At 65.8% G+C, this 55,545-nt stretch carries 60 protein-coding genes and 4 tRNA genes (2 of these 64 running past the window's edge); 41 read left to right on the top strand and 23 right to left on the bottom strand.

Annotation, left to right across the window (positions count from 1 at the left end):
• Window positions 1-1,427, top strand: the 3' portion of a protein-coding gene (locus NS1_RS28945) for a hypothetical protein (protein WP_157125438.1). Its footprint begins 325 nt before the window's first position; the window shows 1,427 of its 1,752 coding nt (coding positions 326-1,752); its start codon lies off the left edge, out of view; the stop codon is at window positions 1,425-1,427.
• A gap of 363 nt (window positions 1,428-1,790) precedes the next feature.
• Entirely contained in the window at window positions 1,791-2,093 is a 303-nt protein-coding gene (locus tag NS1_RS41215; protein ID WP_063816299.1) for a tyrosine-type recombinase/integrase, read from the top strand.
• Between the two features lie 15 nt (window positions 2,094-2,108).
• Here NS1_RS41215 and NS1_RS28935 read toward each other — a convergent pair.
• The 3 genes from NS1_RS28935 to NS1_RS28925 all read right to left on the bottom strand — a co-directional run bounded on the left by NS1_RS28935 (window position 2,109) and on the right by NS1_RS28925 (window position 3,231).
• Window positions 2,109-2,199, bottom strand: a tRNA-Ser gene (locus NS1_RS28935).
• 46 nt (window positions 2,200-2,245) lie between these two features.
• On the bottom strand, window positions 2,246-2,680 hold the full coding sequence (locus tag NS1_RS28930; protein WP_157125443.1) for a nucleoside deaminase: 435 nt from the start codon (window positions 2,678-2,680) through the stop codon (window positions 2,246-2,248).
• A gap of 11 nt (window positions 2,681-2,691) precedes the next feature.
• Window positions 2,692-3,231, bottom strand: a complete 540-nt coding sequence (locus tag NS1_RS28925; protein ID WP_062989500.1) for a tRNA adenosine deaminase-associated protein — start codon at window positions 3,229-3,231, stop codon at window positions 2,692-2,694.
• Window positions 3,232-3,289: 58 nt separating this feature from the next.
• Between NS1_RS28925 and NS1_RS28920 the strand changes: the two genes are divergently transcribed.
• Window positions 3,290-4,237, top strand: a complete 948-nt coding sequence (locus tag NS1_RS28920; protein ID WP_157125437.1) for a prephenate dehydrogenase — start codon at window positions 3,290-3,292, stop codon at window positions 4,235-4,237.
• An 18-nt stretch (window positions 4,238-4,255) separates the two neighbouring features.
• Here the strand turns inward: NS1_RS28920 and NS1_RS28915 are convergent, their stop codons facing one another.
• From NS1_RS28915 to NS1_RS28905, 3 genes are read right to left on the bottom strand one after another with little or no spacing between them, the layout of a single operon-like run.
• The gene (locus NS1_RS28915) at window positions 4,256-4,873 is read right to left on the bottom strand and encodes a putative glycolipid-binding domain-containing protein (protein ID WP_131816641.1); all 618 of its coding nucleotides are present in this window, start codon (window positions 4,871-4,873) and stop codon (window positions 4,256-4,258) included.
• Window positions 4,874-4,922: 49 nt separating this feature from the next.
• Window positions 4,923-6,782, bottom strand: coding sequence for an ABC transporter ATP-binding protein (locus tag NS1_RS28910; RefSeq protein WP_084504590.1), 1,860 nt, complete (start codon window positions 6,780-6,782; stop codon window positions 4,923-4,925).
• Window positions 6,779-8,527, bottom strand: a complete 1,749-nt coding sequence (locus NS1_RS28905) for an ABC transporter ATP-binding protein (RefSeq protein WP_169812853.1) — start codon at window positions 8,525-8,527, stop codon at window positions 6,779-6,781. Before NS1_RS28905 ends, NS1_RS28910 begins: the two co-directional genes overlap by 4 nt.
• Before the next feature lie 435 nt (window positions 8,528-8,962).
• On the opposite strand from NS1_RS28905, the gene NS1_RS28900 reads away from it, so the two are divergent.
• Complete coding sequence (locus NS1_RS28900) at window positions 8,963-10,096, top strand: DNA cytosine methyltransferase (protein WP_062989530.1); 1,134 nt, start codon at window positions 8,963-8,965, stop codon at window positions 10,094-10,096.
• Window positions 10,093-10,527, top strand: a complete 435-nt coding sequence (locus NS1_RS28895; protein ID WP_062989498.1) for a very short patch repair endonuclease — start codon at window positions 10,093-10,095, stop codon at window positions 10,525-10,527. Before NS1_RS28900 ends, NS1_RS28895 begins: the two co-directional genes overlap by 4 nt.
• Window positions 10,528-10,542: 15 nt before the next feature.
• Here NS1_RS28895 and NS1_RS41910 read toward each other — a convergent pair whose 3' ends face one another.
• Window positions 10,543-10,671 carry a hypothetical protein gene (locus NS1_RS41910; RefSeq protein WP_255284736.1) on the bottom strand — a complete coding sequence of 43 codons (129 nt, stop codon included), beginning with the start codon at window positions 10,669-10,671 and terminating at the stop codon, window positions 10,543-10,545.
• Window positions 10,672-10,819: 148 nt separating this feature from the next.
• On the opposite strand from NS1_RS41910, the gene NS1_RS28890 reads away from it, so the two are divergent.
• Window positions 10,820-11,500, top strand: coding sequence for a DUF998 domain-containing protein (locus tag NS1_RS28890; RefSeq protein WP_255284735.1), 681 nt, complete (start codon window positions 10,820-10,822; stop codon window positions 11,498-11,500).
• Here NS1_RS28890 and NS1_RS28885 read toward each other — a convergent pair.
• A complete protein-coding gene (locus NS1_RS28885; protein WP_084504588.1) occupies window positions 11,493-13,073 on the bottom strand; it encodes an esterase-like activity of phytase family protein in 1,581 nt (526 codons plus the stop codon). The two genes, NS1_RS28890 and NS1_RS28885, sit on opposite strands and share 8 nt — an antisense overlap.
• An 85-nt stretch (window positions 13,074-13,158) precedes the next feature.
• On the opposite strand from NS1_RS28885, the gene NS1_RS28880 reads away from it, so the two are divergent.
• The 4 genes from NS1_RS28880 (at window position 13,159) to NS1_RS28865 (ending at window position 15,624) form a co-directional block, all read left to right on the top strand.
• Window positions 13,159-13,554 carry a Rid family hydrolase gene (locus tag NS1_RS28880; RefSeq protein WP_062989496.1) on the top strand — a complete coding sequence of 132 codons (396 nt, stop codon included), beginning with the start codon at window positions 13,159-13,161 and terminating at the stop codon, window positions 13,552-13,554.
• 144 nt (window positions 13,555-13,698) lie between these two features.
• A complete protein-coding gene (locus NS1_RS28875; protein ID WP_056822111.1) occupies window positions 13,699-14,424 on the top strand; it encodes a maleylpyruvate isomerase family mycothiol-dependent enzyme in 726 nt (241 codons plus the stop codon).
• 407 nt (window positions 14,425-14,831) lie between these two features.
• A complete protein-coding gene (locus NS1_RS28870; RefSeq protein ID WP_062989495.1) occupies window positions 14,832-15,212 on the top strand; it encodes a hypothetical protein in 381 nt (126 codons plus the stop codon).
• 4 nt (window positions 15,213-15,216) lie between these two features.
• A complete protein-coding gene (locus tag NS1_RS28865) occupies window positions 15,217-15,624 on the top strand; it encodes a hypothetical protein (RefSeq protein WP_062989494.1) in 408 nt (135 codons plus the stop codon).
• Window positions 15,625-15,787: 163 nt separating this feature from the next.
• On the opposite strand, the gene NS1_RS28860 is transcribed toward NS1_RS28865, so the two are convergent.
• Window positions 15,788-16,285: a hypothetical protein gene (locus tag NS1_RS28860; RefSeq protein WP_062989493.1), complete on the bottom strand. Its 498-nt coding sequence runs from the start codon at window positions 16,283-16,285 to the stop codon at window positions 15,788-15,790.
• Window positions 16,286-18,274: 1,989 nt separating this feature from the next.
• Here NS1_RS28860 and NS1_RS28840 point away from each other — a divergent pair.
• Window positions 18,275-19,102: a hypothetical protein gene (locus tag NS1_RS28840; protein ID WP_062989489.1), complete on the top strand. Its 828-nt coding sequence runs from the start codon at window positions 18,275-18,277 to the stop codon at window positions 19,100-19,102.
• Window positions 19,103-19,163: 61 nt separating this feature from the next.
• On the opposite strand, the gene NS1_RS28835 is transcribed toward NS1_RS28840, so the two are convergent.
• Complete coding sequence (locus NS1_RS28835) at window positions 19,164-19,850, bottom strand: GntR family transcriptional regulator (protein ID WP_062989488.1); 687 nt, start codon at window positions 19,848-19,850, stop codon at window positions 19,164-19,166.
• Window positions 19,851-20,075: 225 nt separating this feature from the next.
• Between NS1_RS28835 and NS1_RS28830 the strand changes: the two genes are divergently transcribed.
• The 13 genes from NS1_RS28830 to NS1_RS28770 all read left to right on the top strand — a co-directional run bounded on the left by NS1_RS28830 (window position 20,076) and on the right by NS1_RS28770 (window position 27,869).
• Complete coding sequence (locus NS1_RS28830) at window positions 20,076-20,522, top strand: hypothetical protein (RefSeq protein ID WP_062989487.1); 447 nt, start codon at window positions 20,076-20,078, stop codon at window positions 20,520-20,522.
• Window positions 20,519-20,791, top strand: coding sequence for a hypothetical protein (locus tag NS1_RS28825; RefSeq protein WP_062989486.1), 273 nt, complete (start codon window positions 20,519-20,521; stop codon window positions 20,789-20,791). The genes NS1_RS28830 and NS1_RS28825 overlap by 4 nt, the downstream gene beginning before the upstream one ends.
• A 1-nt stretch (window position 20,792) precedes the next feature.
• Window positions 20,793-21,398 carry a DUF2637 domain-containing protein gene (locus NS1_RS28820; RefSeq protein ID WP_062989485.1) on the top strand — a complete coding sequence of 202 codons (606 nt, stop codon included), beginning with the start codon at window positions 20,793-20,795 and terminating at the stop codon, window positions 21,396-21,398.
• Window position 21,399: 1 nt separating this feature from the next.
• Complete coding sequence (locus NS1_RS28815; RefSeq protein WP_062989484.1) at window positions 21,400-21,633, top strand: hypothetical protein; 234 nt, start codon at window positions 21,400-21,402, stop codon at window positions 21,631-21,633.
• A complete protein-coding gene (locus NS1_RS28810; RefSeq protein ID WP_062989483.1) occupies window positions 21,633-21,827 on the top strand; it encodes a hypothetical protein in 195 nt (64 codons plus the stop codon). Before NS1_RS28815 ends, NS1_RS28810 begins: the two co-directional genes overlap by 1 nt.
• Window positions 21,827-22,102 (top strand): hypothetical protein, encoded by a 276-nt coding sequence (locus tag NS1_RS28805; RefSeq protein ID WP_062989482.1) that lies wholly within the window; start codon window positions 21,827-21,829, stop codon window positions 22,100-22,102. Before NS1_RS28810 ends, NS1_RS28805 begins: the two co-directional genes overlap by 1 nt.
• Window positions 22,102-23,412: an FtsK/SpoIIIE domain-containing protein gene (locus NS1_RS28800; protein ID WP_062989481.1), complete on the top strand. Its 1,311-nt coding sequence runs from the start codon at window positions 22,102-22,104 to the stop codon at window positions 23,410-23,412. Before NS1_RS28805 ends, NS1_RS28800 begins: the two co-directional genes overlap by 1 nt.
• Window positions 23,409-23,720 (top strand): hypothetical protein, encoded by a 312-nt coding sequence (locus tag NS1_RS28795; protein WP_157125435.1) that lies wholly within the window; start codon window positions 23,409-23,411, stop codon window positions 23,718-23,720. The genes NS1_RS28800 and NS1_RS28795 overlap by 4 nt, the downstream gene beginning before the upstream one ends.
• A 2-nt stretch (window positions 23,721-23,722) precedes the next feature.
• Window positions 23,723-23,908, top strand: a complete 186-nt coding sequence (locus tag NS1_RS28790; protein ID WP_062989479.1) for a hypothetical protein — start codon at window positions 23,723-23,725, stop codon at window positions 23,906-23,908.
• Window positions 23,909-24,056: 148 nt separating this feature from the next.
• Window positions 24,057-24,707, top strand: coding sequence for a hypothetical protein (locus NS1_RS28785; RefSeq protein ID WP_062989478.1), 651 nt, complete (start codon window positions 24,057-24,059; stop codon window positions 24,705-24,707).
• A 36-nt stretch (window positions 24,708-24,743) separates the two neighbouring features.
• Window positions 24,744-26,501 carry a replication initiator gene (locus NS1_RS28780; RefSeq protein WP_174562692.1) on the top strand — a complete coding sequence of 586 codons (1,758 nt, stop codon included), beginning with the start codon at window positions 24,744-24,746 and terminating at the stop codon, window positions 26,499-26,501.
• Between the two features lie 13 nt (window positions 26,502-26,514).
• A complete protein-coding gene (locus tag NS1_RS28775; protein ID WP_062989476.1) occupies window positions 26,515-26,706 on the top strand; it encodes a helix-turn-helix domain-containing protein in 192 nt (63 codons plus the stop codon).
• On the top strand, window positions 26,706-27,869 hold the full coding sequence (locus tag NS1_RS28770; RefSeq protein WP_062989475.1) for a tyrosine-type recombinase/integrase: 1,164 nt from the start codon (window positions 26,706-26,708) through the stop codon (window positions 27,867-27,869). The genes NS1_RS28775 and NS1_RS28770 overlap by 1 nt, the downstream gene beginning before the upstream one ends.
• A 99-nt stretch (window positions 27,870-27,968) precedes the next feature.
• Here NS1_RS28770 and NS1_RS28765 read toward each other — a convergent pair.
• From NS1_RS28765 to NS1_RS28755, 3 genes are all read right to left on the bottom strand, one after another.
• A tRNA-Arg gene (locus NS1_RS28765) sits at window positions 27,969-28,041 on the bottom strand.
• Window positions 28,042-28,081: 40 nt separating this feature from the next.
• Window positions 28,082-28,171, bottom strand: a tRNA-Ser gene (locus tag NS1_RS28760).
• A gap of 93 nt (window positions 28,172-28,264) precedes the next feature.
• A complete protein-coding gene (locus tag NS1_RS28755; protein ID WP_062989474.1) occupies window positions 28,265-28,981 on the bottom strand; it encodes a dienelactone hydrolase family protein in 717 nt (238 codons plus the stop codon).
• 89 nt (window positions 28,982-29,070) lie between these two features.
• On the opposite strand from NS1_RS28755, the gene hisC reads away from it, so the two are divergent.
• The 4 genes from hisC to NS1_RS28735 all read left to right on the top strand — a co-directional run bounded on the left by hisC (window position 29,071) and on the right by NS1_RS28735 (window position 33,052).
• Window positions 29,071-30,147, top strand: a complete 1,077-nt coding sequence (gene hisC, locus NS1_RS28750; protein WP_062989473.1) for a histidinol-phosphate transaminase — start codon at window positions 29,071-29,073, stop codon at window positions 30,145-30,147.
• A 319-nt stretch (window positions 30,148-30,466) separates the two neighbouring features.
• Complete coding sequence (locus NS1_RS28745; protein ID WP_255284734.1) at window positions 30,467-31,573, top strand: nitric oxide synthase oxygenase; 1,107 nt, start codon at window positions 30,467-30,469, stop codon at window positions 31,571-31,573.
• Between the two features lie 170 nt (window positions 31,574-31,743).
• Window positions 31,744-32,523 carry a DUF2382 domain-containing protein gene (locus NS1_RS28740; RefSeq protein ID WP_062989472.1) on the top strand — a complete coding sequence of 260 codons (780 nt, stop codon included), beginning with the start codon at window positions 31,744-31,746 and terminating at the stop codon, window positions 32,521-32,523.
• A gap of 160 nt (window positions 32,524-32,683) precedes the next feature.
• Complete coding sequence (locus tag NS1_RS28735) at window positions 32,684-33,052, top strand: nuclear transport factor 2 family protein (RefSeq protein WP_062989471.1); 369 nt, start codon at window positions 32,684-32,686, stop codon at window positions 33,050-33,052.
• On the opposite strand, the gene NS1_RS28730 is transcribed toward NS1_RS28735, so the two are convergent.
• A complete protein-coding gene (locus NS1_RS28730) occupies window positions 33,053-33,394 on the bottom strand; it encodes a Rossmann-fold NAD(P)-binding domain-containing protein (RefSeq protein ID WP_062989470.1) in 342 nt (113 codons plus the stop codon).
• A gap of 106 nt (window positions 33,395-33,500) precedes the next feature.
• Between NS1_RS28730 and NS1_RS39450 the strand changes: the two genes are divergently transcribed.
• Window positions 33,501-33,623, top strand: coding sequence for a winged helix-turn-helix transcriptional regulator (locus tag NS1_RS39450; protein WP_084504586.1), 123 nt, complete (start codon window positions 33,501-33,503; stop codon window positions 33,621-33,623).
• A gap of 560 nt (window positions 33,624-34,183) precedes the next feature.
• On the opposite strand, the gene NS1_RS28720 is transcribed toward NS1_RS39450, so the two are convergent.
• Both NS1_RS28720 and NS1_RS28715 read right to left on the bottom strand, forming a co-directional pair.
• Window positions 34,184-34,882 (bottom strand): YdcF family protein, encoded by a 699-nt coding sequence (locus NS1_RS28720; protein WP_255284733.1) that lies wholly within the window; start codon window positions 34,880-34,882, stop codon window positions 34,184-34,186.
• Between the two features lie 41 nt (window positions 34,883-34,923).
• Window positions 34,924-35,011, bottom strand: a tRNA-Ser gene (locus tag NS1_RS28715).
• A gap of 84 nt (window positions 35,012-35,095) precedes the next feature.
• On the opposite strand from NS1_RS28715, the gene NS1_RS28710 reads away from it, so the two are divergent.
• Complete coding sequence (locus tag NS1_RS28710; protein ID WP_062989467.1) at window positions 35,096-36,079, top strand: NAD(P)H-quinone oxidoreductase; 984 nt, start codon at window positions 35,096-35,098, stop codon at window positions 36,077-36,079.
• Between the two features lie 29 nt (window positions 36,080-36,108).
• Here NS1_RS28710 and NS1_RS28705 read toward each other — a convergent pair whose 3' ends face one another.
• A complete protein-coding gene (locus NS1_RS28705; protein ID WP_056822759.1) occupies window positions 36,109-37,311 on the bottom strand; it encodes a cysteine desulfurase-like protein in 1,203 nt (400 codons plus the stop codon).
• An 86-nt stretch (window positions 37,312-37,397) separates the two neighbouring features.
• On the opposite strand from NS1_RS28705, the gene NS1_RS28700 reads away from it, so the two are divergent.
• The 6 genes from NS1_RS28700 to rsgA all read left to right on the top strand — a co-directional run bounded on the left by NS1_RS28700 (window position 37,398) and on the right by rsgA (window position 42,932).
• Window positions 37,398-37,976, top strand: a complete 579-nt coding sequence (locus NS1_RS28700) for a bacterial proteasome activator family protein (protein ID WP_062989466.1) — start codon at window positions 37,398-37,400, stop codon at window positions 37,974-37,976.
• Window positions 37,977-38,228: 252 nt separating this feature from the next.
• Window positions 38,229-39,116: a galactan export ABC transporter permease subunit Wzm/RfbD gene (gene wzm / locus NS1_RS28695; protein ID WP_444980741.1), complete on the top strand. Its 888-nt coding sequence runs from the start codon at window positions 38,229-38,231 to the stop codon at window positions 39,114-39,116.
• Between the two features lie 12 nt (window positions 39,117-39,128).
• Complete coding sequence (gene wzt, locus NS1_RS28690; protein WP_056822194.1) at window positions 39,129-39,971, top strand: galactan export ABC transporter ATP-binding subunit Wzt/RfbE; 843 nt, start codon at window positions 39,129-39,131, stop codon at window positions 39,969-39,971.
• Entirely contained in the window at window positions 39,968-41,062 is a 1,095-nt protein-coding gene (gene glfT1 / locus NS1_RS28685; protein ID WP_235569866.1) for a galactofuranosyltransferase GlfT1, read from the top strand. The genes wzt and glfT1 overlap by 4 nt, the downstream gene beginning before the upstream one ends.
• 64 nt (window positions 41,063-41,126) lie before the next feature.
• Window positions 41,127-41,663, top strand: coding sequence for a hypothetical protein (locus tag NS1_RS28680; protein ID WP_245661570.1), 537 nt, complete (start codon window positions 41,127-41,129; stop codon window positions 41,661-41,663).
• A 237-nt stretch (window positions 41,664-41,900) separates the two neighbouring features.
• Window positions 41,901-42,932 (top strand): ribosome small subunit-dependent GTPase A, encoded by a 1,032-nt coding sequence (gene rsgA / locus NS1_RS28675; protein ID WP_062989465.1) that lies wholly within the window; start codon window positions 41,901-41,903, stop codon window positions 42,930-42,932.
• Between the two features lie 46 nt (window positions 42,933-42,978).
• On the opposite strand, the gene NS1_RS28670 is transcribed toward rsgA, so the two are convergent.
• The 3 genes from NS1_RS28670 to NS1_RS28660 all read right to left on the bottom strand — a co-directional run bounded on the left by NS1_RS28670 (window position 42,979) and on the right by NS1_RS28660 (window position 46,396).
• Window positions 42,979-43,896 (bottom strand): GNAT family N-acetyltransferase, encoded by a 918-nt coding sequence (locus NS1_RS28670; RefSeq protein WP_062989464.1) that lies wholly within the window; start codon window positions 43,894-43,896, stop codon window positions 42,979-42,981.
• A gap of 3 nt (window positions 43,897-43,899) precedes the next feature.
• Window positions 43,900-45,798 carry a glycosyltransferase gene (locus tag NS1_RS28665; protein WP_062989463.1) on the bottom strand — a complete coding sequence of 633 codons (1,899 nt, stop codon included), beginning with the start codon at window positions 45,796-45,798 and terminating at the stop codon, window positions 43,900-43,902.
• A gap of 109 nt (window positions 45,799-45,907) precedes the next feature.
• On the bottom strand, window positions 45,908-46,396 hold the full coding sequence (locus NS1_RS28660; RefSeq protein ID WP_062989462.1) for a GtrA family protein: 489 nt from the start codon (window positions 46,394-46,396) through the stop codon (window positions 45,908-45,910).
• Window positions 46,397-46,660: 264 nt separating this feature from the next.
• On the opposite strand from NS1_RS28660, the gene NS1_RS28655 reads away from it, so the two are divergent.
• Window positions 46,661-47,629 (top strand): glycosyltransferase family 2 protein, encoded by a 969-nt coding sequence (locus NS1_RS28655; RefSeq protein WP_062989461.1) that lies wholly within the window; start codon window positions 46,661-46,663, stop codon window positions 47,627-47,629.
• Entirely contained in the window at window positions 47,626-49,152 is a 1,527-nt protein-coding gene (locus NS1_RS28650) for a DUF2142 domain-containing protein (RefSeq protein WP_062989460.1), read from the top strand. Before NS1_RS28655 ends, NS1_RS28650 begins: the two co-directional genes overlap by 4 nt.
• Before the next feature lie 22 nt (window positions 49,153-49,174).
• On the opposite strand, the gene rfbB is transcribed toward NS1_RS28650, so the two are convergent.
• Window positions 49,175-50,176 (bottom strand): dTDP-glucose 4,6-dehydratase, encoded by a 1,002-nt coding sequence (rfbB, locus tag NS1_RS28645; protein WP_056822210.1) that lies wholly within the window; start codon window positions 50,174-50,176, stop codon window positions 49,175-49,177.
• A gap of 325 nt (window positions 50,177-50,501) precedes the next feature.
• Here rfbB and NS1_RS28640 point away from each other — a divergent pair, with 325 nt between their 5' ends.
• Window positions 50,502-51,200 (top strand): DUF8020 domain-containing protein, encoded by a 699-nt coding sequence (locus NS1_RS28640; RefSeq protein ID WP_062989459.1) that lies wholly within the window; start codon window positions 50,502-50,504, stop codon window positions 51,198-51,200.
• 115 nt (window positions 51,201-51,315) lie between these two features.
• Here the strand turns inward: NS1_RS28640 and NS1_RS28635 are convergent, their stop codons facing one another.
• On the bottom strand, window positions 51,316-52,359 hold the full coding sequence (locus NS1_RS28635) for an alpha/beta hydrolase (protein WP_084504584.1): 1,044 nt from the start codon (window positions 52,357-52,359) through the stop codon (window positions 51,316-51,318).
• Window positions 52,360-52,603: 244 nt separating this feature from the next.
• Here NS1_RS28635 and rfbA point away from each other — a divergent pair, with 244 nt between their 5' ends.
• Window positions 52,604-53,476, top strand: coding sequence for a glucose-1-phosphate thymidylyltransferase RfbA (gene rfbA, locus NS1_RS28630; protein WP_056822215.1), 873 nt, complete (start codon window positions 52,604-52,606; stop codon window positions 53,474-53,476).
• 3 nt (window positions 53,477-53,479) lie between these two features.
• Complete coding sequence (locus NS1_RS28625; RefSeq protein ID WP_056822216.1) at window positions 53,480-54,031, top strand: dTDP-4-dehydrorhamnose 3,5-epimerase family protein; 552 nt, start codon at window positions 53,480-53,482, stop codon at window positions 54,029-54,031.
• Between the two features lie 60 nt (window positions 54,032-54,091).
• On the opposite strand, the gene NS1_RS28620 is transcribed toward NS1_RS28625, so the two are convergent.
• Window positions 54,092-55,545 carry the 3' portion of an MFS transporter gene (locus NS1_RS28620; protein ID WP_218019985.1) on the bottom strand. The gene runs 25 nt beyond the window's last position, so 1,454 of the gene's 1,479 nt are visible here — the last part of the coding sequence; the start codon falls outside the window, past its right edge; the stop codon is at window positions 54,092-54,094.

Below are 55,545 nucleotides of genomic sequence, written 5' to 3'. Positions count from 1 at the left end.
TGGCGTCCGGGCGGACGAAGGAACGCAGCGAGTACATCATCCGGGCGGAACGACCGCCGCACCCCGCGGTGATGCGCGAAGCCCAACAGCTCGCGAAGGACTACCCCGGCAAGTTCGTGGTTGTCGAGCTGTCAGAGTCGCAGTTCGAGCGCGCGGTGGAGGCCGGCCGCCCGATTGTGCGGGCGAAGACGGTCGAGAAGCTCGGGCACCTGATCGAAAAGGTGCGTGACTCTCCTGAGTTGCGGACCGTGCCGCACGCGCTGGAGCAGTTCACCCGCGAGATCGAGAAGGCGAAAGAGAGAAGCAACCCGATCGGGTTGGAGGCGTTGGTTCAGGCCCGCGATGATCTGGCATACCTGGTAGAGGCCGACAAGTTGTTCACCCAGCGTGTCGACAAAGCCGCACGCGAAGCGTCACTGTTGCGGTTGAAGGAATCGCAGATCGTCGAGCAGGTACAAGCCCAGCAACGCGACCAACGCGCGCAGGCGCTGTGGCAGCAGGTGGCGCGGGTGGACCGCGAAATCGTGCTGTCCGCGGTGACCGCTGTACGTGCGAAGGTGCCCGCCAAAACCCCAGTGCAGCAGTTGGAGCTGCCGGGGGTCGATCCTGTGATGGCTCGCGCCATGGGCGGGATGATGCACCTGGTGCAGCAGCGCGAGATCAAGGATCGTTTGGTGTTGGAGCGGGAAGTGTTGCAGGGGTTGACTTTACCGACACCAATGCATCGTGAGGTCGCCGAACTCGTGCTGTCGCAGCAGCGCGACACCCCCAATCAGGCGGTCACGATCGAACATGTGGTGGCGGGTGAGCAGGCCGTTCGCGAGCGGGAGGCGCGCGAGCTGGAGAAGGTCCGTGCGGTGCAAGCGCGGGAGGTTCGGGAGCGGGAAAACCGGGAGCTGATGGCCCGCGTTGTCGCCGCCCACAACAAGCATTTGGAGAAGGCCGCCCGCGAGCAAGCTCAGCCACGTGGTGTGGACCGGCTCGATGACCAGCGCCGGAAGGAACGGTCGCTGGAGTTGGCGCAAGGGTTGCGGTTGGACGCGCAACGTCTTGTTGAGAAGGGTGTCGACGCACGGGTGGTCGACGCGATCGCACGGGGTCAGGCACGGGCGGACGACAAAGCCCATGCCTTGGTCGTCGAGGTCGGGGACGGCGTCCGATGGGTGGACAAGGACAGTCAGGAAGTGGCGCTCGCCAAACAGATCCAGCTGATCGAGCGCGGTACGGACCTGAGTCTGGTGCAGACACGGCAGATGGTGGACCGGGGCAAAGCGTCAGCCGGGGTGGCGTTGTCGCGCGAGGATTTGGAGCGGCAGCGCGAAGAGTTGGAGCGCGAGCGTCAGCGTGAGCGGCATCCCGAGGGGAAGTCACGGGTCCGCCGGGGCCCCGAACGAGGACGTGAACGCGGGATCGAACGCGGGAGGTAGTTACGGTTCGGCGAGATCGGCCAACGTATCACCTACCGCGACGCCCAGCCCGTAACGCGTGCCGATCCTGCCTGCTATGTACGCAAGCGCGGTCGGCGGCTGCATTGCTTCGATACATGGCGAAACCACATCGAATCACGTTGGGGCGCAACACCTGTCACCGACATCGAACTCGACGCCGCCGAGACCTGGATAGCGGACATGGGCCGCACGGTGGGCACACCAAGAGTCGTAAGGTGCGGCCGGTGCCGGTCCCCAATTCGTCCTGGACGAACTCTCGGTGCAGTGCCGTGGCCGTGCCCGTACCTCGCTGGTGTTCGCCGACGGCACGGACTATCTACCCCGGCCGGAGTCGTCCGGCGGATGGTTCGCTGGCGCGGTGAATCGGCGAAGGTTCAGGCGATCACCCCGCATGAACTCCGGCACTCCTGCGCATCGCTGGCGGTATCGGCGAACGTGAACGTGCTGGCGCTGGCACGGATGCTCGGCCACGCGGACGCGAGTGTGACTCTGCGTGTGTACGCAGATCTGTTCGACAGCGATCTCGACCGCGCAGCCGAGTCGATCCACGCGGCCCTATGCCCGGCCGGCGTGCGGGCACAATGTGCCCACGGCACCCGAACAGCACTGCGGTACGGCATGAAAAAGCCTCTGACCTGGGCTTAGCAGGTCAGAGGCTGTTGGCGGTGGCGGAGGGATTTGAACCCTCGGAGGGGGGTTACCCCTCACACGCTTTCGAGGCGTGCTCCTTAGGCCGCTCGGACACGCCACCGCCGACTACGGTACCGGAGTGGGTGGGCGATTGTTAAATCGGCTGGTCAGCGTTGGTTTTTGAAGAAGGTGTCGAGGAGGGCGACGCAGTCCGATTCGAGGATGCCGCCGCGGACTTCGGGGCGGTGGTTGAGGCGGCGGTCGCGGACCACGTCCCAGAGCGAGCCGACGGCACCGGTTTTGGGTTCCCACGCACCGAAGACGACCTTGCCGACCCGGGCCAGCACCAGCGCGCCCGCGCACATGGTGCACGGTTCGAGGGTGACGGCCAGGGTCGCGCCCTCGAGACGCCATCCGTCACCGTGGACGGCGGCGGCCGCACGCAGGGCGAGCACTTCGGCGTGGGCGGTGGGGTCGCCGAGGGCTTCCCTGGCGTTGGTGGCGCGCGCGAGTTCGCGGCCCTGTGAGTCGAAGACGACGGCGCCGACCGGCACATCGCGCGGGTCGGCGTCGGCTGCGGCCGCCAGGGCGGCGCGCATCATCTCTTCGTCGGTCACCTCGGCATTTTGTCCAGGACCGCGGCGAACTCGTCGGCGAAACCGAGGCGCTGGGCGATCATGCCGAGCTGCTCGTCGGGATAGAGGTCGGTTTCGGCGATGATCACGCTGAGGACCGGTTCGGGGAGGCCGAGGTCGGCCAGGACGCCGAGATCACCCTCTTCCCACGGTTCGACGTCGTCGAGGTCGTCGGGGTCGATATCGGGGATCTCGACATTGAGCGCGTCGAGGACGTCGGCGGCGATGTCGTAGTCGATCGCCGCGGTCGCGTCGGAGACGAGCAGGAGGGTGCCGCTCGGCGCGGGACGCAACACGATGAAGAATTCGTCGTCGACGTCGATCAGGCCGAACACCGCACCTGAGCTGCGCAAAGCCTTCAGTTCGGTCTCCGCGGCCGACAGATCGTGCAGGGCATCGGAGCTGAGCGGGCTGACCCGCCACGTGCCTTCTTCGCGGACCACGGCCACTGCGAACCCTTCGACGTCGAAGTCGTCATCCGACGTCGCCCTGTTCGTGCCCGAGCGCTGTGCTGCCATGGACCAAACGGTAGTCTGTCCCACCCCTAATGATGAACTCGTGTGCCAATCTGTTCCGATGAGCATCGACGAGCGTGGGGCTGTTTGCGTCCTCGGGACCGGCCTGATCGGCGGTTCACTGCTGCGCGCCGCCGCCGCATCGGGCTACCGGACGTTCGGCTACAACCGCTCCGAATCCGGGGTTTCCGCGGCGTGTCAGGACGGCTTCGACGTCTCCGGCGACCTGTCCGCGGTGCTGATTCGGGCCGCCGAAGCGAGCGCGCTGCTGGTAATCGCGGTACCGATGCCCGCCGTCGCATCTCTGCTGGCCGACATCGCCGCGCTCGCGCCCGGTTGCCCGCTGACCGATGTGGTGAGTGTGAAGGGGCCGGTGCTGGACGCGGTGCGGAAGCATGGGCTCGAGGCCCTGTATGTGGGTGGGCATCCGATGACCGGCACCGCCCAATCCGGTTGGGCTGCAACAGATTCAGATCTCTTCCAGGGTGCCGTATGGGCCGTCGGGGTGGACGAGGGCACGCGAGCAGAACCGTGGTCGCGAGTGGTACGGCTCGCCTTGGATTGCGGGTCGGTGGTGGTTCCGGTGCTCGCCGAGGAACACGATCAGGCCGTCGCGCGGATCTCGCATCTGCCGCACGTACTGGCCGAAGCGCTGGCCGCTGCGGGCGCCGAGGGTGGGAAGCTGGCGCTCGGTCTGGCGGCGGGTTCGTTCCGCGACGGTACCCGCGTCGCGGGTACCGCCCCCGACCTCGTGCGCGCCATCTGCGAACCGAACGCGGCCGCGCTGGGACGGGTCCTCGACGAAACCATCGAGACACTCGTCACCGCACGCGATTCCCTGCGTGCGGACGGCGACCTCGGCGAACTTGTCGAGACGGGTTTCCGCGGTCGCACCGCCTACGACGACCGCACGACCTGGGACATCACCGGCATCACTCCCGGCACCGGCGACTGGCTCGGCGAACTGCATCGTGCGGGTCGCGACGGTGGCGTGCTGCGCGCACTTTGAGTCCCTGCCTTCGCCGGATCAGGCGCGCTCGGCCAGTCCCGGATAGTCCAGGACGAAACCTTCCGGGTCGACCGTCAGGGTGGCGCTCGATACCGGGGACAGGACGTTGATGCCGTCGGCCGCGCTCGAGTAGGTGAGCTCGGCCTCCTGCACCAGCAGGTCGGGTAGTCGCACGTAGACGACCGGGACCTGGACGTCGCCGACGGCGTGTTGCAGGCTGAACCGCCGGATCGGCAGGGTGTTGAAGAACGGACTCAGCACCACGTCGACGTCGAGTGCGCCGCCGAAGGTGGAGCGCACGTGGGTCCCGCCCGCGTCGACGAGCCAGTAGTTCTCCTCGTCACGCGAGATCGAGGCGTGGCGTTCACCGGCCGCGGTGGTGGTGCGCAGCGACAACCGCCGCGTGGCGCCCGCCTCATCGGTGACAAGGTCGTAAGACGCGCTGAACGCCGGGTGCTCGTCGCCGGCACTACCTATCAGTCGGCCCGCCGCCCTGATCCGATTGCCGTTCACCGTCACGCGCACCGATTCCATGCGGGAGTTGTCGTGGGCACGCCAGGTGAGCACCGTAGGCCACCGGGAGGCCGGTTTGATCTCGGTGGGGCCGTCGGCCGGGCCCGGGGCTGGGGTCGTCACCTCTCTACGGTAAGCGACACCAGCCCCGCCGCCACACAACACGGGCGCATCACACCAGCGAATCCCGCCAGGCGGCGTGCAATCCGGCGAAGCGTCCCTGGCCCGCGATCAGCTCGGTCGGTGCGCCGTCCTCCACGATCCGGCCGCCGTCGAGCACCAGCACCCGGTCGGCAATGGCCACGGTGGACAGTCGGTGCGCGATGATCACGGCCGTGCGGTCGCGAAGCAGCGTCTCCAGCGCGTGCTGAACCAGTCGCTCACCGGGGATGTCCAGGCTGGACGTGGCCTCGTCGAGCACGATCACCGCCGGATCGGCCAGGAACACCCGTGCGAACGCCACCAGCTGACGCTGCCCCGCCGACAGCCTGCCGCCGCGCGTGCGCACGTCGGTGGCATACCCGTCGGGCAGTCCCGCGACGAACGCGTCCAGCCCCACCGCACGCGCGGCCGCGGCGACCTCGGCGTCGGTCGCGTCGGGCCTGCCGAGCCGGATGTTGTCGGCGATGGTGCCGGAGAACAGGTAGGCCTCCTGCGTGATCATCACGACGTGCCTGCGCAGCTCGGCATCGGCCAGGTGGCGCAGATCCACCTCGTCGAGGGTGATGACGCCACCGGTCGGGTCGTAGAACCGGGTGAGCAGTTTCGCCAGCGTCGACTTGCCCGCGCCCGTGGCGCCGACCAGCGCCACCACCTGTCCGGCCGGGATCTCCAGGTCGAACTCCGGCAGCACCGAAGTGGCGTTGTAGCCGAAGCTGACCTTGTCCATCCGCACCGCGCCGGTCGAGCGGTCGAGGGTGGCCGGGCGTTCCGGTTCGGCGACGGCCGGTTCCTCCTCGAGCACGCCGGAGATCTTCTCCAGCGCCGCGGCGGCGGACTGGTAGGAGTTGAACACCTGCGCGAGCTCGTCGAGCGGGCCGTAGAACTGGTCGAGGTAGAGCAGGTACGCGGCGAGCACACCGATCGCGAGGTTGCCCTCCATCACCTGCCACGCGCCGACCAGCAGCACGATCACCGTGGTGAGCTTGCCGATGAAATTCGACAGCCCGACGTAGTCGCCCATTCCGCGAACCGCGCCGGTGGTCGCCTTCTGGTACACCGAGTCCTCCGCGCCGAGGACCTCCTCGTTGCGGTGTTCGCGACGGAATGCCTGCACCGCGCGCATGCCGCTCATCGATTCGACGAACTGCACGACAACGCGCGAGATCGCACCGCGCGTGCGCCGGTAGCCCGCCCGTTGACGCCGCTGCGCCCACCGGGTGACCAGCACCAGCGGCACGAACCCGATCAACACGATCGAGGCGAGCATCGGATCGAGCCAGATCAGCAGCGCCGCGATGGTCACCACCGAGATCACCGCGCTCAGCGCCTGATTCAGCGCGCCTTCGAGCAGCTCCTGCAGGGCCTCGATATCGCTGGTGAGCCGGGTGACGACCTTGCCCGAGGTGTACTTCTCGTGGAAGGACACGCTCAACCGCTGTGTGTGCTGGAACGCGCGCACCCGCAGATCGAACAGCACCCGCTGACTCAGCCACCCGGAGGCCCGCAGGAAGGCGAACGTGGTGAGCCCCGACAGCACCGTCACCCCGACGAAGCCGGCGACGGTCGCGAGCATCGGCGTCCAATTGCCCTGGCGGCCTTGGCTGATGCCGTGGTCGAGGCCGTAGGCGATGAACAGCGGCAGCGACACCTTGGCCACGTTGTCGAGCAGGATCAGGACGAAGGTTCCGATCGCCTGCTTGCGGTAGGGGCGCACCAGATCGAGGAGCAGTCGCCGGGATCGACCGGCCAGCACCAGGTTTCCGGTTCCGGTGACGGTGTCGTCCTCCTTGGCGATACCCCGCCAGTCGGCGGCCAGATCGGATTCCTTCTCCGGCGCTGCCTCTTCCGGTGTCACGGTCTCGGTGCTCATGCCTCACCTCCCATCAGTTCGCGGTAGTGGCTGCTCGTGCGCAGCAGTTTTTCGTGTCTGCCCTCGGCGACGATGCGACCGTCGGCGAGTAGGGCGACGCGGTCGGCCAGTGCGGCGGTGGACGGCCGGTGCGCGACGAGCAGCGTGGTCGCTCCGGAGAGCACCGAGCGCAGCCGATCCTGCACGCGCTCTTCGGTTTCCACGTCCAAGGCCGAGAGCGGATCGTCGAGGACCATGATCCGGCCGGTCGCCGCGGTGTCACCGGTGAGCACGGCCCTGGCCAGGGCCAGACGCTGACGCTGTCCGCCGGACAGACTCATGCCTTGCTCGCCGATGCGGGTGTCGAGCCCCCACGGCAACGCGTCGACGAACTCGCCCGCCTGGGCGATATCGAGCGCCTGACGCACATCGGCGTCGGTGGCGCGCGGGTCGCCCAGTGCGACGTTCTCGCGCACGCTGGCCGAGAACAGCACCGGTTCCTCGAAGGCCACCGTCACCACCCGGCGCAGTTCGGCCAGCCGCAGGGTGGCGATATCGACGCCGTCGATGGTGATGCTGCCGCCGCTCACGTCGTAGAGCCGGGGAATCAGCTCGAGCAGCGCGGTTTTACCGCTGCCCGTCGCACCGACGAGCGCGACCGTCTCCCCCGGCCTGATCCGCAGCGAAATCTCTTCCAGCACGGTGTGCTCCGGCCCGTCTCCGGATCGCGGGTAAGCGAAGCGGACACGGTCGATCACCAGTTCCCCGCGCAGCGCGGTGGGAAGTTCCGCGGGGTTCGGCGGGTCGGCGATGTCGAGCGGGGTATCGATGATCTCCCAGAAGCGATCGGCCGCGGTGCGCGCCTCGAACAGCTCCGACAACAGGAACCCGAGCCAGATGATCGGCCACTGCAGGAACGTGGCAAGGGTGATGCTCGCGACGAGCGTGCCCATCGTCATCGACCCGTGCACCACCGAGTAGCCGCCCACCCCGAGCGACACCGCGATAGACGCGGTCGGCAGGGTCACCAACGCCGCCCACAGTGTCGCGTCGAGGCGCACCTTCTCCATCTCGGTGCGCCGCAGTTCCCTGGACAGGGCGGTGAAGCGGGTACCGAAGAACTGGCCACGACCCAGCGCCTTGAGCACCCGCACGCCCTGCGCGGATTCCTGGGCGATGGTGGCCAGGTCGCCGGACTGGTCCTGCGAACGGCGCGAGGCCACCTCGAACCGTCGGACGAATCGCGCGCAGAACAGCGTCAACGGCAGGGACGTGACCGTGAAGATCAGTCCCACTTGCCAATTCATCGCGAACAGCACGATCAGCCCGGTGGGCATGATCACCCCGTTGACGATGAGGAACGGGCCCGCGAACGCGACGAACCGCCGCAGCACCGACAGATCGTCGATGGCGCGCGAGAGCAGCTGGCCCGACTGCCAGCCGTCGTGGCGTCCGATCGAGAGCGCCTGCAGCTGGGTGAAAAGCTTGGCGCGCATGGTGATCTCGAACATCGTCGAAGGCTTCGATACCAGCCATCGCCTGCCCCACATGCCGAACGATTCGAGCGAGCCGAGCAGAAAGATCAGCGCGACCGGCGCCAGCAAGCCGACGAAATCGCGCTGCGCGATCGGCCCGTCGACCACCCGCGCGATAACGAGCGGAATCGCGATCGCGGTGCTCGCGGTAACGATCGCCAGCGCGTTCGCCAACAGCAGCGGCACCCGATAGGGGCGGAGAAAGGGCAGAAATCGCCTCAGCGACCGCATTGCCCCACTCGACCGCGGCGCAGGCCGCTCCGATCTGTCGGCCTCCGATTCGGCAGCCGCCAGCTCTGATGTGACAGACAAAACTCCCCCTTGATGCCCGGTCGGCTGGTTGGTTTTCCGGTACGGACGCCAGGTGATGTTCGCACCGGGGTCCGACAAGTTCGGCCCTTCAAGAGTCCCAGAGCACCCCCACCTCCAGCCACCGATTTTCCTCCCGGCAACGCCCCTTCGTCCACCGATGTGACCCAACGCCGCCCCACCGTCCATCTGATGAAGCAGTCGGCCCCTCGGCCGCTTGTTCGCGGTCGGCTCGCTGTTCAGCGGGCCCGATACAATGCGGCGCAGGCACGAGTATCGGCCGCCGAACAGCGGGCCGTTCAGGGCCGCGAACTCGAGCGCGGCCGCGCTCCGAAGACACAGGGGTCGTTGATGCGGATGGTCGGGTTGTTCGCCGGGATCGGCGGGCTCGAACTCGGTCTGAGCAGGCATGGCTGGACCTCGGAGCTGCTGTGCGAGATCGACCCCGGCGCCCAGGGTGTCCTTTCGGCTCGATTCCCCGATACCGACCTGCACGGCGACATCACCCGACTGCGTTCACTGCCCGCGGGCACCGAGCTCGTCGCGGCCGGTTTTCCCTGCCAGGACCTGTCACAGGCCGGGCGCACGGCGGGCATCACCGGGCGTCGATCCGGCCTGGTCGACGAGGTGTTCCGGCTGGTTCGCAGGCAGCGTGGGCCGCGCTGGTTGTTGATCGAGAATGTCCCGTTCATGCTGCAGCTGGGTCGTGGTGCGGCGATGCGCCACATCACCGCCGCGCTGGAGGAGCTCGGGTACGCCTGGGCGTACCGGGTCGTCGACGGCCGCGCGTTCGGCTTGCCGCAGCGGCGTCAGCGCGTACTGATGCTGGCTTCGCGCACCGAGGACCCCCGTCAGGTGCTGTTCGGCGACGACGCGGGCCCCCGCGACTACGGCGACCCGGAGCGCGATCCGTGTGGTTTCTACTGGACCGAAGGTGTGCGTGGCCTCGGCTGGGCGGTGAACGCCGTGCCGACCCTCAAGGGTGGCTCCGGGCTCGGCATCGCCAGTCCGCCTGCGATCCGGCTGCCCGCGGGCGAGATCGTGACGCCGGGCATCGTCGACGGTGAACGATTACAAGGCTTCGACGCCGACTGGACCGCCCCCGCCATCGACGTTCCCGGCGTGCGCCACGGTCATCGTTGGAAACTGGTGGGCAACGCGGTGAGTGTGCGGATGGCGAACTGGGTCGGTGAACGCCTGGCCGCACCGTCGGACCCGCTCACCGTGGGAGAACCGATTACCGCGGGCCAACCATGGCCGAGCGCGGCCTGGGGTCACGCGGGCGTCGTGCACCGCGTTCCCCTCTCCACCTGGCCGGTCCACGAACCCTACGAGGACCTGAAGAACTTCCTCACCGAACCTCGTCTGCTCTCTCCCCGCGCGACGGCGGGATTCCTGCGTCGCACCGAGATGGGAAACCTGCGCTTTCCACCCGGATTCCTCGACGATGTCCGCGACCACCTCGACCGCATGGGCGGCTGGGCGGCATGAGCGCGCGGCGGGCCTTGTCGCCACCGACCGACGCGGCGACGAGCGCACGCATGTCCAAGCAGCGACGCGCGAACACCGCTCCCGAGCTGGCACTACGCCGCGAATTACACCGCGCCGGCCTGCGCTATTTCGTCGACCGACCGCCCATCAAAGGCCAACGTCGGCGTGCGGATGTGGTGTTTCCCCGGCTGCGCATCGCCGTGTATGTCGACGGGTGTTTCTGGCATCGCTGCCCTGCTCACGCGACCGATCCGAAGAACAACGCGCAGTGGTGGGCCGACAAATTGGCGGGCAATGTCGCCCGCGACCGGGCCACCGATGCCGCGCTGACGGCGGCGGGCTGGCGGGTCGTGCGGGTGTGGGAGCACGAGAATCCGCACGCGGCAGCTGAGCGGATAACCGCACTGGTGGAGCGATCAAAGCCCAGCTGACCTGCGATTACAATGTCAGCGACGCCGCGGAGCGCTTTCGGCGCGAACCCGCACCCGTACGCGCGACGCATCCGCCGCTACGAAGCCGGACACGGCCAGCGCCAGGATCGTGGCGAAACCTGCCAGCGCGATCACATAGCTCATCGAAGACCTCTCCGTTGGTTACCAACCACCCTGCACGGTGAACCTGACAGCAACCTGTGTGCGTGCCTGTGCTGCTCGATGAAACCACGTCCGCGTTCTCGACGCGCCTGATCGGGGCGGCGTAGGCCGGACACGCACAATGGTCGGTGTGACCGAATCCGCACGGCACACCCGTGGCTACTCGTTGCTGATCGCCCTCGCGATCGCGATCGCGGGCCTGTGCTATTCGTCCTGGCTGCTGGAATTCGTGCTGCCGATCGATACCGACCCGGTCAACAACTTCCTCAGCGAACTCGATGCCGAGGGCAAGCCGTACCGCGAGGTGTTCGGCACCGCCGACAAAGTGGTCGGCCTGTTGCTGATCCCGGCGGCGCTGGGTGGGCTGCTCGTTTTCCGGCGCCGCCGGTTGACCACGATCGGCTGGACAGCCCTGCTCTGCTTCGGTGCGTCCACCATCGCCGACGCACTGCTCCCGCTGCACGACTGCGACCCGGGTGACAGCACGTGCGGCGGCGACAGCGGCCTGTTCCCGCAACTGCACCAACCACACGCGCTGACGAGCACCCTGGCCGTCACCTCGATCGCGGTGGCGGCGTTCGCGTTCAGCGCCGCCGCCTATCGCTACCACCGGTGGCGGATCCTGCGTGAGTTCGGCCTCGCCGTGCTGATTCTCGGGTCGGCGGCGACCATCTGGATGATGGTCGCCGACAACCTGTCCGGCTCCTACGCACTCGGCATCGCCCAGCGAATCCAGGTCGGCGCCATGTCGCTGTGGCTGCTCGCTCTGGCCACCGCGGTCCTCATCGAAGCCCGCGAGTGGACTACTTGACGGTGATCTTCACCGTGTAGCCGTCGATCTTCGCGGGCAGCTTGGTGGTGTCGACCGCGAGCACCTCGCCGGTGTCCTGCACGCCATTGGGCAACGTCTTGGGCTTCAGGCCGAACGGGGGCTGTTCCCCCTGGCCGGCGGCAAGACCGAAGTCGCTGTCGTTGGCGATGTAGATGGTCTTGCCACCGTCGAGGGTGGCGATGCCCTCGATCTTGTCGTGACCGAAGAACCGGCCCTTCTCGTCGAGCGCGGCGACCAACGCGGAGAGGTCCAGGTTGCTCTTCTTCGCGACGGGGGTGACGCCAGCCTTGGTGAGCGCGGCGACGGCATCAGCGGTCGGGGTGACACCGATCAGCGTTTCCAGCGGCTTGCCGTCGATCAGCAGTCCGCCCTTCTCTGCGTCGTAGGTCGCGCCGGGCACCGCGGCCTGCGGGCCGACATCGGTGGCACCCGCGATGTCGATGGTCCAGATCTTCTTGTTCGACTCGGGTGCAAGGTTGCCGTCGCGCTCGTCGACCAGGAAGGTGGTGGCGCTCAGAGCGGTGATCTCCGAGACCGCGACCTTGGACTGCTTCGGGTTTTCCAGCGGGTACAGGAATTCCTTCTGCGCCTTGGTCTTCAGGTCCACGGTCACGATGCGCGCGAACGGCACCTCCTTGGCCGAACCGCTCAGCCCGGGCGTGTTGAGCGCGCTCTGTACCATCCCTACCAGGGTGCTGCCGTCGGGAGTGATGGTCAGCCCCTCCATGCCCTGATTGGGTGTGCGCAGGGCGATCTCCTTCGGCAGGCCGTTGCCTGGGGCGAGCCGCTCGATCTCGGTGCCCTTGGCATCGAAATGCACCAGGAACGGCCCGTATTCGTCGGAGACCCAGAACGTGCCGTCGGCCAGTGCCACCAGACCTTCGGGGTCGATACCGTGATCGGTGGGCGGCAGGACATTGCCCTGGAGGTCCTTGATGGTCTCGCCGGTGGTGGCCGAGATGTCGACCTGGCCGTTGAACGGCGCACCCGACTTGCTGCGCAGCTCGATGCTCGACTGCAGCACGGCCTTGTTGTCGACCAGCTTGAACCGGCCGATCTTGGGCACGAAACTCGGTGTCGGCGAAAGCTTTTCATTCTTGGCCGGACCGTCGACGTTCGGGCCGCGGTCGGTGAGTCCGTAGAACTCGTCGGCGCTACCCGGCACCGGAGTCCAGGCCGACCCGAATCCACTGCCCTGCACCGTGGTGCCGCCGAATTCGCCGAGCACCGGAATGTCGGTGGTGTAGAGGCGAACCGCGTCGGTGGTGGTGACCGTGAACTGGTCGAGACCGATGTAGCCGGCACTCGGGGTGTAGACGTAGGCGCCGTCGGCCCGGCGGGTGATGTTGCCGTGCTCGGGCTCGAGGCTGACCCCGAGCACCGCGCTGGTACCGGCCTTGGCGACCAGGTCGTCGAGCGAGATCACCAGCGGCTGGTCCTTGCCAGCGGTGAAACCGGCGTCGGGATCCGGCGCCGAGCAGCCCGCCACAACGGCGGCAGCGCACAGAGCGGCGGTGAGAGGAAGGAGGCGTAGACCTGGACGTGCGTTCACCTGGCATGCATACCGTCGCGAGCCGACCAGTAGACGACCGGCAAATGAATTGTCCTCCACCCCCCGGTGGACCATTCTGGCAATCATGACCACAACTCGGGTGAACATTTCCTCAGCCTCCGATTTCGAAGATGTCGTCGGGTATTCGCGGGCGGTACGGGTCGGCAACCAGGTCGTCGTCAGTGGCACCACGGCGGCCGTTGCCGGTGGTGGCGCGGTCGGCGGCGACGACATCGGCGCGCAGACCCGTGAGGTCTTGGCCCGCATCACCGCAGCACTCGAGCAGGCCGGGGCGAGTGTGCGCGATGTGGTGCGCACGCGCATGTTCGTCACCGATATCGCCCGCTGGCCCGATGTCGCGGCCGCGCATGCCGAGGTGTTCGGCACGATCCGCCCCGCGGCCTCCATGTACGAGGTCACCGCGTTGATCGCGCCCGGACTGCTGATCGAGATCGAGGCGGACGCGATCATCGCTGACTGAATCGTCACACGGGCCGACTCCGGCTCTCCGGCGCCGACGGCGGAAAACGCCTGGTTATCCACAGACTCAGAGTTATCCACAGGGCAGTTTCGACGCCGTCGTTATCGCCTGTGCGCCGGAGACCTGACCACTACTCTCGAATCTGTGACCAGCGAAACGGCTACTCCCACCGACCTGCTCGATCAGCTCGCCGCCTCCACCGCGCGCATCGATACCGCGATCGGCACGCTCACCGATGCGGCCCTGGCCGAACCGTCCCTGTTACCGGGGTGGACCCGCGGTCACGTGCTCGCCCACCTGTCACGCAATGCCGACAGCCTGCTGAACCTGCTGCTGTGGGCTCGCACCGGCATAGAGATGCCGCAGTATCCGAACGTCGCCGTCCGCGATGCCGACATCGAGGCTGGCGCACCCCGCCCGCTGACCGTGCAGCACGCGGACTTCACCGCCACCGCGCACCGCTGGCAGGCTGTCGCCACCACCATGCCCGCCGCCGACTGGCAGGCCGAGGTCCGCAATCGCCAGGGCGGCACCCTCACCGCCGACCAGATCCCCTGGATGCGCCTGCGCGAGACGGAAATCCACCACGTGGACCTCGACATCGGCTACACCCCCGCCGACTGGCCCGCCCCCTTCGTCGCCCGCCTGCTCCCCGAAACCATCACCGACCTCTCCGCCAAACTCCTCCCCGAAGCCACCCCCACCTTCGACATCCAGTCCACCGACACGGATTTCATCGCCACCGTAGGCCCCGGCCGCCCCCACCACACCGTCCTTGGCCCCGCCTGGGCTCTCCTGGGGTGGCTCGTCGGCCGCACCTCGGGCAACGACCTCACAGGCCCCCTACCGCCGCTGCCGGCCTGGAAGTAGCCCGCTTCGGCGAAAGCACCTCCGCCCCACCAGAGTCCCGGTAGCGACCAACCACACGGACCATCACGCAAAAAATCGACCCCGTATCAACTGATACGGGGTCGATCTCGGTGCGCCCGAAGGGATTCGAACCCCTAACCTCTTGGTTGTTCCGTTGCTCTGGGGCTGTCCGCTGACATACCTCCAAAACTGCTGCTACCGGGGCGTTTTACGATCGTCGCTACGTGGCTGTCTGCTGCTGTTTGCCCGAATCGGCAGGGGTTTGTAGTGGGAAAGTAGTGGGTGAGTCATGTTCTCCGGCTGGTACGGCGGGTCGGTGACCTGTACCTGCGTACACTCGCCGAGTGGGTGATTGGTGGCATGCATACTGGAGAACGGTTGCTGGCGTGGGTCTCACACTCGGAGCGGTGGTGATCATCCTTCTACTGGCATTCCTGTCTGGAGCGGAGAAGCCGCCGTCGCGTAGTACGAATCTGATGATCAGTCTGATTGCCGTCGGCTGCCAGTTCGCAGCTGGCTGGCTGTTCAGCGGATCAGGGCGAGCCGACCCGTCGCATGTCCAGGCATCCGCCCGCCGCATGGTTTCTTTCGCTAGGCACGTGGCTGCGTCAAAGCGCGCCGCTGAGTCCAGCTTTGAGCAGGAGACGCCGAAGCCGACCACTGCGCAGTATCGGACTCAGATGGGGATCTTGAGCGCCGAGCTGAGCAAGTACGAAGACGACGCGCTTGGATTCATCGATGACTGGCGCCTGGTGAACAAGCAGGCTGTCGAACGAGCAGGAGGGTAAGGCCTTGAGCGAAGGTGTTATTGAGGGCCAAGTGGCTGCGGTCTTCGGATCTCGCGAGGTCCTGATCAATCGAGGGGCGAAGCACGGCGTCCAGATCGGAATGAGGTTCGCGATTCTGGATGAGCCCACGAAGGTCCCACTTGACGAGACTGGCACGGCGGTAGAGATTCGGTTTCCCAAGACGATCGTGAAGATCGTTCGATTGGAGGGTGACTCGGCGGCCGTCGGTCGAACCTTCCGGACGGTCAAGGGAACGAACGCCTTCTCTGCGCTAATGGGTGCGAAGGAGGACGAACCCGAAACATTCGACTACGAGGATGGTTTCACGTTCGAGGCGACCCGCGACCAGACGGTTCGCAAGGGCGACCTTGTTCGTTCGACCAGGGGTGATGAGTATTCAGACGACCTCTAGCCGTGCAGGGGCGAAGGGCGCGGGATCACAATGCAGGCCAACCCAGAAGAGGGCCACCCGGCCACCGGTCGCGATACCACCGACCTCACCGCAGATTCCTGTCAATGGCACGTTTGTGGCACAGCTCGGCAGGCAGTACGCAGCTCGTTGACCAGGCGGAGTTCTACTTTCTGTGCTGCCTCAGCTGCCTCTTCCGGCCACGAAGCGCTCGCCGCGAATGGACCGAGTACCGGCGATCGACCCGGTGGGTTAACCCGGTATGGAGATCTTTTGCCCAACCGATTCCGTCGGAGTCGTTGAACTCGACGAACTCAGGAGGCGATTTGGCCTCTCCGGCTCGCCGGGGAGTGTTGGTTGCGACCTCTTCTCCGGGGCGGATCAGAGGTGCGATGTGAAACCCCTCGAGGCCAGCCCAATCAGCCGTACGCAGCCTGATCAATACACGAACGTTGGAGATGACACGTTCGCTGGTGTTCAGGACGTGAGTGACGTTCTCGTCCTGGTTGTCAGACCGGCTATACCAGCAAATGATCTTGCGTGCTTCTGCGAGTTCCTCCTTCCTCCTGTCCCTCAGCAGGATGAAGAAGCCCAGCGCGAGTGATCCGCTGGTAAGGAAGGCGCTCACCCATGTGGGCAACGTTCCCAAGTCAATCGAGTCCATGGGCAGCAGTATGACGACCAGGCAGTGGCCTTGTCTCCCAACAAGAGTCGAAGTTCTCTCAGCAATCGTTGGCCTCCGCGATCCGCGGCTAGGGGCGCGGGCTCCCTCACTCCTGAGTCGTCGGCAGATCGTCTATCCGCCGCCTGAACGACTTCACCCCTCCGGCTTCCTCATACTGGCCATCCCTGAACTGAGGGAGGTCGTGTCAAGGGCGCTCTTTCCCTTGACTCGGCCGAGTGAGGTCAGACAATTGGGCCATGAGGAGCCAACTCGACCCACGGGTTTTGCCACCCCACCTCACCACGGATTCCGTTCAGCAATTCACTCGCACCTGGTGAGCGGCGGGGTGATCGGAAGTATGCCGGCGGATTTGGCGGGAACTGGTGACGGCTTGGTGACCGTCTACGCGGGTTCGGCAGGCTGGGGTCTTATGAGGCAATCGAGCGAAGCTCGTGCGGCAGCACCGTATCGGAGTCGGTGTGCTGGTGGCCGTCGATCGGGGCATATGCCGACCGAATCGGGTTCGCGAACCGTTCAGCAATTCTGACGGCTGGTTCCGCGAGGTCGTCAACGCTCTCGAGTCCACGCTGTCTGAGCTGGGAGAAGTCTGCGGCGTCTGCCGATAGCGCGTGCGCGTCGCCGACGTGCCGCCGCGCCGGGCGGTGAGGTACGAGCAAGACCGTTGCGCGGCGTCTGCGCGGCGGCGGCGCGCACGCGCCGCCGCAGGCGCCTTGACTCTATACAGCGAAATTCAGCAACAAGTGAAACCGACTAAGCTGAGCCAATGATGTCGGGGAGGCTGCTCGTTGTCCGATTCTCCCCGTTTTCAGCGGAGAAGTGCCGGTTGAACGCCGAGGACACGTACGCCGAGGACTTGCGCAAGGGGCGAATCGGCAGATATGGCGTGTCGGTCTTTGGTTGCTCCGTGTTGGAAACTGACGTGGAGATCAACACGCCAGAGGTCGACAGGGCGATCACGGAGCTCTGTCGCAAAGCTCCAGTGGGCGGCAGGACGATCTCACGCATCTGGGCTGACGATGTCGCGCGAGACGGCTGGGCATTGGTACCTGACAGGCCCCCGCACTACCTGGTTGGTGTCGGCGATCTGACCGGCCTACCGGATTTTGAGCGTATGGCGCTACTCTGGAGTGATAATAGATGTCGAAATCCAGCATGGACGAAGAGGTGAGATCACATGCGTCGGCTCCAGATCGACCTGAACCAACGAGACGATGCTGGGAGGACTCCCGCCCCGTACTACGGACCTACGCCGAGAATCGGCGAGCAGGTAGTGGTGTTTGAGCCCGAGGATAGCGTTCGCGCTGATGGGGTAGTCGAAGACGTGGACAACGACCGTTGCGTTGCCTACGTCGCCGTCGACTGGATCACTTTGACTGACGATGACCAGACTTCCAGCGCGGCCGAGGTGCTAGTGAAGGTAGTGAGTGATTTTGGGGTTGAGGGTACGTTGAGTGTTGAGCCTGTCCTCGGTCGCTGGGCATCGCTCGCGTAGTGAAGGCCACCATGTTGCTGTGCGACTACGCAACCGTGTCCGAGGGGAAGCTCTTCGTCTCTGGCGGTGGCTGGTCAGTGGCGAGCCCGGGTCGGCTCGGTGGCTGGTTAGCGCTCCTGTTGGGCATACCGTGGCGCCAAGCCAATACAAAGATTCATCTATCCCTGACCCTTTGCGAGCTGGGCGGATCTGACGTCGAGCCCCGTCGGGATGAGCATGCGAGCGAGTTCAGACTTCCGGTTCGCATGGAGGCCGAGGTTGAAGTGGGACGGCCTCCTGGTCTCCCAGATGGGGTGACGTTGGATGCACCCATGGCCTTCCCGATGCCTCCTGTTGAGTTGGGTCCTGGTCGCCAGTTCGAATGGGTGCTCAAGGTTGATAACGAAGGCCGTCCTGAGTGGCGCTATCCGTTCATGACGCGGACCGCCTAGGTGCAATCCGCTCGCGAAGTTGATGCGAGCACGGACAATTGAGCCATGACTGGCCTAGCACTGACAGCGGAGCGGCGTGCAGAACTGGCCGCGCTCCTGAACGACGATGCCAAGTTGGATGCGACATACCCGCACGTCGCGGACTACCTCGATACGGTGATGCGGCTGTCTGGATCCGGGGACCCCGAACGGGACGCATCGTTCGACCTCCGCATGGTCCACTTTCTGACCGGTGATGCACCTGTGGCGGATAACCCGTACTGGGAGATAGTCGGCCCCGCGGTCTCCCGTGATGATTCGGGGCGACGGGTGATTGGTGCAGGGGCGGGCAGTGGTCGGGTCGCATACGCCGAGACGGTGCTCCAGGCGGCGTACGCCTACGCGATCCCGTCGCCTGAAACCATCGGATGGGTCCGTGACTTCGCCGGTGACAGTCCGGTCCTGGACCTCGGTGCAGGTCGGGGATATTGGGCCGCGCAGCTGGCTGCGGCCGGTGTGACGGTGGAGGCCTACGACGTCGAGCCGCCGGACTCGGTGCCGAATCCGTCCTTCCCCGGCGGGAACGGACAACAGGACGTGTGGCATCCGGTCGAAGACCTGGCACGGTACGCCGAGACCGACAAGTCGGAGGCTGTTCTGTTTCTGTGCTGGCCTCCTGGTTGGGGCTCCTCGATGGCGTCGGACGCGCTGACGGGGTTCGAGAGTGCCGGCGGAAAGCGGTTGGTGTTCGTCGGCGAGGAAGCCGGGGGCAAGACCGGTGACGACCTGTTCTTCGGAATGCTGTCGGACCGCTGGCAGCTCGCGTCACAGGACGTCGAACATGTGGTGTGGCCACGCAACCGAGATGTCGCCCAGGCCTGGACGTTGGCATAGCGGAAACAACAAAGCCCGGCCTCCCTCGATTCGGGAGTGCCGGGCTTCGTTGTGTCGAGAGTCAGTGTGCAGCTGGCTCTTCGGGATTGAGTGCCATCCGAAACACGAATGCCTCGTAGCGGTCGCGCGGGTACGACACGTAGGAAAGCATGAGCACCTGGTCCCCCGGGCTGATGAATCGCTGCTGTACCGACTTCACCAGTGTGCCTGGGGCGACTCCCAGCCATTCGGCGTGCAGCGCGGTCGGCAGAGAGTCCGAGATGGTCTCCTCGAGGAACGTTGCCGCGGTGGTCCCTTCGACACCGACGGGCTGGTAGTTGTCCGAAATCGAGATTGGTCGGCCGTCCTCGCTTGCTCGCACAACTTCGTGTGACACGCGGGTTCCTGGTTTGAGGCCGAGATCCGCGGCGACAGTGTCGCTGGCGTTGATCTCCTGCCTATGCCGGTCGATCACGATGGCCTGGTCCGACTCTCTGGCGTAGGTGTCTTCCGGGTCCTCGAGCTGCCGCTCGGGCGATACACGGATGAGGTTGGGCCGGTCTGCGACGAACGTGCCCCGTCGCGGAACAGACCGAACGAGCCCCTGTCTGTTGAGTAGGTCGATCGCCTGCCTGATGACGATGTCCGAGACGCTGTGCCGCGATGCCAGCTCGGCGTAGCTGGGTAGCTGTGTGCCGGGCCGTAGAGCCCCACTTCGGATCTCACGGGCGAATTCGCCAGCGATAGACACGTATGCCGGTTCGGACATAGATCTGGTTCCTTTCGGTCGGGCGTTCGGTCTGCAAGTTCAGTATACGCAACTACGTATACATAATGGTCAACGCCCATTTACCAACCGTTCGCAAACTCCCAGACACGCCTACGTATACGCAATCCTTGTGTGTATACGCAACTGCGTATACACTGAGGTCAGCGCAGACGAAGACGGGCAGCGCGACTCGAAACCTCAACCAACACACAGGAGTTGATTCAAATGGCACTCAAGGACATGTGGCTTTCCACCGAATTCCGTACCGCGTTCCCGATGGGCGTGCTGCTGCTCGGCACCGTCGAACCGGCGACCGAGTTCAGCCAGGACCGCAACGCCCCGAAGCGGCAGCGCCAGGACTACGACAACGACGGCAACGGCACCGGCTTGCGGATGTGGAAGGCCACGATCATGGACCCGGCCGGTGTGGCCCAGGGTGCGAAGAACTCGACTTTCGACATCATCTTCCTGGCCGACGTTCAGCCGGTGCCGCCCTCGGCGGAGGTCTCCCCCGGTGTCCGCCCGGTGGAGCTGGAGGGCTTGCAGCTCAAGCCGCGGGTGATCGGTAATGGCGAGTTCAAGTCGATCGGCTGGAACATCCGTGCGACCGGGATCAAGGGCGACAACTCCGGCGCGAATGTCAACGAGCCTGCCGCCCGCAAGGCTGCGTGATCGCCATGTCGTACCTGAGCATGACGAGCAGCCGGTCCAGCGTCACTGAGGTGCGATACGTGCCCGCGCATATCGCTGACACCGGTATCGATGAACCGTTCGAGATGGCGGCCTACGTCCGGGTGGGCTTGGCCGGAGATGCGGCCTTGATCCTCGATATCGAGGATGTACGCGAGCTGTCCATGCGGCTGCCGGACATGCTGATGTCCCACGATGCCGCCGAGCACGCGGCCAAGGAACAGGCTGCGGCCCAGGCTGAGGCGGCCTGACATGGACACGGCGGATCAGCAGTCCTCGGGTATGCGGTGGGCTCGCTGGTCCGCCGTCCTCGTCCTCATCGGTATCGGTGCCGCGGCGTTCGTGTTGTCGTTCGCCGCGCTGCAAGACCTCGCGATCATGGGCGGCACCCCACGCGGGTTGGCGTGGTTGTTCCCGGTGATCGTGGACGGCACCATCGTCCAAGCCACCATGGCCGTGATCGCCCTGCCGCCGAAATCGGCTGAACGTACCTGGTTCTCCTGGATCTTGATCGGCGGGGCCGCGGTCTCGGTATCGAGCAACTCGGTCCATGCCTATCTGACCGGCCACGGCTGGGGCGGTGCCCTCCTCGCGGCGATTCCCCCGCTGGCCCTGCTGATCGACACACACGGCCTGGTCCTGCTCCGCCGTGCGGCACAACAGGATTCGGCTCCCGCGGTCGTTGTCGAGACCGCACCCGAAACGACCGCTGACACTGACGCGCCGGACCTGGCGTCCACGGTTACGGCTCCGACTCACGCCCCGGCCCTGTCGCCGGTGCAGACCTTCCATACTCCTCCGCGCCCGGTTGCTCCGTTGCTGCCTGTCGCGGTCCCGATCCCTACAGGGGGCAACTGACATGCTGCAATACGCGATTCCCTTCTCGGTCCTGATCTCGCTGGGCGAGACCTTCTCGACCGACATGCGCAAGGTCGACGCTATCGAGGCGATCTTTGTTGACCGGTTCGACTCCGTGGAGGTGAAGCTGGGCCATTCCCGTCTGGTGCTCACCTTCGCCGACGCTGCCGACCTGGTCGACAAGGTCACCCAGGCGCTGGATGCTCACACCTCGACCCTGCGGGTGGTGGCGTGATGCCTGAGAACAACCCCACCTCGGCCGCGTTCGACGGTCTGGTGATGACCGTGCACTACTCGAGTTCGGTCGGCAACGTCGTCCAGCTCGGCCCCGCTACCCACAAGATGCCCCCGCTGGTCGCCGCCGAGGTCATCGAGAACCTGATCGAGGCCCTGGGCACCTTCGCCGCGCAGTTGCGAGAGGGGGCGTGATGTCACCCCGCTTCGCCTTCGGGCTCGCGCTGGTCGTGCTGCTGGGCCTGTTACTCACCCCGGTCCTGATCCCGATGGTCCTCACCTCCGGCAACAACGACGGTGACGACAACCTCGGCGGCGTCCCCGTCAACACGGGTGTGCCGGGGTGCTCGATGTACTGCACCGAAGCGCCTGTCTCGGTCCCCATGTCCTCCCCCGACGCGCCGGTGTGCCCGATGTTCTGCGACGAAGGTTCGGTCTCGCTGCCCCTGTCCGCGCCGGAGGTGAAGTAATGGGCACAACGATTGTTTCGCTCTCGACCGTCCTCGCCGCTGGGCTGATGCTGTGGTGGCGTCACCTCGACAACCCCGCCCGCGTCCGTGTCCCTGATGCCGATCCCTTCAGCACAGTGCCGGCGGATTTGCGTCCCGCGGCCGTGATCCTGACCAGTGGCAAGCATCTCGAAATGATGTGGGGTGCACTGGGTTTGGGCTCGACGGGGAACTGGCCGACCATCGTCGGTGGTGTCGACCTGATCCCGGCCGGTGCGGTCTTCGATGTCCAGGTCGTCGGCGGGCAGAAGCTCTCCGACTGGACAAACGATGATGTCGCGGATGCGTTCGCACAGTACCTCGGTGTCACGAAAGTCCGTGTGCGCGCTGCGGGTCCGGGGTTCGTGCGGATCGAGCTGCGAACGTTCGACACTCTCGCCGAGCCGGTGGTGTCGGTGCAGGAAGCGACCGGGGTGGACCTGGAAGCCGTCGACACCGGCATCCGTGAAGACGGCCGCCTGTGGCTGCTGCGGGTCCTCTACGCCCACATCCTGCTCGCAGGTGCGACGGGTTCGGGTAAGGGCTCGGTGTTGTGGTCGATCATCCGCGGTATCGGTCCGGCGATCAAAGCCGGATACGTCGACGTGTGGATGGCAGACCCCAAGGGCGGCATGGAATTCGGGCGCGGGGAAAAGCTGTGGGTCCGGTTCCAGTGGACCGCTGACGGCATCCTCGAAATGCTCACCGAAGCCGTCCAGGTCATGGAAAACCGGGCCTCGACCCTGCGGTCGGCCGGTATCCGCAAACACGTTCCCACCCCCGATGCACCGCTGATCCTGATCATCATCGATGAGGCTGCGGCCCTGTCCGCGTATGCGACTCGTGACCAGCGGCAGGAGTTCGAACGGCTACTTGGTCTGCTGCTCTCCCAAGGTCGCGCGGTCGGGCTCTCGGTGATCGCCGCGTTGCAGGACCCGTCCAAAGAGACCATGCCGTTCCGCCAGTTGTTCCCCGTCCGGATCGGGCTGCGCCTGGATGAGCCGACCCAAACCAACATGGTCCACGGCCAAGGCTCCAAGGACCGCGGTGCACTGTGCCACGAAATCCCTGACACCACTCCCGGTGTCGGCTACGTCGGCGAAGACGGCACGACCGAGTTCGTTCGGGTCCGCGCCTACTGGATCGATGACAGGCAGGCCGACGCGATCGTCGACGCCTACGCCCCGGCCCCGGTCGCCACCTCGAGCAGCGATGACTTCGATCCTTCCACCTTCGACCCGGACTACATCCCCGGCGAAGACAACGACAACGAGCAGGGGTGGGCGGCATGAAACGCGGAATGGTCACCGAATCACACGTCGTCATCTACTGCGACACCTGCGGCGATGTCCTCACCGACGCCGATGGCGAATCGATCTGCTTCGACACCACCAACCAAGCCGCGGTGTTCCTCTCCGCCGATCGCTCCTCGGGCTGGGACTACGACGGCGACAGCATCACCTGCTTCACCTGCCGCACCGTCGCCAAATGCGAGGCCAACGGTCACGTCTGGCCGAAGTCGATCTACCCGTACCAGGACTACGACCTGCCGTGCGAGGTCTGCTGCATCACCCAATACGAACTCACCAAGGAGAAATGACCATGTCCCGCAACAACACTCGCACCGACAACGGTCTCGCCGACGTCATCGACTTCCAGGCCCGCTCCCGCTGCCGGTCCGAAGCCCGCGGTCTTGACCCCCTCGCGGTGGCCGTGACGGTGCTCGCCGAAACCGGTTTCGCCCCGTCGTGGAATGACTACGGCTCCGATTGGGATGACGCAGCATGACCACCCGCAAGCCACCGAAAAAGCCTGTGCCACAAGTCAATCCGGTCGTTCAGGCTGCCGCTGATCAAACGCCGAAGAGGAAAGGGCAGACCGTTCCAACTCAGCTCGAACTGTTCCCCCTGACCTCCGTCACCCGAAGGAAGAAACGATGAGCAAGACCACCACCACAACCACCACCGCCAACGACCCGGCAGGGGAAGCCCTCGACGCCCTGCTCACCATTGCTGGCCGTCTGATCCTCGGTGCATTCGTGATCGTGTGGTGGGCGATCCTGTTCCCGATGGTGTCGGTGCCCGCCGGCCTTTCCGTCGCCGCCGGATGGTTCTACGGGTGGCCGCTCGGGGTCGGGGTCGCTGGGGTGGCTGTCGCGGGGATGGTGCTGTGGCGAGTATCGAGCCCGCAGACCTTCGAGCGCTGGCTCACCGGTCGCATCCGGTCCCGGTTCCTGACCTGGTTTCGCTACCGACGTCGCTGGACAACCATGACTACCGCCTGTGGCCTGGCTACTCGTGACGGTGATCGGGTGTTCATCCCGCGGCTGATCTCGGTCGAGATCGGCGAATCCCTCGACACGATCCGTGCCCGGATGTTGCCCGGTCACTGCCCGGATTCCTGGACCAACCGCGCTGATCACTTCGCGCACGGGTTCGGTGCTCAACAGGCCAAAGTCGGCTTCGCCGGTCCTGGCCTGGTCGTGATCACTTTCCGCCGTTCCGATTCCCTCGCCGCACCGGTCCTGGTGCCGTACGAGTCGATCGCCGGATTCAACAACGTCACCGACATCCGCAAAGCCGCATGACCCGCACACACCACCACGATCGAGGGAGGCCGCACCATGTCTGACAACACAACCGGCACGGCCTCTCTCGGCCGTCCTGACCGCGCTACCGCCCCTGCCGCAGCAGTGAAGCCGAACCGGGAAACCGCCGCTGACCGGCGAGCAATGCCTGACGTCATGGACATCGCCGAAGCCGCCGCCGAGAAAGAAGGCGTGTGCGCTCGCGTTGTCCCAATGCGGGCCTTCGATCCGATCGCCGCCCGGACCACCTACGTCGGTGCCCCGTGCAAGTCCACCGTCGCTTCGACCTGCCCAGCCTGCGCCAAAGCCAACAAGTACCTGCGACAGACCCAGCTGCGCGAGGGCTGGTGCGCTGAACACGAACCCGTGCACACCGAACCCGTCGTCACCGAAGCACAGACACAGGTGCTGGCCGCTCGCGCTGAACAGTTCGCCGCCTACCACGATGCCCGCCGCACTGGTGAACACGAACTCGCCGAATCGATTCGGGCTCTGGTGGCCGACCTCGATACCGAGCTCCGCGAACTCGGCGTCCGTGGCCGACTGCCCGCCCTCGATGAAAAACCGCGCCGCAAAGCCAAGTCCACCCGTCGCCGTGACGATCTCCCGGACCTGCCGCGTAACAAGGTTGCCAAGGTCACCGTGGGCACCGCCTACGCAAACGGCAAATACCGTCCCTCGACGTTCTTCACGCTGACCCTCGGCTCGTACGGGCGGATCAACCAGGTCCGAGACCCCGAGACCGGGAAAATGGTCTCGGAGGGCTCCCCGGTCGATCCCGACAGCTACGACTACGCCCGCGCTGCTCGCGACATCATGCACACCAAGGCACTGTTCGACCGCTGGATGCAGAACCTTCGGCGCGCGGTCGGCTGGAACGTGCAGTACTTCGGCAGCGTGGAAGCCCAGAAGCGAGCAACCCCGCACCTGCACTTGGCCATTCGTGGTTCCATCCCGACCAAGCTGCTCTACCAGGTCACCGCGGCCACCTTCCGCAACATCTGGTGGCCCCACTTCGACCGCGAGGTCTACACCGGCGACAACATGCCCGTCTGGGACCATTCCGCCGGCACTTTCGTCGACCCCAAAACCGGCCGCCCTCTGACTTACTGGGATGACGCGCTGGCCGTGATGGACACCGTTGACGAACTCGACCCGGCCCACACGCTCAAGTTCGGTGGCCAGTCCAAGGCCGTGCAGATCCTCGCGGGCACACCGGAGATGGACCGCAAGGTCGGCTACATCACCAAGTACCTGACCAAGTCGATCAGCGAAACCCTCGAAACCGACAGCGCCCGAACCGAACGCCACTACGACCGCCTGCACGCCGAGCTGCAAAAGACGCCGTGCTCGAAGACGTGCGCGGTGTGGTTGCGCTACGGCATCGTCCCCAAGGGCGCCACCGAGAAGACCCAGCCGGGCCGCTGCCGGGGCAAGAACCATCGCCGCGACCTGCTCGCCGTCCCTGGCCGTCGGTGCGTCACGTCCAACGACTGGACCGGCAAAACCCTGCCTGACCACAAAGCCGAACGGCTCGACTTCGTCCGCCAGGAGCTCGCCGAGATCGGGATCATTCCGCCGGATACCTCGCACCTGCGGATCACTCCGGTCCGCCCTGGCGACAAGGACGCGCCCCCGCGGTCGCATCTGATCATGGCGCTCGTCGCGAACCGGATCAATCAACGCGCGGAATACACGATGGCCCGTCTCGCTAGAGATGAAGGACCACCAGGTGTTTCACGTGAAACGGTTGTGCCACAAGACATTTCGTTCGTTCAGCAATCCGCTGCATAGGGAGGAACCCGTCATGTCCAAACTGCTCAATGAGGCCGAGGTACGCAAGCTGATCCCGATCGGGCACAGCAAGTACTACGAGCTGATCGGCTCCGGTGCGCTGCGCTCGGTCAAGATCGGTCGTCGTCGGCTCGTGTCCGAACAGGCCGTCGCCGACTACATCGCCGAACTCGATCAGGTGCCCGTAGTCGATCAGGCCGCCTGATGCCGCGTCAGAGAATGTCCCCCGGCGAGTGGGGCAAGATCACCGTCAAGCAGACCGGTCCCGGCCAGTTCACCGCCCGCACCTACGTGCGCGATGAGGATGGTGAGCGACGCCAGGTCGAACGCAGCGGTGCCAGCGAAGAAGCTGCTCGGCGAAACCTGCAGGGGCACTTGAAAAAACGAACAGCACCCGTAGCCGATGCCGTTATCACCGATCGCACGACGCTGGCCGAGTTGTTCCCGATCTGGTTGGCGACCAAGACCAAGCTCAAGCGGCAATCACGGGAGCTGTACCAACAGTCATGGGACCGGCATGGGCGCAAGCAAATTGGCGCTCTGCGCGTTCGGGAACTGCCTACCAGTCGGGCCGAAAGGCACCTCAGCAAGCTCGCTGCTCGATCGGAGTCGAACGCCAAGACATTCCGGGTGGTGCTGGTCGGCATGTTCGCTCTGGCCGTGCGGTACGACGTGCTGCCGGTGAACCCGATCCGGGAGACCACCCGCACCGGGGGCAAGCAATCCGGTGCCCGTGCCCTCACTCCTGACGAGTTCGCCACGGTGAGGAAAGCGGTCAATGCCTACCGTGACCGTGAGAAGGGTTTCGGACCTCGGCCCGGCCGGAATCTGCCCGAGTTCGTTGACGTGTTGGTCTCGACCGGCTGGCGACCGAATGAGGTGCTGTCGCTGCGGTGGTGTGAGGTCAACCTGACGGCCGACCCGCCGACGGTGACGACTACCGGGACCATGATCGACCACGGCAAGGTCAAGGGGCAGCCGCTCCACCGCCAGGACACCCGGAAAGGCGATGCACCCGACCACACGGTGATCCTGCCCAAGCTCGCGGTGCAAGCCCTGAACTCCCTGCGCCCGAAGGACCCCGATCCCGATGGTCCGGTGTTCGCCAACCGCAACGGCGAGTGGATGAGCTTGGCGAACATGCGTCGGTCGCTGCGGGCCGCGCTGCCCGAGGATCTGAAGTGGGTCACCCCGCGCAGCTTCCGCCCGACTGTCGCGACGGTGGTCCGTGACGACCTCGGCCCGGCTCAAGCACAGGCCCAGCTGTCCCATGCCAAACTGGATACGACCGAGCGGCACTACCTCGAACGGCGGACTATCGGACCGGACGCTAGGAAGGCCCTCGACAAGTTCACGCAGGGAAAGTAGCGGATCGTTTGTAGTGGGAAAGTAGTGGATCTGGCGAGATTTCCCCGAAACTAAAAACCGCCCCTCACCGGAAATACCTGGTGAAGGGCGGTTTTTTTGTGCGCCCGAAGGGATTCGAACCCCTAACCTCTTGATCCGTAGTCAAGTGCTCTATCCGTTGAGCTACGGGCGCATGGTCGTGCATCTTCAGTTGTTACCCAGCGAACTGGGTGTGGCGGAGGCGAGAGGATTTGAACCTCCGGTCCCCGTGAAGGGACAACTCATTAGCAGTGAGTCCCATTCGGCCGCTCTGGCACGCCTCCTGGAGCCTTCTCTTTCGAGGGCACCGGTCCTTGTCGAACCGCCGGGAATGAAGATTACACGAGCAGTCGTAGTAGTCCAAAACGCCTGGTCAATCAGCGTAAATTGCTGTCGAACCAGTCGTAGATACGGGTCTGGGAATCGATGCGGATGGCGGCGGCCGCCTCGTCCTCGGGATCGGGGCGATCGGCGCGGTGACTCAGGCCTGGATAACTGATAGTGAGACTGGCCACATCCGCCTTCGCCGTGGCCTCGCGCAGGCGGTCGACCGCCTCGGGCGGGGTAGCCGGGTCGTCGGCGCCGAAGAGGCCGAGCCAGGGAGCTTGGAGGTCGGCGGCGACATCGACCAGGGCGGCGTTCTGATCGGGGAGCGGTTCGGTGATACCGGGGGCGGACACGCTCACCGCGGCGCCGATCGGGCGGGTGGCCGCGACGAGGAAGGCGGCGGTGCCCGCGCTGTCGAAGCCGAGGACGCCGATGGTGTCGGGGAAGACGCCGCGACCGGTGAGCCAGTCGAAGCCGGCGTCGAAGTCGTCGAAGAGCTCCTCGCCGAAGACTTCCTGCACCAGCGGGTCGGCAATGCGGTCGAACAGATGTGGCGCGACGACGATCCAGCCCTCGGTGGACAACGCACGCATCAGGTCGAGCAGCTGGGACGAGAATTCACGGGATTCGTGCAGGACAACGATGCCGCCGCGGGCCACCCGTTCGGGCTCGACCACCGTGATCGGCACGGCAGTGCGTCTCGCGACGGTGTCCGTGTCGACATCAACCGGCCGCAGGGGGGCGACATCGTCGTAAGTGCCCGGCATAAACCCAGCGTAGGCGGCAGAACTGGACTTGGGTAGGCCTAGAGGGCCGCGCCGCATGTCGTGGCGGCCGATCGTCGTAGGGTGGAGGCGTGACCGCGCACATCCGTCCCGACCTCGCCACCATCCCGGCCTACGTTCCCGGCCGTAACCACCCCGATGCGGTGAAGCTCGCGTCCAACGAGACCACGTTCGGTCCGTTGCCGAGCGCTACGAAGGCGATCGCGGAGTCCGCCGAGCAGGCCAACCGCTACCCGGACAATCAGGTCAGTGAGCTGCGGGCGGCGCTGGCCGAGTTCCTCGATGTCACCGTCGCCCATGTCGCGGTCGGCTGCGGCAGCGTGGCACTGTGCCAGGAACTCGTGCAGATCACCTGCGACGCACCCACCGACGAGGTGGTGTTCGCGTGGCGCTCGTTCGAGGCGTATCCGATCGTCACGCAGGTGGGCAACGCGACCGCGGTGCAGGTGCCACTCGCCCCTGGCTATCTGCACGATCTGGACGCGATGGCCGACGCGGTCACCGAGCGCACCAAGCTGATCTTCGTCTGCAACCCGAACAACCCCACCGGCACGGCCCATGGGCGTGCCGAACTGGAACGGTTCCTCGATCGAGTACCCCCGCACGTTCTCGTCGTGCTCGACGAGGCCTACTACGAGTACCTGCGACTGACCCCGCAGACTCGCCCCGACGGCGTCGAGATCGGCCGCACCAGGCCGAATGTCGTTGTACTGCGCACTTTCTCGAAGGCCTACGGTCTGGCCGGGCTGCGCGTCGGCTACGCGGTGGGCGATCCCGAGGTCATCGCCGCGCTGCTGAAGGTGCATATCCCGTTCAGCGTGAACCGGATCGCGCAGGTCGCCGCGATCGCCTCGTTGCAGGCGCGGGGAGAGTTGCTCGATCGCACGGATGTGCTGGTGGCACAACGGCATCGGCTCCGTGATGCGTTGCTGGCCGCGGGCTACGAAGTGCCGCCGAGCGAGGCCAATTTCGTGTGGTTGCCCCTGGGCGAGCGCAGTATCGAGTTCGCCGAGGCGAGTGCCCGTGCGGGAGTGCTGGTTCGGCCGTTCACCGGGGACGGCGTGCGGGTGACGGTCGGCGATCCGCACGAGAACGAGCAGTTCCTCGAATTCGCCACCGCACCCGAAACGGCGGCCCGATTCCGTTAGTTCGGGACAGGGTCAGCATCCCTTGACGCTGGTTTGCGGTGGGATTACCGCGAATTGGAGCACACTGCCAGCACACCGGTCGTAGGCTGGCTCGAAACTGATTTCGGTGTTCGAACAGGATGAATATGTATGCGGCGACGACCGACCGATTACCTGGTCGACGCGCGCCACCGGTCGAGTGAATGTGTTCTCGGCGGGCAATCTTCCCGCGACGGAGGGTACGCCCGCACGGCCCCGCACCCTGCTGCCCGACCGGAGATGTACCGTGAACCAGAGCTCTCGCCCCGCAGTCTGCGAAAACCAAACCCCTACAGCCATATTGGCAGCGGAGGTCGCGGTTACCGCGCCGCCGCCGATCGAGCTGGATCGCCGTTTACGCGACTGCGACGAGTTCTTCCGCTACCCCGAACTCGGGCATCTGCCCACCCAGCGTCGCCTCGGCGCGCTCGCCGAATTGCGTGATACCGGCACCTACACACAGACCGCCGAAGAGATTCTGATCGGCGCGAAATTGGCGTGGCGCAACCACGCTCGCTGCGTGGGACGCAAACATTGGCGATCGCTGAAACTGCTCGATGCCCGTCTGGTTACTTCTGCGCGGGAACTTTCCGAAGTGTGCTGGCAGCATTTGCGACTGGCGACCAATGGCGGCGCGATTCAGTCGATGATCACGGTCGGCCCGGCGGCAGTGCCCGGCCGTGGTGAATACCGGATCGAGAGTTCGCAGCTGATCCGCTACGCCGGATACCCGAACGGTGACGGCACCGTCACCGGCGATCCGGCCAATATCGCGGCCACCGAGCAGGCGCTGGAGCTGGGCTGGCGCGGCGAACGCACGCCGTTCGACGTGCTGCCGGTGCTGATCAGTACCCCCACCGAGGACGTGCAGTATTTCGACGTTCCACGCGAGCTGGTCCGCGAGGTCGACCTGATCCATCCCGACTACCCGTGGTTCGCCGCGCTCGGCCTGAAATGGCATGCGCTGCCCGCTGTTTCGAACATGGATCTGGATGTGGGCGGGGTTTGCTACCCCTTCGCCCCCTTCAACGGCTGGTATGTCGGCACCGAGATCGGCGCACGCAACCTCAGCGACGCCGATCGCTACAACATGCTGCCGCTGATCGCCGACATGATGGGTCTCGACACCTCATCGGTGCGGACGCTGTGGCGGGACAAAGCCCTGATCGAGCTAAATCATGCTGTGCTCCACAGTTTTCGAGCCTCCGGTGTACACATGGTCGACCACCACACCGTGGCCAAGCAGTTCTGCGATCACGTGCAGCGCGAGGAAGCCGCGGGGCGCGCGTGCCCGACCGACTGGAGTTGGGTCAATCCGCCCATCTCCTCCGGACTCACGCCCACCTTCCATCGATACTACGACGCACCTGACCTGGACATTCGACCGAATTTCGTCCGCCGAGATTGATCTACGGCGGGTTGTTTGGCCCGTGCGCGGCCGGGTATTTGCTCTCATGTAGCCAAGCCCGGTCGTGCCGGGCGCTGCGGACCGACTGATCGCCCAACAACCCAGCGGGACCGACGAACGGACCTCACATGTCCGCGTTCGGCCTCCGCGTCAGGTAGGAGGGAATCATCATGACCAAGGCAACCCTGGAATCGCTGATCGGCGCCACCGCCTATGACGATCACGGCGCCAAGATCGGCAAGGTCAAGCAGATCTACATCGACAACAACTCCGGCTCGCCGACGTGGGCCGCTGTCTCGACCGGACTGTTCAGCCACGACTCGCTGGTACCGCTGGCAGGCGCCGAGCATCAGGCCGACGACGACACCCTGAAACTGCGCGTCGCCAAGGAGCAGGTGAAGTCCGCGCCGCACCTCGACGACGGCGGCCGGATCAGCGCTGAGTCCGAGCAAGAGCTGTTCGAGCACTATCACGTGGATCCACGGGCCGCGGGGTGGAATACCTACGGTCGCCCGCAGATCCGCCCCGGTGACGAGATGCCGATGACCCACGGCAACCCCGCGCAGGCCAGGCACACCGACGACTCGATGGTGCGCTCGGAGGAGCAGCTGCGCGTCGATACCGAGAACGAGGAAGTCGGCACCGCACGGTTGCGCAAGTACGTGGTCACCGAGGAACAGACCGTCAAGGTGCCGGTCACGCACGAAGAAGTGCACATCGAACGGGAGCCGATCAACGGTGACCGTACCGGTCGCACCACGATCGGTGAGGACGAGCGCGAGGTCACGCTGCACGCCGATCAGGTACACGTCGAGAAGGACGCCGTCCCGGTGGAGCGGGTGCGGCTCGCGGTCGACGAGGTCGCCGAAGAGCGGACCGTCTCCGAGTCGGTCCGCAAGGAACGCGTCGAGACCGAGGGGGTCGACGACCGGCGCCGCGAGGCGCCCTAGCCCCCACAGCGCACCGTTCGATCAGTCGAACCAGCCGCCCACCATTCGGTGGGCGGCTGGAGGTCCGAGCGGGTTTCGCCCGGTCGCGGGCGAGCGTAGGGTTCTCATACGGGCCGAATCGCCCTGGTCCGGCTCGTTTCGATGAGCGAGGGAGACCCAGATGAGCACCGCGTCCAGCTCAGGATTCGATGCCGATGCACTGCGCCGCGGAATCGAAAGCCGCGATGCCGCAACACTGCTGACGCTCTACAGCGACGATGCCGAGATCCGCATGGTCGACCACCGCGACCAACCCAGCCATCCCCGGGTGATGCACGGCCGCTCGGCGATCAGCGCGATGTTCGACGACGTGTGCGCCAGGGAGATGACCCACTCCCTCGACAGCGTCCTGATCGACGGCGATCACATCGCCTTCGTGGAGTCGTGCCGCTACCCGGACGGCACCCGCGTGCTGTCGCATTCGATGGCCGACCTGCGCGACGGCCGCATAGTCGACCAGACCTCGATCCAGGCGTGGGACGAAGAGTAGTCAGCGGAAATCTGTGACGTGGTCGGCTGCCCACCGGCGGTAGTCGCGGGCCTGCGATCCGGTGACATCGTGCACCGTTGTGGTCGCGGTGCCCGGTGTGTCGACGTACCCGGCGAGCCCGTTCAGCACTACGCGGGCGATGCCGGGTGGGAGCCAACCCGTGTGCGCCACCGCCGCTTCGGGGCTGATCTCCTCCCAGACCAGCATGCGTCCGAGTGCGGCGCCGATGGCTTCGACCTGGTCGATCCGGCTCAGCGGGGCCGGGCCGGTCAAGACGTACTTCGCCCCGGCGTGCCCATCGGCGGTCAGGGCACGCACGGCGACCGCCGCGATATCCGCCATGGGCAAACCGTACGAAGGGCACTTACTTCTGGAAAGGACATACCCACAAGTAAGCTCATGACATGACGGTAGGAGTCCCGGACAGCGAGCAGACACCGAATACGGCCTGACCGAGCGCACAGTCGAACACACTGTGCCGCCACGGGTTTCCTACGCGCTGACACCGATGGGTCACGAGGTAGCCGACAAGCTCCATGGTCTGTTGGAGGGTCGTATGCGCGGGTTGTGACCGCTGCGTGGCACCTTCGGGAGTGGTTATCGCTACGAGTAGTGATCACAGTCGGCGTGCAGTGGCGGGGTGTAGGTCGTCGTGAGGCAGGCCCGGCACGTGTGCGTTCGATGGTGACCACCGATCCGAATACAGGGCACCGCACCGATGAGTACCTGACCGGGGCCGAGCCGGTGACCGTTCGGACAGTAGCGGGGAGTCGGTTCAGTCCAGCGCCCATTGCGCAGATAGAGCCGGCTCGATTCGCACATACGTTCGATTATCTACCGGACTCTCAGCGGATGCGATCCGGCCTCGGGCGATGGGGCCGACCACCACATCTGCCACCCACCTGATCACTATTTCCGCCACCTCGACGAGTGCCGCGATTGCGCCTACGCGGCGTGGGAAGATCGCGGCACCTTCACGATTGCAGGACAACGGTTTTGAAGGTGTCGATGACCACCGGTGCAGATGCGGACATGACGAAGCCAGCGCGCTCGAGCGGATCGTGGCGGGTACCCCTTGCTCGGGTTCGACCCGTCAGCCGACCGCGTGGTGCTTCTGACAGATCCAGTAGGTCAAGTGGGGAGCAGTCGAGATGTGTACCCGGCGTTGACGAGTCGGTTGTAGGCGTCCTTGACCGCAGTTGGAACATCTTGCTCGATAGCCCAACCGCGCTCGGGGTACAGCCAGATGCGCTGGGTGTCGCCGACCAGCATGTCGATGACTCGATCGACGTGGCCGATAGCGGCAATGTAGTCGTCGAGTTCGAGCGGGAGGGACGAGCAGATGACCTCGACCTCCGGCCAGTGTTTGCGAAATATGGCGTAGCTACGTCGCTGCTGGTACGGCCTCGATATGAGGGTGGCGGTTCGGATCGAGTCGGCCAGTCCGTGATCCGCGAGCACGGCGCGTGTGAAATCGATGTTCTCGCTGGTGTTCTCGGCTTTTCGTTCGAGAAGGATTGCTTCGGAGGGCACTCCTCGCTCGATGGCATGTTCCCTGTAGTGCACGGCTTCGCCCAGTGGGAATCGTTCGACTGTTGTCGGGGCGTTCGCGCCGGTGAACACGATGAGTGGGAACATGCCGGCCTGAAAGAGCTGTGCGGTGTGGGTGGCAACGCCTGGATCATGGCTACCGAGACCGATGCCGACGTCGGTCGGTCGGATGTCATGGTTGAGTTGGTTGTACTGCCACAGCGTCTCGACATCGGGGCGAACCGCGGCGGGACAGGCGGGCGTCGGCATCGGCGGCAGCTCTCGGTCGGTGTACGACAAACCGTGACGCGCCGCAAGTCCGCTGGCTGACCTGCGGTCTTTGGCGGAGACGGAGGGATTTGAACCCCCGATGGTTTTACCCATGCTCGCTTTCAAGGCGAGTGCATTCGGCCGCTCTGCCACGTCTCCCTGCCCTGGATCGTAGCTGATCGGGAGATCAGAGGCGGCGTGGGTTCTGGTTCCGTGACGTCGGCGGGGGCAGGATTGCACCCCATGTATGCGATTCAACTGAACGGGTTCGGCGGGCCGGAAGTCATGGAGTGGACCGTGGCGGTCGATCCGGAGCCGGGGCCCGGTGAGGTATTGGTGGAAGTTGCCGCGGCGGGGGTCAATCGGGCGGATGTGATGCAGCGCAGGGGGTTCTATCCGCCGCCTGCCGACGCCAGTTCGATACTCGGGCTGGAGTGTTCGGGGACGATTGTGAAGTTGGGGGCGGGGGTCGCGGACTGGCAGGTCGGGGATCGGGTGTGCGCGTTGCTGGCGGGAGGTGGGTACGCGCAGTTGGTGGCGGTGCCGGTGACGCAGCTGTTGCCGATTCCGGACGGGATGGACGCGATCGCGGCCGCGGGGTTGCCGGAGGTGGCGGCGACGGTCTGGTCGAATCTGGTGATGACGGCGGGCGTGCGGTCGGGGCAGCTGGTGTTGATTCACGGTGGCGGCGGCGGGATCGGGACACACGCGATCCAGGTGTTGCGAGGGCTCGGGGCCCGGGTGGCGGTGACGGCCGGGTCGGCCGAGAAGCTGGCCAAGTGCGCCGAACTGGGGGCGGAGATCTTGATCAATTATCGGACCGAGGACTTCGTCGCGGTGGTCGCGGAACAGGGCGGCGCCGACGTGATCCTCGACAACATGGGTGCGGTCTATCTGCAACGCAATGTGGAAGCGTTGGCCCCGCACGGACAGCTGGTGGTGATCGGCATGCAGGGCGGCACCACCGGCGAGCTGAATGTCGCGACGCTACTGCGCAAGTGGGGCTCGGTGCACGCGACGAATGTGCGCAGCCGCCCGCGTGTGGGTCCAGGCAGCAAGGCCGAGATCATCGCGGCGGTCCGCGCCCAGCTGTGGCCGCAGGTGGTGGCGGGCGAGATCGTTCCGGTGATCTCCACCGAACTGCCGGTCACCGAAGCCGCCCGCGCGCACGAGATGCTCGACGACTCACAGACCTTCGGCAAGGTGATCCTGCGCGTTGGTGACTGAGAGCCACGCCGAGCGCACGGACGCGCGGGTTATTCGAGGGCGCTGAGGGCGCGACCGAGCTGGTCGATCTCGTGGCGGGTCGTATAGGGCGCCAGACCGATCGTCACCGCACCGCCCTCATCGTTCACGCCGAGCGCGTCGAGCAGTCGACTCCCGCCGTGTACCCCGCTGACCGTGCCGATCCTGGCATCGGCCAGCTTGGCCGCCACCTTCTCCGCCTGCATCCCGGCCATCGTGAAACTGACCGTCGGGATGCGGGTGGAGGCGCGGCCGATCACGGTGAGGTTGTCGACCTTCTCCAGTACCTGCATGAGGTGGTCGAAGAGCTGGTCGTGATAGTCCTGCAGCGAGGTGATCGACATCTCGAGGCGTTCGCGGCGGGTGCCGGTGGCGCGTTCGTCGAGTCCGGCGAGGAAGTCGATCGATTCGGTGAGCCCGGCCAGCAGGGCGTATTGGTGTCCGCCGACCTCGAGGCGTTCAGCACCCTTGGCATAGGGGTTGAGCGACATCGAGGGGATGCGGTCGAGGAACGCGGGGTCGCGGAAAACCAGCGCGCCCACCTGCGGCCCGCCCCACGACGGTGCGCTCAGCGCGACCACGTCGGCATTGAGGTCGTCGATGTCGATCAGCGCGTAGGGCGCGGCGCCGAACGCGTCGGCCACCAGCAGTCCGCCCACGTCGTGCACCCGATCCGCCGCCACCCGGACGCCGGGCGCCGAACCCACGATCGGCGATGCGGCGGTGAGCGCGACCAGGCGCGCGGTGGGGCCGATCAGCTCCTCGAACTGCCACGACGGCATCTCACAGGTCTCGATCTCCACTTCGGCCCAGCGCACATGCGCGCCGTACCGGTTGGCGATGCGCAGCCACGGGGCGACGTTGGCCTCGTCGTCCAAGCGGGAGAGCACGATGCCGGTGCCGAGGCCTAGGCGTGAGCTCAGTGATTCGGCCAACCAGGCCAGCAGTACCGCACGATCGGGGCCGAGCACGACGCCGGCCGGATCTCCGCCGACCAGATCGGCGACCGCTTCCCTGGCGGCGTCGAGAATCGCGCCGCTGCGCGATGCCGCACCATGGCGGCCGATATGGGAAAACGAGGAGGTACGGAAACCCGTTGAGACGGCGCGAGATACCGAATCGGGAACCAGCATTCCCGCCTGCGGGTCCAGATGGATCCAGCCGTCGCCCAGGGACGGTATCAGGCCCCGAACCCTCGCGACGTCATAAGTCATGGTGGCCACTTTAAGGGCAGGGGGCCTCCCGGTGTAACCGCGTAGGGGTTTTAGCGCGAAGCCGGCGCACGCGCAATGATGGGGATATGACGCACTCGGAGGATGTCCCCGAATCCATCGTCGTGATCGGTCCCGACGGCCGTCCACTGACCGTGCCCGCCGACGCCGACAACGCGTCCGCGTTCACCGCACAGGTCGTGCCCGACGACGAGAAGGCCGCGAGCGAGTCGGCCGAGTCGCTGACCGACATGGTCGAGCAGCCGGCCAAGGTGATGCGCATCGGCACGATGATCAAGCAGCTTCTCGAAGAGGTTCGCGCCGCACCGCTCGACGACGCCAGCCGCTCGCGCCTCAAGGAGATCCACAAGTCCTCGGTCCGCGAACTCGAACAGGGTCTCGCTCCGGAACTCCGCGAGGAACTCGAACGCCTCACCCTCCCCTTCACCGACGACTCGGTGCCGTCGGACGCGGAACTGCGCATCGCCCAGGCTCAGCTCGTCGGCTGGTTGGAGGGCCTGTTCCACGGCATCCAGACCGCGCTGTTCGCCCAGCAGATGGCCGCTCGCGCCCAGTTGGAGCAGATGCGCCAGGGCGCGCTGCCGCCCGGGATGCACGCGGCGGACGTCAAGGCAGGCGGCCATGTGGGCGGCGGTCAGTACCTGTAAACCCCCCGAGTCTCTTGTTCGCGGCCCGCCTCGATCTGGACTGAGTGGAGGGTGCGACGAAGGAGTACCCGGAGGGAGGGAAGATCGAGGCCCCCCGGGGCCGCGAACACCCGGCGCCAGCCGGAAAACAACCCTGTAAGGTCGGGGACCGTGCCCGCCGCTGCCGCTCGTCCTGATTCGGTCTCCGATCGCAGTGACGTGCGTACCGAAGAGAGCCCCGTGCATTCCCAAGACACCCCCACCGAGGCAGAGCTGGCCGAAGCCGCCGCTGCCGAGCACACCGCCGACGCGCCACTGCTGGTGAAGACGCCGATGGTGTCGGATTCGCAGACCTTCGGGCGTGCGTTCAAAGACATGCGGGAGGGCTTCCATCAGCGGGAGCTATGGCTCTCGCTGGGCTGGCAGGACATCAAGCAGCGGTATCGCCGGTCGGTGCTCGGTCCGTTCTGGATCACCATCGCGACCGGCTTGCAGGCGCTGGCGATGGGTCTGCTGTATTCGACGCTGCTGGATCAGCCGATCAGTGAATATCTGCCGTACGTGACGGTGGGCTTGATCGTCTGGAACGTGATCAACGGGGCAATCCTCGAGGGTTCCGACGTTTTCATCGCCAACGAAGGCTTGATCAAGCAGTTGCCGTCGGCCTTGAGCGTGCACGTGTATCGCCTGGTGTGGCGGCAGTTCCTGTTCTTCATCCACAATGCGGCGATCTACGCGGTGCTGGTGGTGGCGTTCTCGATCTGGCGCGATCTGGATTGGTCGTTCCTGCTGGTGATCCCCGCGATCCTGCTGCTGTTCCTCAATGCCATGTGGGTGACGATCGTCTTCGGCATCTTCTCCACCCGCTACCGCGATATCGCCCCGATCCTGGGCTCGATGACGCTGATGCTGTTCGTGCTGACCCCGGTGATGTGGTCGACGAAGGCGCTGGAGAACTCGGTCGGCGGTGCGGGCGAACGCGCCAAGCTCCTCGAGATCATCCCCACCTATCACTACCTGGAGATCGTGCGCGCTCCCCTGCTCGGCGAACCGTCGGAGTGGCATCACTGGGCGGTCGTCTGCGCGTTCACCGTCGTCGGCTGGGCCGTCGCGGTCCTGGCGCTCAAGCAGTACCGTGCCCGCGTCCCGTACTGGGTTTAGGAGCAGTTCTCGATGAGCCGTGTGAGTATCGAAACCCATGAGGCGTGGGTCGAGTTCCCGATCTTCGACGCCAAGTCGCGGTCGCTGAAGAAGGCGTTCCTCGGCAAGGCGGGCGGCGCGATCGGGCGCAACAGCTCCGATGTGGTGGTGGTCGAGGCGCTGCGCGACATCAACCTCTCGCTCAAAGAAGGCGACCGGGTGGGCCTGGTCGGCCACAACGGCGCGGGCAAGTCGACGCTGCTGCGGCTGCTGTCGGGCATCTACGAACCCTCGCGCGGCAGTGCGCGCATCCGCGGCCGGGTGGCCCCGGTGTTCGACCTCGGCGTCGGCATGGACCCGGAGATCTCCGGCTACGAGAACATCATCATCCGCGGCCTTTTCCTCGGCCAGACACGCAAGCAGATGATGGCCAAGATCGACGAGATCGCCGACTTCACCGAGCTGGGCGAATACCTGTCGATGCCACTGCGCACCTACTCCACCGGTATGCGGGTGCGGCTGGCGATGGGTGTGGTCACCTCGATCGATCCCGAGATCCTGCTGCTCGACGAGGGCATCGGCGCGGTCGACGCGGAATTCATGAAGAAGGCGCGCACGCGGCTGCAGTCGCTGGTCGCGCGTTCGGGCATCCTCGTGTTCGCCAGCCACTCCAACGAATTCCTCGCCCAACTCTGCGATACCGCGATGTGGATCGACCACGGTCAGATCCGCGAACAGGGCGGGATCGAGGACGTTGTGCGAGCGTATGAAGGGCCCGAGGCGGGTAATCACGTGGCACAGGTGCTGCGCGAACTGGAGACCGAGGGCGCCGGCGGCGCGGCGGGCGAGAAGAAGTTGGAGCAGAATCAGGTATGAGCGGTCAACGTGACGAGGCTGCCCCGGCTGCCGTGCCGGGTGGGTTCAGCATGACCGACCGACTAGAGGCGACTCCGGCACCCGTCGAACCCGCCGCAGTGCTGCCCGATGATCTGGAGCCCGCGCAACCCGTTGTACTGGCCGACGACGCGGAGCTGCCGGTCGGCGCTGAACCCGCCGACATCACGACCGACACCGGCCCGACCGCGCGGATCATCGCGGTGGTCGTCACGCACAAGCGCCGCGAGCTGCTCGCCGAATCGCTGAAAGTGCTCGCCTCGCAGTCACGTCCGGTCGACCATCTGATCGTTGTCGACAATGCCAACGAGGACGCGGTGGCCGAGCTGGTCGCGCAGCAGCCGATCGAGGCCACCTACCTGGGCTCACGCCACAACCTCGGCGGCGCGGGCGGTTTCGCGCTCGGCATGCTGCACGCGCTCACCCAAGGTGCGGACTGGGTGTGGCTGGCCGACGACGACGGCCGCCCCGACGGCCCCGAAGTGCTCGCGAAACTGATCGACTGCGCGCGCAGGCACAACCTGGTCGAGGTGTCGCCGGTGGTCTGCGATATCGACGAACCGGATCGTCTCGCGTTCCCGCTGCGCCGTGGCGTGGTGTGGCGGCGGCTGCGTTCGGAGCTCGGTGACGAGGACTTCCTGCCCGGCATCGCGTCGCTGTTCAACGGCGCGCTGATCTCGGCGAAAGCCGTGGATCTGATCGGTGTGCCCGACCTGCGCCTGTTCGTGCGTGGCGACGAGGTGGAGGTGCATCGCCGCCTCGTTCGCTCCGGGCTGCCTTTCGGCACCTGTCTGCAAACCGCCTACCTGCATCCCAACGGCGCCGAGGAGTTCAAGCCGATCTTAGGCGGGCGGATGCACACCCAGTACCCGGACGACCCGGTGAAGCGCTACTTCACCTACCGCAATCGCGGTTACCTGATGTCGCAGCCCGGTATGCGCAAGCTGCTGCCGCAGGAGTGGATCCGCTTCTCCTGGTTCTTCCTGGTGACCCGCCGCGACCCGGCCGGGCTCAAGGAATGGTTCCGGCTGCGCTCTCTGGGCCGCAACGAGCACTTCGGTAAACCCGACTAGCCCCTGAAACTAGGGGGTAGTTCCCTCTGGCAACAATCGGCGGTTCGGTCCTACTATGCGAAACGTGACCTTCGCAAAGAGTTTTGCCTCCGCCGCGGCGACCGTGCTCGCCGGCGCCGCGCTCTGTCTCGCCGCACCCGGCACCGCCCAGGCGGACGACACCTGCCAGCTCGGCTGGTCCAATGTCGGCCCACGCTCCTGCGTGATGAACCAGCTTCGGACCGCGCCGGTGGCGACCCTGGGCAACGGCGTCTGCGTCGGCATCCTGAACGTGGCGGGCACCGCGTTCGACGGACCGCTCAATTCCCCCAGCGTGGCCCCCGGCGCCACCCACAGCATCGCGCTGACCCTCTCGCAGGGATTCTCCCCGCTCGGTAACTGGGCGCCCACCTTGCTGGCCTGCGATGTGAACGTCGTCGTCGACTGGAAGAACCTGGACAACGGCGCCACCGGCTCGGTGACCCGCTTCGTCCCGGCCGACAAGACCAGCACCTACCCGGTCCAGGACGTGATCGCGAACACCGGCCCCGGTCGGGTCCAGGTCACCGTCCGCACCGACAAGCCCAACCTTCCCCAGACAACCGAGGTCTTCGTTCCCTGATCGACCGTCGCACAGTCGACCTCACCAGGGCGAAAAAAATAGGTTGCTCTGCCCCAGAGCGTTGGGGCAGAGTGAGGAAATCGAACGTTGGAGAGGAGGTGGATGTCCGTGAGTACACACGTGTGGATTGCCGTGGCCGGGTGGCGCGATTGTGCGCCTGCCCAGGTTGCTCCGGACATCACCTCTACTCGCTGAACCCCTCGTTCGGGTTCGGCACCCGACGAAGGATTTCTTACAATGGTCGACTACGACCTGCTCGTCCCTTACGGCTGGACCGAAGCCGTAGCTTCTGAATATCTGCCGCTCCTCGGCGATCTCGCGCCTGCCCGCATCGTTCGGATGGACCGCAGCGAATGCGATGTGGTCACCCCGCACGGCCAGGCGCGCGCTTCCTGCCCGCGTGACATCACCGGACTGTGCACCGGCGATTGGATCGGGCTCGATGCCGAAGGCACTGTGCGACAACTGCTCCCACGGCGCTCGGCGATCATGCGATCGTCGGTGTCGGGGCGCTCGGTGGCACAGGTGCTCGCCACCAATGTGGATACCGTGCTGATCTGTTCTGCCGCCGACGGTGATGTCGACCTGGGGCGGATCGAACGGATGCTCGCGCTGGCCTGGGAGAGCAATGCCCAGCCGGTCGTTGTGCTCACCAAAGCCGATGCGGCGGACTATCTTCCGCTCGACGAGGTGCGTGCGGTCGCGCCCGGCGCGACCGTGGTGGCGGTCTCTGCCGCCGTCGCGGTCGGTCTGGACGTGCTCACCGCTGTGCTCAGCGGCACCGTCGCCTTGATCGGGCCGTCCGGTGCGGGCAAATCCACCCTCGCCAACGCATTGCTGGGCGCGGAAGTGTTCGCCACCAACGTGGTTCGCGCGGTGGACGGCAAAGGCCGCCACACCACGGTGCACCGTGAGCTGCGACCACTGCCCGGCGGCGGCACGCTCATCGACACTCCCGGCCTGCGTGGCATCGGCCTCTACGACGCCGCCGAAGGCATCGGCAAGACCTTCAGCGACATCGAATCCCTCGCCGCCGATTGCCGTTTCGCCGACTGCGCCCACGAGACCGAACCCGGCTGCGCGGTACAGGCCGGACTGGCGGACGGCACCATCACCGAACGCAGGCTGACCAGCTATCGCAAACTCGCCAGAGAGAACGAGTGGATGGCGGCCCGCACCGACAAGCGCCTGGCCGCCGAACGCGAACGAGTCTGGCGCGACATCAGCAAACAGCAGCGGAAGAACTACCGCGAACGCGGCCGCCGCTGAGCCCGAGCAGTCGATCATCAGGCACGCACAGTGCCTGATGATCTCGCTAATCCTCTTCGAAGGTGACGTGGGCGCGTTGGGACGCGGTGGCCTCGGCCAGATCGATCAGGTAGTCGATGGTGCCCTGGTCGGAGCCGAAGTGATTGCTGGCGTAGTAGGAGTAATTCACCATGAGTCGGCCGTCGTCCGTGGGCACCGCGAGCGCGGGACGGTTCTCCGCTCGTGACCAGCTGTGGTCGATCTCCAGCCCGCCGCCCACCGAGCGCAACTCGCTCCCGGACAGGGCCAGCGTCCAGCGGTTCTCCGGGCCGTGACCGAGGTATTCCTTGACATAGATCGTCCGGAATCGTGCGGTGACCACCCGGCCGTCTGGCAGCAGGATGAACGGGACCTCACCCTCGGCGTACAGGTGGCCGGGCTCGGGATCGTCGTGCAGGTCGAGATGCCACAGGTCGTTGAGTCGTGGTGCGGGCCAACCCTTTTCCGCGGCTTCGGCACGCAGCGACGACCAGTGCCCGGCCTTACGCCGCTCGTAGGCGAAGTCGATGACATGGGAGCCGATGTAGCGCTCCACGGTCGTGAACACATCCGGGTCGGCCTGGTTCGGCTCGCTCACCGATACTCCCGCGGCGCTTGCTAGCTCCTGTAGGGCGGAGTGCAGGTCGGCGCCCGCGCCGGTGCCGCGCGCCGACTCGGTGATCAGGAATTCCGAGATCCGTAGATCGCCCGCCGACCACTTGCTCGGTTGGAACAACTCGTAGGTCGCGAAACCGAGCGGTGTTTCGTCCTCGACGATCAGCAGTGGCGCCGGCCGCCAGACGGAGTAGTCGTTCTGGGTGAGCCGCCGCGTGCGGCGCACGATGTCGGCTGGACGGTGCACCTCGAAATGCGCGTGCAATTCGGCGAGCAGCCCGGCGGCCGCCTCCGCGTCAGCAGCGGAGGCGGCCCGGACGAAACGGGTCATGGGTCAGCTCGGGTCGATGCCGTACAGCCGCGCCCAGTTCTCCCGGCTTGTGAGTTCCGGTACGGCCCTGCGGTATTCGGCCTGCAGCGCCGGGAGTTCCTTACGGAGCTTGCGCAAGGTGCGGTAGGCGCGAATGAGCAGTGCACGAGCACGAGCCTTGTCCCGACGACGCACCCGCACGCCGGACTGGGAAGCATCGGTGACCACCACATGCTCGAACAGGCCGATGTGCCACCAGTGCGCGTCTTCGCGGGTGACGCCGATCAGACCGGGCTGGGTGCGGCCGGTCCACTGGGTGATCGCACGCTTGATCAGCACGAGGGTGACGCGGCTCGGTTCGCCGCTGGCCCGGCGCACGGAGATGTCGGCGGAGTTCACCGGCGGGGTGGCCGCGGGGTGCTTGATGGTTTCGGGGTAGTCGTTGCGGCTGCTTCGGGCAGCGGCCAGCGCGTCGATACCGCCGTCGCGCAACGCCTTCGGGCCCTTCATGAAGTCTTCGATGCCCTGCAGGGTGGTGTGCACCAGCCCGTACTGCATGCCGACGAGGTGCTCGGCGATGTAGCGGAAGAATTCGCGCGTGATCGCCTTGCCGTCGAGATCGGTGTGCAGGGCGCCGACGATGAGCGAGTTACGGGTGGAGAAGTACCGCGCCCAGTCGTCGTAGTCCTTCCAGTAGAAGTCGGCGTGCCAGACGGCGGCGTTGGGCAGGGTGACGGTGACGAAACCGTGCTCGCGCGCCCGGATGCCGTATTCCACGTCGTCCCACTGGAAGAAGATCGGCACCGGCAGCCCGATCTCGGCGACCACCTCGGCCGGGATCAGGCAGGTCCACCAGGCGTTGTAGCCCGCGTCGACGCGACGCTCCTGGTTCTTCTTGAGCATGGAGGTGTTGCGCAGTGCCTTCGGCACCTTCTGGCCGTGCTTGAGCTCGTGCAGATGCACTTCTTCCGCGCCGACATTGAGGTAGTCGGGGTTGAGCAGGAACAGCATCTGCGCGCCGACCAGGGTCGGTTCGACGGTCAGGTTGGCGAACGCCTGTAGCCGGAGGACGGTCTCGGGCTCGCAGAGGATGTCGTCGTCCATCAGGATGACGTCGGCGTGCTCGTTGGCCGCCGACACCTCGTACAGGCCGCGGGTGAAGCCGCCCGCGCCGCCGAGGTTGGGCTGGCGGATGTAGCGGAGCTTGTCGCCGAAATCCGGGCGGACCTGCTGGAACAGCGGGCGGTCCTCGACCAGATCGGTGCCCTGGTCGACGACGTACACCGCGTCGATCGCGGCCAGCACGGTCGCGTCCGACGCCAGCGCGGCCACGGTGTGCGCGCAGTCCTCGGCCCGGTTGAAGGTGCAGATCGCGATGGCGACCGGACGGACCTTCTCGGGCGCCTGCGCGGTCCAGGCGAGCTCGGTGATGTCGAGTTCGCCCCCGACGGCATCGAACTCGAGCCACAGCGCGCCACCGTCGACGTACTGATCCAGCGGCGCGGTGAGCGAGACGTACCCGCTGCTGGTGGCCACCAGCGAGGCGATGATGCGGCGGTGCCCGGCGATATCGGAGGCCACCAGGCGCACGTTCGCCTTGTCACCGACAGTCAGCTGCGCACCCACCGACACCTCGGTGACGGTGGTCCAGCGCTGCCAGTAACTGGCAGCCAACCGGCCGAAGTAGGTGTTGGTGTGTGCGGTCGCGCCCTTCGGCAGGTGCAGCGAGTGCCGTTCCCGGACCGCGGCACCCCCCTTGACGACCGCGTAGAGGTCATCGCTCACCCGCGCCGACGGCCCGGTGAAGATGCCTCGGGCCAGCACGAGCCGCTCGGGCGCTGAGTGTTCACCCCGCAGCGATGCGGGCGCGGCCTCGCGCCGATCGTTCGATTCGGTCACGGCTTTGGTAGCCGACTGCTCCATGAAGTCCTCGAAATTCTCGGTATCGACTGCGCCGGCGCAGGGAGTCACGTAAAAGTGGGCGTCGCGGCGGGCGGGGCGAGGATATCAATCGCGCGCCGCCCTCGCGTGGTCAGTGAGGTGTAGCCGCACCCCGCGCGTGTTGCTCAGCGCTTGCCGACGGTCCGGTGAAAACGAATTTGCTGTAGGCCCAATAGCGGAATACGACGGCCATCGTCTGGCCGACCACAGTGGCGGAAATGTTGTCCGCCAGCGGTGACGACAGATCGAGCACATATCGGGAAAACCCGAGGCAGCCGAGTTGCAGGAGGATCGCTACCACATTGACGATCGCGTACAGAAGATATTCACGAGCGGGGCTGTCGGACTTGCGGTGCGAGTAGGTCCACCACTTGTTCCCGAAGTAGGTGACCACCGTCGCCACCACGATCGCGATGATCTTGGCGACCAGCGGCGAGTGATAGAGCACACCTTCGGAGAAGGAGAATCCCCCACCCCAGAACACCAACAGGTTGTAAGTCCCCGCATCGACGAGAAACCCGATAGCCCCGACAACAAGGAACGCCGCACCCTGCCGCAACCCCGCTATCACCTTCGACATGAAGGGAACAGCAGACGGTTCAACTGATTGCGACACGCCATGACGGTAGCCAACCCCACCCCCGACCCCTAGGGAGGGGCGGCCACGAAGTGGCCGGTTCGCGGCCGGGTCGCCGGTCAGGCGCCGTTGCGTAGGCGACGAAGGAGCAAGCAACGGTGCCTGACCGGCGGCCCCTCAGGGCCGCGAACACGCGGCGCCCGCGCCGCCAAAAATCCTGTAGCCTCCCGGTGTCCCACTGCTGCCTAACTCCGAGGATTGACCCGGGTGGACTCCACCGAGCTTCGCATTGCCGCCGTGGTTCCCTGCCACAATGAAGAGGCCGCGGTCGCCAAGGTCGTCGCCGACCTCAAAGCCGCCGTGCCGGGGATCGTCGTCTACGTCTACGACAATCTGAGCACCGACCGCACCGCCGAATGTGCCCGCGAGGCCGGGGCGATCGTGCGCTACGAGAACACCAAGGGCAAGGGCAATGTGGTGCGCCGCGCCTTCGCCGATATCGATGCCGACGTCTATCTGATGATCGACGGCGACGACACCTACGAGGCGTCGGCCGCTCCGCTGATGATCAAGACGCTGCTCGAGGGCCCCTACGACCACATTCTCGGCGTGCGCAAGCAGGACGCCGCCGATGCCAGCGCCTACCGCAGCGGCCACGAGACCGGCAACAAGGTGCTCAACGGCGTAGTCGGCAAGGTCTTCGGCGAGAACGTCGAAGACATGCTGAGCGGTTTCCGGGTGTTCTCGCGCCGGTTCGTGAAGAGCTTCCCCGCGGTGTCGCGGGAATTCGAGATCGAGACCGAGCTGACCGTGCATTCGCTGCACCTGCGCGTTCCGCAGACCTCGGTGTCGGTCGGTTTCCGTGACCGCCCCGCTGGCAGCGAGTCCAAGCTGCGCACCTACCGCGACGGCACCAAGATCCTCGCGCTGATCCTCGGCCTGGCCCGCCACGAACGCCCGGTGGCGTTCTACGGCCTGTTCGGCACCGTGGCCTGGCTGATCTCGGTCATCCTGACCGTGCCGATCGTGATCGATTACTACAACACCCACCTGGTGGCACGGTTCCCGACGCTGTTCCTGGCCTTCACGCTGCTGCTGCTCGGTAGCCTCGCCTGGACAGCGGGCCTGATCCTCGACGGCATCCGTCGCTCGCGCCATGAGACGGCGCGCCTGGTCTACCTGCGCTATTCGGCCGCCGGGGTGCGCGAGGACGTCGCGGCCGGAGAGCCTCGGTGACCACCTCTACCGAGCCCGAGACGACGGCTGTCGAACCCAGCGAGACCCCCGCGCGTAAGGATCGAGCGTTGGCGCCGGTGCGCGCGCTGACCCAGCGGTTCGGCGCCGCCACGGTGGCGTTCGCGATGGTCGCGACCGTGTTCGGTGCCGTGTTCGCTGTGCTCACCCCCGCCTTCTGGGGCCACGACGAGATCACCCAGTTCGGCCGCGCCTACCAGGTCGCGCACGGCGGGGTGTTCCCCCAGCGCATCGTCGACGATCGCGGTGTGGCCTACGGCGGCCAGATTCCGGTCTCTGTGGACGAACTGATGGGCTACGCGTTCATCGACTACAACGACAACCCCGAAGAGCCCGACGCGATGGTGGCCGACCCTGCCGCCTACGACCGGCTCGGCGCGGCCGAGATCTCCGCGACGACACGGCAGATGTGGTTCACCAACACCGCCGCCTACTCTCCGGTGCCGTATGTGCCTGCGGCCGTTGGCATTCGGCTGGGCGAGGCGCTCGGCCTCAACGTGGGTGGCCTGTATTTGCTGGCACGGTTCGCCGGACTGGTGGCCTATCTGGCGGTGGTCGGATTCGGGCTCTACGCGCTGCGTGAGCGGCGTAGCCAGTGGCTGGAATTCACCGTCGCGGTGCTGCCGATCGCACTGTTCCAGGCGGGCACCGTCACCGCGGACACGCTCACCAACGCACTCGCCATCATGGTGTCGGCGTTGCTGCTGAAAGCGCTTTTCGTCGGTGATCGATTGCACCGAGCCGAAACCGCCGCGCTGCTCGCCGCGACGATCGCGCTGCCGCTGAGTAAACCGACCTACGTGCTGCTGGCGATGCTCGTCGTGGTGGTCCCCGCCGACCGGCTCGGTTTCGCCGGAAAGCTGAAATTCCTTCCGTGGGCATTCGCGGTGACAGGCGGGGTACTTTTCCTCGCCTGGACGAAGATCGCGGCGCCCACCGGCGACGGCATGGGCCTGATGCGTCCACCCCATCAGTGGGGTCAGGTGCGTCCGGGCGACCAGCTGAAGGGAATCCTCAGCGACCCGGTGCAATTCGTGCATACCTTCGGCGAGAGCATCGCGCTGCGCGATCATCGCTGGTTCAACCAGTTCTTCGGGGAACTCGGTTTCGCGTATGTGGACGCACCGGCGATCTCGATGCTGGCGTGCCTGCTCGCTTTCGCGGTGAGTTTCGGCATCGTCGACCGAATGAGTACTGCCACCGCCACTTTCCGTCGCACGCTGATCGTGGCGCTGACGGTACTGGCGAGTGTGGCGATGATCTACGTGACTTTGTACATGTCGTTCACGCCGGTCGATTTCTACATAATCGACGGCGTCCAGGGCCGGTATTTCGTGCCGCTGGCGATCATGGCGCTTGCGGTGCTCGCACGTGTAGTACCGCTGCGGCTCTCGAATGCCGACGGGGTGATTCCGGCCCGCGGAACCGCCATCACCGTGGCCTGCGCGTCGACTTTCGCGCTTATCGCTACCGCCGCAACGTATTACACCGTCGTCTGGGGATAATTCCCCAGACGACGGTGGGGGTTTACAGCGTCTTTTCGCCCGCGGCCGCGTAGGCGCGTTCGGTATCGGCCTTTTTCGATCGCCACCAGTTCTCGTTGTCGCGGTACCAGGCAACGGTGTCGGCCAGCCCGGCCCGGAAGTCCGCGTAGCGCGGTGACCAGCCCAGTTCCTCACGCAGCAGGCTCGCGTCGATGGCGTAGCGCTGATCGTGGCCTGGACGATCCGTCACATGATCGAAATCGGTGGGCTCGCGATCGAATGCCTGCAGGATGAGCTGGACGACAGTGAGGTTATCGAGCTCGCCCTGCGCCCCGATCAGATATGTCCGCCCCGTGCGGCCGCGCTCGAGAATGTCCCAGACCGCGCGGTTGTGGTCCTCCACGTGAATCCAGTCGCGTACCTGATGACCTGCGCCGTAGAGGCGCGGACGCACCCCGTCGATCAGATTGGTGATCTGACGGGGGATGAATTTCTCCACATGCTGATACGGGCCGTAGTTGTTCGAGCAGTTCGACAGGGTGGCGCGGATACCGAACGACCTGGTCCAGGCGCGTACCAGCATGTCGCTACCCGCCTTGGTGGCCGAATACGGGCTCGACGGGTTGTAGGCGGTGGACTCGGTGAAACCCGGCTCGTCGGGGGTCAGATCGCCGTACACCTCGTCGGTGGAGATGTGGTGGTAGCGCACATCGTGGCGCCGCACGGCTTGCAGCAGCGAGTAGGTGCCGACGATATTGGTCTGCACGAACGGCCACGGCTCGGCCAGGGAGTTGTCGTTGTGGGATTCGGCGGCGAAATGCACCACCGCGTCCACCCCGCTGACCAGATTGTCGACCAGATCGAGATCGGCGATATCGCCGTGCACGAATTCGATCCGATCCGCTACCGGATCCAGCGACGCCCGGTTGCCCGCGTAAGTGAGCGCGTCGAGCACGGTCACTTGGACATCCGGGCGCGTGGCCACGGTCTGCTGGACGAAATTCGCACCGATGAACCCGGCCCCGCCGGTTACGAGCACTCGCACTCGGACAACGATACGGGCATTCCGAGAGCCCTCGTGACGAAAGGGCCGCCTTTATGCGTTGCTGGAACGTCTCCGACCTGTGACTCGGCCTCTATTTACACTGTGATCTATGTCATACTACCTGCAAGTAGGTTAAGACTAGGAGTTGGTTTTACTGAGAAAAACCCCGGTCAACGCTCAGGTTTCTATCAGCGCACCGGCATCGGGGTATCAATGGTGAACAAAACTTGAACTAACAGTCACAGCAGGTTCACCTCTGGTTAGCTGCGGGAGCTTTTGATCTACACGTCCCCTCCGCACGCTCCAAACTTGAGGTTCAACAAAAATGCTGATGAGGAAATTCGCCGCCACGTCGGCGCTGCTGATTGCTGCTATGGGCGTCACCGCCGGCACCGTCAACGCCGCGCCGGTCGAAGAGGCCGCCCCGATCAACTACACCGCCGAGGTTGTCGACGGTTCCAAGTCCGTCATCACCACCGACGCGGGCTCGCTGGTCGTCGAAGACGGCGCCTTCAAGATCAAGGCTGCCAACGGCACCACCGTCGCCGGTACCCCGCTGACCTTCCGCCTCGACGAGTTCGAGCTGCCGATCGCGGCCGAGATCTCGGGCAACACCGCCACCCTGACCCCGCAGCTGGACCCGGCCAAGGCTGTCTACAAGCCCGTCGCCCTGCCTTACGAGAACGTAGCGCCGTGGAAGACCGAGTACGAGCGTGAGCAGGCCGCCTGGAGCCGTCTGACCTCCACCATCTCCATGGGCGCCACCATCGGCACCCTGGGCGGCGGCCTCGCCGGCGCTGCCATCGGTTGTGTCACCGGTGCGGCGATCGGCCTGGTCGCGACCGGCGTGCTGCTCGCTCTGTTCGGCGCGGGCCCGCTCGCGGGTTGCGTCGTCGGCGCTACCAGCATCGGCGCCCTCGGCGTCATCCTGGGCCAGATCTTCGTCACCGCCCCGGTCGCGATCGGTGCTGCGATCCAGTACTTCGCCACGATCGGCCAGCCCTTCACCCCCCCGGCCAAGTAATTTCGCCGTAGGACAGAAGGAAAGCGGCCCCGCTCGGATCTCCGAGCGGGGCCGCTTCGTTCACGTTCGAGGTGGCTCGGTCGGCCGACCGTGATCAGAACCGCCCGAGCCGTTCTCAGGCCGTGCGGGCCCGCTGGGCCGGTTCCACCGCGCCGCGGACGAACTTCGCCACCCGTCCCAGCGCCGAACGACTCTCCGGCATGCTCGGCAGGATGCTCATGAACGCGTGCACCTGCCCACGCCACAGCTCCAGCGTGTTCGGCACGCCCGCGGCGGTGAGCCGCTGGGCCATCAGTTCACAGTCGTAGCGCAGCAGTTCGTCCTCCGCCGCGATGAGCAGGACCGGCGGCATTCCCGCCAGGTCGGCGTTGACCGGCGACAGCGCGGGATCGAGCGGACCTTCGTGCTCGGCGCCGAGGTGGACAACAGCCTCGAGCCCTTTCAGCGGAAGGTAGGCATCCCGGTTGACATTGACGTACCCCTCTTTGGCCCGGTAATCCAGATCGAGCAGCGGACTGAGGCCGACGAGGGCGGCGGGCAGCGGCAGGCCGATCTCGCGGGAGCGGATCGCGGTGGCGAAGGTCAGGAACCCACCCGCCGAATCACCGGCGAACACGATGCGCGCCGGATCGGCGCCGTGGCGAAGCAGCCAGCGGTATGCGAGCACGCAGTCGTCGATCGCCGCGTCGATCGAGCCGGGCAGCTGCCGGTATTCGACATTGAGTACGGGCAGTCCGGTGCGCCTGGCCAGTCCAGCCGCGATCGCGCGATGCGTCTGCAACCCGCAGACCGCGAATCCGCCGCCGTGCATGTACAGCACCGCGCCGTGGCGCAGCGCGCGCGAGCCGCCCGCGGGCCGCACCATCTCCATCTTGAAATCGCTGAGCTGGATCTGCTCGCGTTCGATGCCGTGGGGTTCGGGCCGCAGCCGCGACAACAGGTCGACCGCGACGGCGCCGACCGGAATGGTGGCCCGGTTGATCGGCACGGTGCGCAGCAGCGGTCCGATCAGGCCGAGGCAGGCGCCCATCAGGACCCGCGAGGAGGTGCTGATCCGGCCGGAGTTGACGATGATGCCCGGCTCCGGCCTACTCGTGGTGCCGATCGGGGCCACGGGCGCGAGCCCACCCATCACGCCGGTGATCTTCGTGGTTACCATCGCGCACCTACCTCACAGCTGGCGCGTCGACCCCTGATCAAGGCGTAACCCCCCGGATCGGATGTCGGCGCTGACATCTAACACAGTGATGTTTCACACATCGGAGCTCACATAATCAGATGAGCGCCATGTCTGTCTCAGTTATCGCCCGACACACCCGGCCATCAAACGTTCGTGATCAATTCGACGACGTGTCGGAACCTCCCCGTCTCCGGGGAGGAGGGAACTGGCAGACTTGCCACCTATGCGCGGAATCATCTTGGCGGGCGGCACCGGCTCACGGTTGCACCCGATCACGCGCGGGGTGAGCAAGCAGCTCGTCCCGGTCTACGACAAACCCATGGTCTACTACCCGCTGTCCACCCTCATGCTGGCAGGGATCGACGACATTCTGGTGATCACCACGCCGGAGGACGCCGACGCGTTTTCCCGATTGCTGGGCGACGGCAGTCAGTTCGGCGTCGCGATCAGCTATGTGGTGCAGCCCGAACCCGACGGCCTCGCACGGGCCTTCGTACTGGGGGCCGACCACATCGGCACCGAACCCGCGGCGCTGGTCCTCGGCGACAACATCTTCCACGGACCCGGTCTCGGCGCCAGCCTGGAACGCTTCCACGACATCGACGGCGGCGCGGTGTTCGCCTACTGGGTGAAGGACCCCACCGCGTACGGCGTGGTGGAGTTCGATCACGGCCGCGCGGTCTCCATCGAGGAGAAGCCGAAGGTCCCGCGCTCGAACTACGCCATCCCCGGCCTCTACTTCTACGACAACGACGTGGTCGAGATCGCCCGCGAGCTACGCCCGTCGGCGCGCGGGGAGTACGAGATCACCGACATCAACCGCGCCTATCTCGAACAGAACCGGCTCAGTGTCGACGTGCTGGCGCGCGGCACCGCCTGGCTCGACACCGGCACCTTCGACTCCCTGCTCGATGCCGCCAATTACGTGCGCACCATCGAGGAACGTCAGGGCCTCAAGATCGGCGTGCCGGAAGAAGTGGCGTGGCGGCGCGGCCTGATCTCCGACGAACAGCTGTGCAAGCTCGCCGAACCGATGGTGCGCTCGGGCTACGGCCGCTACCTGCTGGATCTGATCGACCGCGGAAAAGACTGGTAACGCATGGAGTTTCGTGAACTGGCGATCCCTGGCGCCTGGGTGGTGACCCCGCGTCTGCTCGGCGACGACCGCGGCATGTTCTGTGAGTCGTTCAAGGCCTCGGAGTTCGAGAAGGCCACCGGGCGCCCGTTCGAACTGCACCAGGTGAACACCTCCGTCTCGGCGGCCGGGGTGCTGCGCGGGATCCATTACACCGACGATCCGCCCGGTCAGGCCAAGTATGTGACCTGTGTACGCGGTGCGTTCCTGGACGTGGTGGTCGACCTGCGACCCGGCTCGCCGACCTACGGCCGGTGGGACAGTGTGTTGCTCGATGACGTGTCGCGCCGCTCGGTGTTCCTGTCCGAGGGCCTCGGCCATGCCATCCTCTCGCTGGAGAACCGCTCGACGGTGACCTACCTCTGCTCGCTTGAGTACTCCCCCGAATTCGACAGGGACATGGACGCTTTCGATCCGCGCCTCGCTATCGCCTGGCCGACCGAGGGCCGCGACGGCCGCCCGCTGACCTACGTTCGCTCGGCGAAAGACGAAGCAGCGCCGAAGTTTTCCGACTGATTCACGTGAAACGCTGAACGGCACCACCCGCGCGAGGTGGTGCCGTTCGGCGTTATCCGATCAGGCGACCGGTTCGAGAACCTTCGCCTCGACGACCGGTGTGTCCTGGGCGGGCTTGCGGAACCTGGGCAGGAACACCGTCAGTGCGACCAGCGCGCCGACGATGGTGACGCCCGCCGCGAACTCGAGGCCCGGCCGGTAGGTGTCGAGCATCTGTTGCGGAGTGGCACTCGTTCCGTGCCCGCCGGAGGTGACGATGGCGGTGGTCACCGCGAGCACGATGGCCGCGCCGACCTGCATGGAGGTCTGCAGCACGCCTGCCGCGAGACCCTGTTCGTCGTCGTCGATACCGCTGGTGGCCTGCACATTGATCGCCGGGAAACCGACCCAGCCGATGCCGATCAACAGGATCGCGGGCAGCAGCACGGTGAAGTAGCCGGGTGCCGTGTCGATCCGCAGGAACAGCAGGTAGCCGATCGCCATCACGCTCATGGTGACCGCGATGACCGGCCCGGTGCCGAAACGGTCGATCAGCTTCTCGGAGAAGAACGCCGACCCGACGACCAGGATGCCCACCGGCAGCAGGGCCATCGCCAGCTTCAGCGCCGACCATTCCAGGGTGTCCTGCATGTACAGGGTCACGATGAACTGCCAGGAGAAGTACGAACCGGCGACCGCGATGATGGCCAGGCTGGCTCGCACGAGCGAGGCCTTGCGCAGGATGCCGAGGCGAACCAGCGGGTGCTTCACGCGCTGTTCGGTGACGACGAACGCGGCGAACAGGGCGATCACGGCGAGGAACGAACCGATGGTGCGGCCCGAGGCCCATCCGACTTCCGGCGCGGTGACCACGGTGTAGACCAGCAACAACATGCCCGCCGTCGACAGGAGCGCACCGAGTAGATCGTGTCCGCCCTCTTCGGCCTTACCGTCCTCGGGCACCAGCGCGAACGCGGCGATCAGCGCGGCGACGGCGATCGGGACGGGCAGCAGGAAGGTCCAGCGCCAGCCGACGCCGGTCATCAGGCCACCGAACAGCAGACCCATGGAGTAGCCGCCCGCACCGAAGACGGTGTAGATCGACAGCGCCTTGTTGCGCGCTTTTCCTTCGGCGAACGTGGTGGTGATGATCGACAGGCCGGTCGGCGCGGTGAACGCGGCGGCCAGGCCCTTGACGAAACGGGTGGCGATCAGCAGAGCGGGGTCGCTCACCAGGCCGCCGACCAGTGATGCGACGGCGAACACCGCGAGTGCGATGAGGAAGACCTTGCGGCGTCCGAGCAGGTCGGCGGTGCGTCCGCCCAGCAGCAACAGGCCGCCGTAGCCGAGGATGTAGCCGCTGACGAGCCACTGCAGGGTGGAGGTGGACAGATCGAGTTCGGCGCCGATGGACGGCAGCGCGACGCCGATCATCGAGACGTCGAGCCCGTCGAGGAAGAGAACGATGCACAGAGTGATCAGCATGCCCCAGAGCCGGAGGGGCCACCTGGTGGGATCGGTCGCCTGATCTGCGG

Source organism: Nocardia salmonicida NBRC 13393 (assembly GCF_001613085.1).
GTDB classification, from domain to species: Bacteria; Actinomycetota; Actinomycetes; order Mycobacteriales; family Mycobacteriaceae; genus Nocardia; species Nocardia salmonicida.
Note: the sequence above shows the minus strand (reverse complement) of the source record. Positions and strands in the feature narration are given on the sequence as shown.

Coding starts and splice junctions, on each gene's coding strand:
- NS1_RS41215 (WP_063816299.1), top strand. CDS start 1,791: ATGGTTCGCTGGCGCGGTGAATCGGCGAAGGTTCAGGCGATCACCCCG.
- NS1_RS28930 (WP_157125443.1), bottom strand. CDS start 2,680: ATGATGCGCGCCGCCCTGGCGGCCGCAGCCGACGCCGACCCGCGCGAT.
- NS1_RS28925 (WP_062989500.1), bottom strand. CDS start 3,231: ATGGCAGCACAGCGCTCGGGCACGAACAGGGCGACGTCGGATGACGAC.
- NS1_RS28920 (WP_157125437.1), top strand. CDS start 3,290: ATGAGCATCGACGAGCGTGGGGCTGTTTGCGTCCTCGGGACCGGCCTG.
- NS1_RS28910 (WP_084504590.1), bottom strand. CDS start 6,782: ATGAGCACCGAGACCGTGACACCGGAAGAGGCAGCGCCGGAGAAGGAA.
- NS1_RS28905 (WP_169812853.1), bottom strand. CDS start 8,527: ATGCGGTCGCTGAGGCGATTTCTGCCCTTTCTCCGCCCCTATCGGGTG.
- NS1_RS28900 (WP_062989530.1), top strand. CDS start 8,963: ATGGTCGGGTTGTTCGCCGGGATCGGCGGGCTCGAACTCGGTCTGAGC.
- NS1_RS28895 (WP_062989498.1), top strand. CDS start 10,093: ATGAGCGCGCGGCGGGCCTTGTCGCCACCGACCGACGCGGCGACGAGC.
- NS1_RS41910 (WP_255284736.1), bottom strand. CDS start 10,671: ATGAGCTATGTGATCGCGCTGGCAGGTTTCGCCACGATCCTGGCGCTG.
- NS1_RS28880 (WP_062989496.1), top strand. CDS start 13,159: ATGACCACAACTCGGGTGAACATTTCCTCAGCCTCCGATTTCGAAGAT.
- NS1_RS28860 (WP_062989493.1), bottom strand. CDS start 16,285: ATGGACTCGATTGACTTGGGAACGTTGCCCACATGGGTGAGCGCCTTC.
- NS1_RS28840 (WP_062989489.1), top strand. CDS start 18,275: ATGACTGGCCTAGCACTGACAGCGGAGCGGCGTGCAGAACTGGCCGCG.
- NS1_RS28835 (WP_062989488.1), bottom strand. CDS start 19,850: ATGTCCGAACCGGCATACGTGTCTATCGCTGGCGAATTCGCCCGTGAG.
- NS1_RS28830 (WP_062989487.1), top strand. CDS start 20,076: ATGGCACTCAAGGACATGTGGCTTTCCACCGAATTCCGTACCGCGTTC.
- NS1_RS28820 (WP_062989485.1), top strand. CDS start 20,793: ATGGACACGGCGGATCAGCAGTCCTCGGGTATGCGGTGGGCTCGCTGG.
- NS1_RS28815 (WP_062989484.1), top strand. CDS start 21,400: ATGCTGCAATACGCGATTCCCTTCTCGGTCCTGATCTCGCTGGGCGAG.
- NS1_RS28810 (WP_062989483.1), top strand. CDS start 21,633: ATGCCTGAGAACAACCCCACCTCGGCCGCGTTCGACGGTCTGGTGATG.
- NS1_RS28805 (WP_062989482.1), top strand. CDS start 21,827: ATGTCACCCCGCTTCGCCTTCGGGCTCGCGCTGGTCGTGCTGCTGGGC.
- NS1_RS28800 (WP_062989481.1), top strand. CDS start 22,102: ATGGGCACAACGATTGTTTCGCTCTCGACCGTCCTCGCCGCTGGGCTG.
- NS1_RS28795 (WP_157125435.1), top strand. CDS start 23,409: ATGAAACGCGGAATGGTCACCGAATCACACGTCGTCATCTACTGCGAC.
- NS1_RS28790 (WP_062989479.1), top strand. CDS start 23,723: ATGTCCCGCAACAACACTCGCACCGACAACGGTCTCGCCGACGTCATC.
- NS1_RS28785 (WP_062989478.1), top strand. CDS start 24,057: ATGAGCAAGACCACCACCACAACCACCACCGCCAACGACCCGGCAGGG.
- NS1_RS28780 (WP_174562692.1), top strand. CDS start 24,744: ATGTCTGACAACACAACCGGCACGGCCTCTCTCGGCCGTCCTGACCGC.
- NS1_RS28775 (WP_062989476.1), top strand. CDS start 26,515: ATGTCCAAACTGCTCAATGAGGCCGAGGTACGCAAGCTGATCCCGATC.
- NS1_RS28770 (WP_062989475.1), top strand. CDS start 26,706: ATGCCGCGTCAGAGAATGTCCCCCGGCGAGTGGGGCAAGATCACCGTC.
- NS1_RS28755 (WP_062989474.1), bottom strand. CDS start 28,981: ATGCCGGGCACTTACGACGATGTCGCCCCCCTGCGGCCGGTTGATGTC.
- NS1_RS28740 (WP_062989472.1), top strand. CDS start 31,744: ATGACCAAGGCAACCCTGGAATCGCTGATCGGCGCCACCGCCTATGAC.
- NS1_RS28735 (WP_062989471.1), top strand. CDS start 32,684: ATGAGCACCGCGTCCAGCTCAGGATTCGATGCCGATGCACTGCGCCGC.
- NS1_RS28730 (WP_062989470.1), bottom strand. CDS start 33,394: ATGGCGGATATCGCGGCGGTCGCCGTGCGTGCCCTGACCGCCGATGGG.
- NS1_RS28710 (WP_062989467.1), top strand. CDS start 35,096: ATGTATGCGATTCAACTGAACGGGTTCGGCGGGCCGGAAGTCATGGAG.
- NS1_RS28705 (WP_056822759.1), bottom strand. CDS start 37,311: ATGACTTATGACGTCGCGAGGGTTCGGGGCCTGATACCGTCCCTGGGC.
- NS1_RS28700 (WP_062989466.1), top strand. CDS start 37,398: ATGACGCACTCGGAGGATGTCCCCGAATCCATCGTCGTGATCGGTCCC.
- wzt (WP_056822194.1), top strand. CDS start 39,129: ATGAGCCGTGTGAGTATCGAAACCCATGAGGCGTGGGTCGAGTTCCCG.
- glfT1 (WP_235569866.1), top strand. CDS start 39,968: ATGAGCGGTCAACGTGACGAGGCTGCCCCGGCTGCCGTGCCGGGTGGG.
- rsgA (WP_062989465.1), top strand. CDS start 41,901: ATGGTCGACTACGACCTGCTCGTCCCTTACGGCTGGACCGAAGCCGTA.
- NS1_RS28670 (WP_062989464.1), bottom strand. CDS start 43,896: ATGACCCGTTTCGTCCGGGCCGCCTCCGCTGCTGACGCGGAGGCGGCC.
- NS1_RS28665 (WP_062989463.1), bottom strand. CDS start 45,798: ATGGAGCAGTCGGCTACCAAAGCCGTGACCGAATCGAACGATCGGCGC.
- NS1_RS28660 (WP_062989462.1), bottom strand. CDS start 46,396: ATGTCGAAGGTGATAGCGGGGTTGCGGCAGGGTGCGGCGTTCCTTGTT.
- NS1_RS28640 (WP_062989459.1), top strand. CDS start 50,502: ATGCTGATGAGGAAATTCGCCGCCACGTCGGCGCTGCTGATTGCTGCT.
- NS1_RS28635 (WP_084504584.1), bottom strand. CDS start 52,359: ATGGTAACCACGAAGATCACCGGCGTGATGGGTGGGCTCGCGCCCGTG.
- rfbA (WP_056822215.1), top strand. CDS start 52,604: ATGCGCGGAATCATCTTGGCGGGCGGCACCGGCTCACGGTTGCACCCG.
- NS1_RS28625 (WP_056822216.1), top strand. CDS start 53,480: ATGGAGTTTCGTGAACTGGCGATCCCTGGCGCCTGGGTGGTGACCCCG.